The 56,808-nt window shown below is 34.5% G+C and carries 61 protein-coding genes and 2 pseudogenes (2 of these 63 only partly in view); 39 read left to right on the forward strand and 24 right to left on the reverse strand.

Features of this window, described 5'->3' with window-relative positions:
• The 3 genes from LEP1GSC059_RS01020 to fumC all read left to right on the forward strand — a co-directional run.
• On the forward strand, window positions 1-1,017 hold the 3' portion of the coding sequence (locus LEP1GSC059_RS01020) for a malic enzyme-like NAD(P)-binding protein (protein ID WP_002179109.1). It extends 246 nt beyond the left edge of the window; only the last 1,017 of its 1,263 coding nucleotides appear in the window; its start codon lies beyond the left edge, outside the window; its stop codon occupies window positions 1,015-1,017.
• An 878-nt stretch (window positions 1,018-1,895) separates the two neighbouring features.
• On the forward strand, window positions 1,896-3,974 hold the full coding sequence (locus LEP1GSC059_RS01025; protein WP_017215142.1) for a hypothetical protein: 2,079 nt from the start codon (window positions 1,896-1,898) through the stop codon (window positions 3,972-3,974).
• A 91-nt stretch (window positions 3,975-4,065) separates the two neighbouring features.
• Entirely contained in the window at window positions 4,066-5,460 is a 1,395-nt protein-coding gene (gene fumC, locus LEP1GSC059_RS01030) for a class II fumarate hydratase (RefSeq protein ID WP_017215143.1), read from the forward strand.
• 246 nt (window positions 5,461-5,706) lie between these two features.
• Here fumC and LEP1GSC059_RS23505 read toward each other — a convergent pair whose 3' ends face one another.
• The 9 genes and pseudogenes from LEP1GSC059_RS23505 to LEP1GSC059_RS01060 all read right to left on the reverse strand — a co-directional run bounded on the left by LEP1GSC059_RS23505 (window position 5,707) and on the right by LEP1GSC059_RS01060 (window position 8,641).
• Window positions 5,707-5,871, reverse strand: a complete 165-nt coding sequence (locus tag LEP1GSC059_RS23505; protein ID WP_002179199.1) for a hypothetical protein — start codon at window positions 5,869-5,871, stop codon at window positions 5,707-5,709.
• On the reverse strand, window positions 5,868-6,308 hold the full coding sequence (locus tag LEP1GSC059_RS01035) for a DUF1353 domain-containing protein (RefSeq protein ID WP_017215144.1): 441 nt from the start codon (window positions 6,306-6,308) through the stop codon (window positions 5,868-5,870). Before LEP1GSC059_RS01035 ends, LEP1GSC059_RS23505 begins: the two co-directional genes overlap by 4 nt.
• 42 nt (window positions 6,309-6,350) lie before the next feature.
• On the reverse strand, window positions 6,351-6,527 hold the full coding sequence (locus LEP1GSC059_RS23510; protein ID WP_017215145.1) for a hypothetical protein: 177 nt from the start codon (window positions 6,525-6,527) through the stop codon (window positions 6,351-6,353).
• Between the two features lie 59 nt (window positions 6,528-6,586).
• Window positions 6,587-7,184 (reverse strand): annotated as a pseudogene (locus tag LEP1GSC059_RS01040) (host-nuclease inhibitor Gam family protein).
• A gap of 8 nt (window positions 7,185-7,192) precedes the next feature.
• Window positions 7,193-7,342, reverse strand: coding sequence for a hypothetical protein (locus LEP1GSC059_RS23355; RefSeq protein WP_002179361.1), 150 nt, complete (start codon window positions 7,340-7,342; stop codon window positions 7,193-7,195).
• Window positions 7,343-7,378: 36 nt separating this feature from the next.
• Entirely contained in the window at window positions 7,379-7,846 is a 468-nt protein-coding gene (locus LEP1GSC059_RS01045; RefSeq protein ID WP_002179475.1) for a hypothetical protein, read from the reverse strand.
• Window positions 7,847-7,852: 6 nt separating this feature from the next.
• Complete coding sequence (locus LEP1GSC059_RS01050) at window positions 7,853-8,032, reverse strand: hypothetical protein (RefSeq protein ID WP_002179492.1); 180 nt, start codon at window positions 8,030-8,032, stop codon at window positions 7,853-7,855.
• Between the two features lie 31 nt (window positions 8,033-8,063).
• On the reverse strand, window positions 8,064-8,369 hold the full coding sequence (locus LEP1GSC059_RS01055; RefSeq protein ID WP_002179314.1) for an LIC13344 family protein: 306 nt from the start codon (window positions 8,367-8,369) through the stop codon (window positions 8,064-8,066).
• The gene (locus LEP1GSC059_RS01060; protein ID WP_017215148.1) at window positions 8,369-8,641 is read right to left on the reverse strand and encodes a hypothetical protein; all 273 of its coding nucleotides are present in this window, start codon (window positions 8,639-8,641) and stop codon (window positions 8,369-8,371) included. The genes LEP1GSC059_RS01055 and LEP1GSC059_RS01060 overlap by 1 nt, the downstream gene beginning before the upstream one ends.
• Window positions 8,642-8,772: 131 nt before the next feature.
• Between LEP1GSC059_RS01060 and LEP1GSC059_RS01065 the strand changes: the two genes are divergently transcribed.
• Entirely contained in the window at window positions 8,773-9,171 is a 399-nt protein-coding gene (locus LEP1GSC059_RS01065; RefSeq protein ID WP_002179121.1) for a helix-turn-helix domain-containing protein, read from the forward strand.
• On the opposite strand, the gene LEP1GSC059_RS23515 is transcribed toward LEP1GSC059_RS01065, so the two are convergent.
• On the reverse strand, window positions 9,172-9,339 hold the full coding sequence (locus LEP1GSC059_RS23515) for a hypothetical protein (protein ID WP_002179305.1): 168 nt from the start codon (window positions 9,337-9,339) through the stop codon (window positions 9,172-9,174).
• Window positions 9,340-9,999: 660 nt separating this feature from the next.
• On the opposite strand from LEP1GSC059_RS23515, the gene LEP1GSC059_RS01070 reads away from it, so the two are divergent.
• The 21 genes from LEP1GSC059_RS01070 (at window position 10,000) to LEP1GSC059_RS01165 (ending at window position 28,402) form a co-directional block, all read left to right on the forward strand.
• Entirely contained in the window at window positions 10,000-10,302 is a 303-nt protein-coding gene (locus LEP1GSC059_RS01070) for a helix-turn-helix domain-containing protein (RefSeq protein ID WP_002179537.1), read from the forward strand.
• Window positions 10,303-10,487: 185 nt separating this feature from the next.
• The gene (locus LEP1GSC059_RS01075) at window positions 10,488-10,721 is read left to right on the forward strand and encodes a hypothetical protein (RefSeq protein ID WP_017215150.1); all 234 of its coding nucleotides are present in this window, start codon (window positions 10,488-10,490) and stop codon (window positions 10,719-10,721) included.
• Window positions 10,718-11,044 (forward strand): hypothetical protein, encoded by a 327-nt coding sequence (locus tag LEP1GSC059_RS01080; RefSeq protein WP_002179546.1) that lies wholly within the window; start codon window positions 10,718-10,720, stop codon window positions 11,042-11,044. Before LEP1GSC059_RS01075 ends, LEP1GSC059_RS01080 begins: the two co-directional genes overlap by 4 nt.
• 53 nt (window positions 11,045-11,097) lie before the next feature.
• A complete protein-coding gene (locus tag LEP1GSC059_RS01085) occupies window positions 11,098-11,667 on the forward strand; it encodes a hypothetical protein (RefSeq protein WP_020980090.1) in 570 nt (189 codons plus the stop codon).
• 1,254 nt (window positions 11,668-12,921) lie between these two features.
• Window positions 12,922-13,536 (forward strand): LIC10173 family protein, encoded by a 615-nt coding sequence (locus LEP1GSC059_RS01090; protein WP_002179262.1) that lies wholly within the window; start codon window positions 12,922-12,924, stop codon window positions 13,534-13,536.
• Window positions 13,533-13,754: a hypothetical protein gene (locus LEP1GSC059_RS01095; RefSeq protein WP_002179397.1), complete on the forward strand. Its 222-nt coding sequence runs from the start codon at window positions 13,533-13,535 to the stop codon at window positions 13,752-13,754. The genes LEP1GSC059_RS01090 and LEP1GSC059_RS01095 overlap by 4 nt, the downstream gene beginning before the upstream one ends.
• Before the next feature lie 90 nt (window positions 13,755-13,844).
• Window positions 13,845-15,332 carry a DUF2586 family protein gene (locus LEP1GSC059_RS01100; RefSeq protein WP_017215152.1) on the forward strand — a complete coding sequence of 496 codons (1,488 nt, stop codon included), beginning with the start codon at window positions 13,845-13,847 and terminating at the stop codon, window positions 15,330-15,332.
• Window positions 15,333-15,341: 9 nt separating this feature from the next.
• Window positions 15,342-15,776 carry a hypothetical protein gene (locus LEP1GSC059_RS01105; protein ID WP_002179477.1) on the forward strand — a complete coding sequence of 145 codons (435 nt, stop codon included), beginning with the start codon at window positions 15,342-15,344 and terminating at the stop codon, window positions 15,774-15,776.
• Window positions 15,777-15,823: 47 nt separating this feature from the next.
• Window positions 15,824-16,234, forward strand: coding sequence for an LIC_10177 family protein (locus tag LEP1GSC059_RS01110; RefSeq protein ID WP_002179512.1), 411 nt, complete (start codon window positions 15,824-15,826; stop codon window positions 16,232-16,234).
• A 50-nt stretch (window positions 16,235-16,284) separates the two neighbouring features.
• Window positions 16,285-16,443 carry a hypothetical protein gene (locus LEP1GSC059_RS22655; RefSeq protein WP_155243373.1) on the forward strand — a complete coding sequence of 53 codons (159 nt, stop codon included), beginning with the start codon at window positions 16,285-16,287 and terminating at the stop codon, window positions 16,441-16,443.
• Between the two features lie 19 nt (window positions 16,444-16,462).
• Complete coding sequence (locus tag LEP1GSC059_RS01115) at window positions 16,463-18,349, forward strand: hypothetical protein (protein ID WP_020980073.1); 1,887 nt, start codon at window positions 16,463-16,465, stop codon at window positions 18,347-18,349.
• Window positions 18,346-18,891 carry a DUF6046 domain-containing protein gene (locus LEP1GSC059_RS01120; RefSeq protein WP_017215154.1) on the forward strand — a complete coding sequence of 182 codons (546 nt, stop codon included), beginning with the start codon at window positions 18,346-18,348 and terminating at the stop codon, window positions 18,889-18,891. The genes LEP1GSC059_RS01115 and LEP1GSC059_RS01120 overlap by 4 nt, the downstream gene beginning before the upstream one ends.
• On the forward strand, window positions 18,888-19,259 hold the full coding sequence (locus LEP1GSC059_RS01125; RefSeq protein WP_002179122.1) for a LysM peptidoglycan-binding domain-containing protein: 372 nt from the start codon (window positions 18,888-18,890) through the stop codon (window positions 19,257-19,259). The genes LEP1GSC059_RS01120 and LEP1GSC059_RS01125 overlap by 4 nt, the downstream gene beginning before the upstream one ends.
• On the forward strand, window positions 19,259-20,293 hold the full coding sequence (locus LEP1GSC059_RS01130; protein WP_002179310.1) for a hypothetical protein: 1,035 nt from the start codon (window positions 19,259-19,261) through the stop codon (window positions 20,291-20,293). The genes LEP1GSC059_RS01125 and LEP1GSC059_RS01130 overlap by 1 nt, the downstream gene beginning before the upstream one ends.
• A 6-nt stretch (window positions 20,294-20,299) precedes the next feature.
• The gene (locus LEP1GSC059_RS01135) at window positions 20,300-20,872 is read left to right on the forward strand and encodes a hypothetical protein (RefSeq protein WP_002179432.1); all 573 of its coding nucleotides are present in this window, start codon (window positions 20,300-20,302) and stop codon (window positions 20,870-20,872) included.
• Complete coding sequence (locus LEP1GSC059_RS01140) at window positions 20,872-21,234, forward strand: LIC10183 family protein (protein WP_002179406.1); 363 nt, start codon at window positions 20,872-20,874, stop codon at window positions 21,232-21,234. Before LEP1GSC059_RS01135 ends, LEP1GSC059_RS01140 begins: the two co-directional genes overlap by 1 nt.
• Before the next feature lie 363 nt (window positions 21,235-21,597).
• Window positions 21,598-22,728 (forward strand): baseplate J/gp47 family protein, encoded by a 1,131-nt coding sequence (locus LEP1GSC059_RS01145; RefSeq protein WP_002179284.1) that lies wholly within the window; start codon window positions 21,598-21,600, stop codon window positions 22,726-22,728.
• Entirely contained in the window at window positions 22,721-23,386 is a 666-nt protein-coding gene (locus tag LEP1GSC059_RS01150; protein WP_002179236.1) for a hypothetical protein, read from the forward strand. The genes LEP1GSC059_RS01145 and LEP1GSC059_RS01150 overlap by 8 nt, the downstream gene beginning before the upstream one ends.
• A 66-nt stretch (window positions 23,387-23,452) precedes the next feature.
• Window positions 23,453-24,175, forward strand: a complete 723-nt coding sequence (locus LEP1GSC059_RS01155) for a hypothetical protein (RefSeq protein WP_017215155.1) — start codon at window positions 23,453-23,455, stop codon at window positions 24,173-24,175.
• Window positions 24,168-25,724 carry a hypothetical protein gene (locus LEP1GSC059_RS01160; protein WP_017215156.1) on the forward strand — a complete coding sequence of 519 codons (1,557 nt, stop codon included), beginning with the start codon at window positions 24,168-24,170 and terminating at the stop codon, window positions 25,722-25,724. The genes LEP1GSC059_RS01155 and LEP1GSC059_RS01160 overlap by 8 nt, the downstream gene beginning before the upstream one ends.
• Before the next feature lie 998 nt (window positions 25,725-26,722).
• A complete protein-coding gene (locus tag LEP1GSC059_RS01165; protein ID WP_020980083.1) occupies window positions 26,723-28,402 on the forward strand; it encodes an LIC_10190 family membrane protein in 1,680 nt (559 codons plus the stop codon).
• A 948-nt stretch (window positions 28,403-29,350) separates the two neighbouring features.
• On the opposite strand, the gene loa22 is transcribed toward LEP1GSC059_RS01165, so the two are convergent.
• A complete protein-coding gene (gene loa22, locus LEP1GSC059_RS01170; protein ID WP_002179210.1) occupies window positions 29,351-29,938 on the reverse strand; it encodes an OmpA family outer membrane lipoprotein Loa22 in 588 nt (195 codons plus the stop codon).
• A gap of 135 nt (window positions 29,939-30,073) precedes the next feature.
• Here loa22 and LEP1GSC059_RS01175 point away from each other — a divergent pair, with 135 nt between their 5' ends.
• Window positions 30,074-31,012, forward strand: a complete 939-nt coding sequence (locus tag LEP1GSC059_RS01175) for an RluA family pseudouridine synthase (RefSeq protein WP_017215157.1) — start codon at window positions 30,074-30,076, stop codon at window positions 31,010-31,012.
• Here LEP1GSC059_RS01175 and LEP1GSC059_RS01180 read toward each other — a convergent pair.
• The 4 genes from LEP1GSC059_RS01180 to LEP1GSC059_RS01195 all read right to left on the reverse strand — a co-directional run bounded on the left by LEP1GSC059_RS01180 (window position 30,981) and on the right by LEP1GSC059_RS01195 (window position 34,552).
• Window positions 30,981-31,823, reverse strand: coding sequence for a carbon-nitrogen family hydrolase (locus LEP1GSC059_RS01180; RefSeq protein WP_002179198.1), 843 nt, complete (start codon window positions 31,821-31,823; stop codon window positions 30,981-30,983). The genes LEP1GSC059_RS01175 and LEP1GSC059_RS01180 overlap by 32 nt on opposite strands.
• 95 nt (window positions 31,824-31,918) lie before the next feature.
• Window positions 31,919-32,671, reverse strand: a complete 753-nt coding sequence (locus LEP1GSC059_RS01185) for an SDR family oxidoreductase (RefSeq protein WP_020980070.1) — start codon at window positions 32,669-32,671, stop codon at window positions 31,919-31,921.
• Window positions 32,668-33,705, reverse strand: coding sequence for an SPL family radical SAM protein (locus LEP1GSC059_RS01190; RefSeq protein ID WP_017215159.1), 1,038 nt, complete (start codon window positions 33,703-33,705; stop codon window positions 32,668-32,670). The genes LEP1GSC059_RS01185 and LEP1GSC059_RS01190 overlap by 4 nt, the downstream gene beginning before the upstream one ends.
• Window positions 33,677-34,552 carry a 5'-methylthioadenosine/S-adenosylhomocysteine nucleosidase family protein gene (locus tag LEP1GSC059_RS01195; protein WP_017215160.1) on the reverse strand — a complete coding sequence of 292 codons (876 nt, stop codon included), beginning with the start codon at window positions 34,550-34,552 and terminating at the stop codon, window positions 33,677-33,679. Before LEP1GSC059_RS01195 ends, LEP1GSC059_RS01190 begins: the two co-directional genes overlap by 29 nt.
• Before the next feature lie 76 nt (window positions 34,553-34,628).
• On the opposite strand from LEP1GSC059_RS01195, the gene LEP1GSC059_RS01200 reads away from it, so the two are divergent.
• Window positions 34,629-34,943 (forward strand): YkvA family protein, encoded by a 315-nt coding sequence (locus tag LEP1GSC059_RS01200; protein WP_002147161.1) that lies wholly within the window; start codon window positions 34,629-34,631, stop codon window positions 34,941-34,943.
• Window positions 34,940-35,755: an inositol monophosphatase family protein gene (locus LEP1GSC059_RS01205; RefSeq protein ID WP_004426735.1), complete on the forward strand. Its 816-nt coding sequence runs from the start codon at window positions 34,940-34,942 to the stop codon at window positions 35,753-35,755. The genes LEP1GSC059_RS01200 and LEP1GSC059_RS01205 overlap by 4 nt, the downstream gene beginning before the upstream one ends.
• Before the next feature lie 1,118 nt (window positions 35,756-36,873).
• Here the strand turns inward: LEP1GSC059_RS01205 and LEP1GSC059_RS01215 are convergent.
• The 4 genes from LEP1GSC059_RS01215 to LEP1GSC059_RS01230 are packed head-to-tail and all read right to left on the reverse strand — an operon-like array spanning window position 36,874 to window position 41,291.
• Window positions 36,874-38,202 carry a glycosyltransferase family 4 protein gene (locus tag LEP1GSC059_RS01215; protein ID WP_020980119.1) on the reverse strand — a complete coding sequence of 443 codons (1,329 nt, stop codon included), beginning with the start codon at window positions 38,200-38,202 and terminating at the stop codon, window positions 36,874-36,876.
• A complete protein-coding gene (locus LEP1GSC059_RS01220) occupies window positions 38,186-39,235 on the reverse strand; it encodes a glycosyltransferase family 4 protein (protein ID WP_017215162.1) in 1,050 nt (349 codons plus the stop codon). The genes LEP1GSC059_RS01215 and LEP1GSC059_RS01220 overlap by 17 nt, the downstream gene beginning before the upstream one ends.
• Window positions 39,232-40,290 (reverse strand): glycosyltransferase family 4 protein, encoded by a 1,059-nt coding sequence (locus tag LEP1GSC059_RS01225; RefSeq protein WP_020980151.1) that lies wholly within the window; start codon window positions 40,288-40,290, stop codon window positions 39,232-39,234. The genes LEP1GSC059_RS01220 and LEP1GSC059_RS01225 overlap by 4 nt, the downstream gene beginning before the upstream one ends.
• On the reverse strand, window positions 40,287-41,291 hold the full coding sequence (locus LEP1GSC059_RS01230) for an LIC_10202 family protein (RefSeq protein WP_020980081.1): 1,005 nt from the start codon (window positions 41,289-41,291) through the stop codon (window positions 40,287-40,289). Before LEP1GSC059_RS01230 ends, LEP1GSC059_RS01225 begins: the two co-directional genes overlap by 4 nt.
• A gap of 85 nt (window positions 41,292-41,376) precedes the next feature.
• On the opposite strand from LEP1GSC059_RS01230, the gene LEP1GSC059_RS01235 reads away from it, so the two are divergent.
• On the forward strand, window positions 41,377-42,336 hold the full coding sequence (locus LEP1GSC059_RS01235; RefSeq protein ID WP_017215166.1) for a GDP-mannose 4,6-dehydratase: 960 nt from the start codon (window positions 41,377-41,379) through the stop codon (window positions 42,334-42,336).
• A gap of 828 nt (window positions 42,337-43,164) precedes the next feature.
• Here the strand turns inward: LEP1GSC059_RS01235 and cyoE are convergent.
• A complete protein-coding gene (gene cyoE / locus LEP1GSC059_RS01240) occupies window positions 43,165-44,034 on the reverse strand; it encodes a heme o synthase (protein WP_002179202.1) in 870 nt (289 codons plus the stop codon).
• 15 nt (window positions 44,035-44,049) lie between these two features.
• Window positions 44,050-44,997 (reverse strand): COX15/CtaA family protein, encoded by a 948-nt coding sequence (locus LEP1GSC059_RS01245; protein WP_017215167.1) that lies wholly within the window; start codon window positions 44,995-44,997, stop codon window positions 44,050-44,052.
• Between the two features lie 239 nt (window positions 44,998-45,236).
• Between LEP1GSC059_RS01245 and LEP1GSC059_RS23520 the strand changes: the two genes are divergently transcribed.
• From LEP1GSC059_RS23520 to LEP1GSC059_RS01275, 6 genes are all read left to right on the forward strand, one after another.
• On the forward strand, window positions 45,237-45,389 hold the full coding sequence (locus LEP1GSC059_RS23520; protein ID WP_001978622.1) for a hypothetical protein: 153 nt from the start codon (window positions 45,237-45,239) through the stop codon (window positions 45,387-45,389).
• 25 nt (window positions 45,390-45,414) lie between these two features.
• Entirely contained in the window at window positions 45,415-46,254 is an 840-nt protein-coding gene (locus tag LEP1GSC059_RS01255; protein WP_017215169.1) for an SCO family protein, read from the forward strand.
• Between the two features lie 10 nt (window positions 46,255-46,264).
• On the forward strand, window positions 46,265-47,266 hold the full coding sequence (gene coxB / locus LEP1GSC059_RS01260; RefSeq protein ID WP_004419877.1) for a cytochrome c oxidase subunit II: 1,002 nt from the start codon (window positions 46,265-46,267) through the stop codon (window positions 47,264-47,266).
• Window positions 47,267-47,275: 9 nt separating this feature from the next.
• Window positions 47,276-48,880, forward strand: coding sequence for a cytochrome c oxidase subunit I (ctaD, locus tag LEP1GSC059_RS01265; protein WP_002179352.1), 1,605 nt, complete (start codon window positions 47,276-47,278; stop codon window positions 48,878-48,880).
• On the forward strand, window positions 48,867-49,511 hold the full coding sequence (locus tag LEP1GSC059_RS01270) for a cytochrome c oxidase subunit 3 family protein (protein WP_017215170.1): 645 nt from the start codon (window positions 48,867-48,869) through the stop codon (window positions 49,509-49,511). Before ctaD ends, LEP1GSC059_RS01270 begins: the two co-directional genes overlap by 14 nt.
• A 1,175-nt stretch (window positions 49,512-50,686) precedes the next feature.
• Window positions 50,687-50,986 carry a hypothetical protein gene (locus tag LEP1GSC059_RS01275; protein ID WP_017215171.1) on the forward strand — a complete coding sequence of 100 codons (300 nt, stop codon included), beginning with the start codon at window positions 50,687-50,689 and terminating at the stop codon, window positions 50,984-50,986.
• 313 nt (window positions 50,987-51,299) lie between these two features.
• Here the strand turns inward: LEP1GSC059_RS01275 and LEP1GSC059_RS24565 are convergent.
• Window positions 51,300-51,484, reverse strand: a pseudogene (locus tag LEP1GSC059_RS24565) (hypothetical protein).
• Here LEP1GSC059_RS24565 and LEP1GSC059_RS01280 point away from each other — a divergent pair.
• The 4 genes from LEP1GSC059_RS01280 (at window position 51,479) to pckA (ending at window position 55,505) form a co-directional block, all read left to right on the forward strand.
• Window positions 51,479-52,147 carry a hypothetical protein gene (locus LEP1GSC059_RS01280; protein ID WP_017215172.1) on the forward strand — a complete coding sequence of 223 codons (669 nt, stop codon included), beginning with the start codon at window positions 51,479-51,481 and terminating at the stop codon, window positions 52,145-52,147. The pseudogene LEP1GSC059_RS24565 and the gene LEP1GSC059_RS01280 overlap by 6 nt on opposite strands.
• An 85-nt stretch (window positions 52,148-52,232) precedes the next feature.
• The gene (locus tag LEP1GSC059_RS01285) at window positions 52,233-52,778 is read left to right on the forward strand and encodes a CarD family transcriptional regulator (protein WP_000729197.1); all 546 of its coding nucleotides are present in this window, start codon (window positions 52,233-52,235) and stop codon (window positions 52,776-52,778) included.
• A 39-nt stretch (window positions 52,779-52,817) separates the two neighbouring features.
• The gene (locus tag LEP1GSC059_RS01290; RefSeq protein ID WP_017215173.1) at window positions 52,818-53,852 is read left to right on the forward strand and encodes a PIN/TRAM domain-containing protein; all 1,035 of its coding nucleotides are present in this window, start codon (window positions 52,818-52,820) and stop codon (window positions 53,850-53,852) included.
• Window positions 53,853-53,912: 60 nt separating this feature from the next.
• Entirely contained in the window at window positions 53,913-55,505 is a 1,593-nt protein-coding gene (gene pckA / locus LEP1GSC059_RS01295) for a phosphoenolpyruvate carboxykinase (ATP) (protein WP_020980106.1), read from the forward strand.
• 773 nt (window positions 55,506-56,278) lie between these two features.
• Here pckA and LEP1GSC059_RS01300 read toward each other — a convergent pair.
• Window positions 56,279-56,506: a hypothetical protein gene (locus LEP1GSC059_RS01300; protein WP_081099779.1), complete on the reverse strand. Its 228-nt coding sequence runs from the start codon at window positions 56,504-56,506 to the stop codon at window positions 56,279-56,281.
• Window positions 56,507-56,510: 4 nt separating this feature from the next.
• Window positions 56,511-56,808 carry the end of a toxin-antitoxin system YwqK family antitoxin gene (locus LEP1GSC059_RS01305; protein WP_017215174.1) on the reverse strand. It continues 446 nt past the right edge of the window, so only the last 298 of its 744 coding nucleotides appear in the window; the start codon falls outside the window, past its right edge; the stop codon is at window positions 56,511-56,513.

A 56,808-nucleotide genomic window follows, 5' to 3' on the forward strand; every position in this document is an offset into this window, starting at 1 on the left:
GGCAAACCGGTCATGGAAGGGAAAGCAGTTCTTTTTAAAAAGTTTGCGGGGATAGACGTATTTGATATAGAGATCAATACAAAAGATCCAGATGAATTTATTCGTGCGGTGAAACTTCTTGAACCAACTTTTGGCGGTATCAATTTAGAAGATATTAAAGCTCCTGAAAGTTTTTATATCGAAGAACAACTTATCGAAAAAATGAACATTCCTGTTTTTCACGACGATCAACATGGAACTGCGATTATCACAGTTGCAGGTTTATTGAATTCATTTGAACTTACGGGTAAAAATCCGGGCGACGTTAAAGTAGTGATTTGTGGAGCGGGCGCTGCAGGAATTGCAATCGCAGAACTTATTCAACATATAGGAATTAAAAAAGAACAAATCTTTTTAGTAGATACTAAGGGTGTGATTCATCATAATAGAAACGATCTAAACGATTCTAAAAAAAAGTATATTCAAAAAACGGATTCTACTACTCTTAGAGACGTGATGAAAGGTTCTGATATTTTTATCGGTGTTTCCGTTGAGAATATGGTGGACGAAGATATGGTTCGCTCTATGTCTAAAAATCCAGTGATCTTTGCACTTGCAAATCCCGATCCCGAAATTCCATATCATACTGCAAAAGCGGTTCGTTCCGACCTAATTATGGGAACTGGAAGAAGTGATAATCCGAATCAGGTTAATAACGTATTAGGATTTCCTTTTATTTTTAGAGGTGCTCTCGATGTTAGGGCGCGCCATATCACTTTGGAGATGAAACTTGCAGCAGCTCGTTCTTTGGCGGAGTTGGCTCGTTTAGAAGTTCCTGAGGTGGTCAGCAAGGCTTATGGCGGGGAGAAGTTTACGTTTGGCCCTGAATATCTCATTCCAAAACCTTTTGATAAACGAGTTTTATTTCATGTGGCTCCGGCGGTTGCAGAGGCTGCGGTTGCAAGTGGTTCTGCTCGTATTCCTTATTTGGGAAGAGATAAATATTTAGGTTTCCTTGAAGGGATTATTAGAAATTAACGTTGTGCAATTTGCTTTCAGGGTGAATAACAAATACACTTTTTATTTAACGTGAAAGGAATCGACGCGGGGAAACTCAGCAGAACGCTCTCTATGGATCGCGTTCTAAATTGAAATTTACGACGATAAATCGTATAACGTTTCTGTATACAATTTATTGACCAGAGCTGAGAGCCCGGTTCGGTTGATGGCAAGCCGGATCCGCCCCCATTTTTTTACGCCGAATTCATGTTAACGGAAGTGTGATTGTTCTACAAATCTCTTAACACTTTTGTAATTGAAAGTGTAATTGAAAGCTGGAACTAATCCATTCTATTCAAATAGAATTGTTGAAAAATGAATTCTCTATCTGTTTCTGTTTTATAGAAACGGTTGATTGAAGTAGTTTTGTTAATCTGAACTATGAAATTTTTCAACTAATCTAATATTTATTTCCAATGATTGATGATTCGAATTATGTTATCATCACAATCAAATTTCAAGTATTGAGCTGTTCTTAAAAAGAGTTTTTAAATCATAAAAAATACGTCCTAAGAAATGGAGTTTACCTAGATTTTTTGTATTCATTGGATTAAAACGTTCGATAAATTTCCTTTCTGGAAAAGATTCTCAGTTATTCATAAAAAGGTCCCGATATTTATAAAGAGTCCCAAAACCTTAGAATGCGAAAACTTCCACAAACTATCGACACAAAATTTGTGAAAGAAACGGATCTATAAAAACTTCCGCGTTTTTAAGAATGTAAAAAACAATTGTGTTTAGGGTTTCTTATGGAATGGAATTCAGTTCTTCAAAAATGAAAAATCTTACTTTCAAACAAAGAGTAATAGACTTTTCTAATTTTCTACAGTCCCTTAATGATATGGGCGCGGTGAGTTATGTCCAAATCTGAAAATCAAATCCCGACTCCCGAAACCTTCGTTTTAAGTTCGGAGGACACTCAGGATATGATCGGGGATCAAGAACTGAAAGTTCTGATGCTTCAATATAATCCTGGTGCGTTTAAAGATATAGATTTGATTGAAAAGGGAGTGGAAAATTATTTCTTATTCAATCAATCTCCGTTTGCACTTACTAAAATCGAACAACTACAACATCTAAAACTAAACGATCTTAAATTTTTAGAGGAAAGAAGAGGAATTCAATCTTATCAGTTTCTTCTGTTTCAAAAAGAAATTAGAGAACTTCAAATAGCAAATGTAATCATTCGTCCCGCTTCTTTAAAAGCAGATCAAATTGTAAAAGTTAAACGAGGTTGTGTTCTTCAAAGTGTGGCGGCTATTCTTGAAATGTTATATGCAAGAGATCAGTTTATACTGAATATTTCTAAAAATTCGGAAGTAGAAGGTTGGGTCCATCAGAATTATATCAACGTAGATGATAAAGGAATTCAGATTAACTTATCAGATTCTAAATTTTTGGAAAAGTCCATGCAAAATTTGGAATCTCTTTCTTTAGAATCTCTTTTAGATCGATTAAAAGTTCGAGGTGATTTATTTAGTAATATCTTTCAAATTTTGAATCAAAAACCAGGAGAAATTTTAAATCAACTTTCTCTTATAAAGGTAGAACCCGAAGTTTTACCAGTTCTTGAAAAAAGAGGTTCTAGATCTCCTCTTTTACAATTACATCCTCGTTTTCATTTGTTTCAGCCTTCTTTTGAAGAACTTTTAAGTTTTAGACATACTTCTAAAGAAAAAAATGAACAAAACAAAAGCACGGAATTAGAAATTATATTTGATTTATTTAATGTAATTGCGCGTAAGATTCTTCTTCAAATTCTTCCCGGAGAAGAATCTTCTTGGATAGAACTGACGGGACATTCTCAAGCTGAAAGATATTTACAGGAATTAAAAAAACATCCAGCTTTTACTTCCGGAAAAAGTTGGGCTGGCGGTGGAGATTTTATCAGATCTTACGAAGTATTACTTCAAACCGTACGAACTTTAGAAAATCTTAAAAAAGAATCTTTGATTAATTTAATCACGGGAGAGAATTTAGTTCGTTTTAAAGAATCTAAAGAACCGATCCATTTCGATCTTTCTAATTTTGAAGTAGATGATGCGAGTATCAAAAGTGTTGGTATGAGTAGAACCGAATTGTTTCGTGAAGTTTTAGAAAGGATTCGATCTAGAGAAGACTTTCTAAAAAAAGAAAGGAAAGGCTCTGGAGGCGAAGCGATTGGATTGACGATTTTGGCGAAGAGTATGATTCTTCGGGCATTTATAGAAGCTCGCCAGCGAAGGACTTCTATTCATAACTTGATTCGACAAAACGGGTTTCCACGCGGAATTTATGAATTTTTAAAAGAGGTTTCTGACGTAAAAGACGGTCAAGTTGCAGTGGACGAACAAATTCGTTTAAGTAAGGCGATTGCAGAATGGGAAGAAGACACCGAAAAAGAAAGAATCCGTTCTGAAAGAGCTTCTAAGTCGATTTTAGAAAGGATCATCGAATTCATTCTTAGTTTATTTGGAATCAGAGTTGCTCCTAAAGAACGAGATACTTTAAATAAGGGTCCAGTTAAAAAGGATCTTAGAAGTATAGAATCGGATTATTCTTCTCAAGAACCTTCTAAACCAAAAAAGAAAAAGTCTCTAGGAGTCATTGTCGGTCCGAAAGAGAAAGAGTTGATGATTCCGTCTAGAGTCCAAAAGGCGATCGATTATGTAGATCGTAAAAATAACGGATTAATTTGGCTGGATGAAGTTGTAGTTGCGATCTCTTCTCCGGAATTCGGAAAAGACAAAGTGGCCGACCTTATATACTATGACCAGAAGCGGAGATATATGGAAATCAGGGCCATGAACCAGGTTAGACACGTTTTTATACGAAAAGAGCTGGAGTCAGATTCTGCCTGGATCCAGACCACTCTGGATTATCTAGATAATGTTTCCGCCAAAAAACCAGAATTTTCCGCGCTTGCGGATACTCTGAGAAAATTTCAAAACGAATAAGTTTTTAATATATTATATTTTTATTAAATTCTAATGTTTTGTTTGAAAAATTTTTTATATTTCAATTAACATTTAAGTTTTCGGAGGATTCATGAAAACTAGAATCGAAACGGATTCAATGGGAGAAATTGCAGTAGACGATTCCAAATATTGGGGTGCACAAACCGAACGTTCCTTACATCACTTTCATATCGGAAACGATCGATTTCCAAGAGAAATGATTCGCGCTTTGGGAATTTTAAAGAAATCTGCTGCGATCGTTAACGCGGAGCTTGGTCTTTTAAGCGAAGATAAAAAGAAATTAATTATTCAAGCCGCTGACGAAGTGATTTCCGGAAAATTGGACGAACATTTTCCTCTTTCGGTTTGGCAGACCGGCTCCGGAACTCAGACCAATATGAATTCTAACGAAGTAATTTCAAATCGTGCGATCGAAATTGCGGGTGGTGTAAAGGGTTCTAAAAAACCAATTCATCCGAACGATGACGTAAACAAGGCTCAATCTTCAAACGATACGTTTCCTACGGCTATGCACATTGCTGCGGCGGAACAATTAAATCAAAAATTAATTCCAGCTTTGATTCAACTGAAAGAAACTCTTAAGAAAAAAACAGATGAATTTCAGAATATTATAAAAATCGGAAGAACTCATCTTCAAGATGCTACTCCTTTAACTTTGGGCCAGGAGTTTTCCGGTTACGTTCAACAACTGGATTATAATATTACAAGAGTGAAGACGGTTTTACCTTCGATCTATAGGCTTGCATTAGGAGGAACCGCAGTTGGGACCGGACTGAATACACATCCTCAGTTTGCAGTAAAAGCGGCGGCTCAAATTGCTAAGGAAACTGGACTTCCTTTTGTAAGTGCGGAAAACAAATTCGAAGCGCTTGCTGCTCATGATTCTCTTGTAGAAACGAGTGGCGTGTTAAAAACGATTGCAGCTTCTTTGATGAAAATTGCTAACGATATACGTTGGCTTTCTTCTGGGCCGCGTTGTGGAATCGGCGAAATTAGCATTCCGGAAAACGAGCCTGGTTCTTCCATCATGCCGGGGAAAGTGAATCCTACTCAGTCGGAACAAATGACGATGGTTGCGACTCAAGTGATTGCAAATGACGTTGCAGTAAACATAGGTGGTGCTTCCGGAAATTTTGAGTTAAACGTTTTTAAACCTTTGATCATTCACAATGTTTTGAATTCGATTCGATTACTTTCCGACTCTTGTGTTTCTTTTGAAGAACATTGTGCACGTGGAATTGTTCCAAATAAGGAAAAATTAAACGAACACTTAAATAATTCTTTGATGCTCGTGACTGCTTTGAATCCTCATATAGGTTATGATAACGCTGCTAAAATTGCTAAGAACGCGCATAAAAAGGGGACTACTTTGAAAGAATCCGGAATTGAATTGGGACTTTTGACAAGTGAACAATTTGATCAATGGGTTCTTCCCGAAAAGATGATTCACCCTTCAGTGGATTGATATTAGGTGTTAGGCGAAGGGTAACCTTCGCTGTCCAATTATTGGTTGTTTCGTTTAAACTTTAAAAAAGCCTTATACCTTTAAAAAATAATAGTTCCTACATTTTATTAAAAAGTTTTCTAAAATTTTCTGTGGTAACTATTACAAATTGCATTGATTACGAATATCATAAAAAAGTAACAATGAATTTTTGCAAAAACGCATAAATCCTATCTATGATGAATTTATGCGTTTTATATTCTAATTTTATAAATTACTTTTACGATTTCCTTTTTGAAAAAAATTTCTTCTTTTTGGTAAAAACAAAGAATACCAAAAAAGTGCCGCTACAATTCCCATTAAAATCCAAATCAAAAAAGTCCAAAACAAAGTATAACCCAAAATTAAAACGATTATATCGAAAGTTTTCAAGGCGCAATTTCCAATTCTTTGGATTCGTCTTTTGATCTTGACGCAGAGTCTCCAAACCAACGAACGAATTGATAAACGTAAGAGGCCCTAAAAGAACTCATTCCGTCTTCTAGACAAATTTTTTTTAGAAGCTGGTCTGCATTTTCTCGGTATTTTATCCGATCTAATTTTTCTTCCCGCATCAATTGATAGAGTGCGTCGTGTACAAGAGAAGCTCGTATAAAAGTTTTTGTGTCGATTGTTGGACCACTTGGTCCATCCCAGGCGTATCCCGCTTCAATTTTTAACAAACCTTCGCGATCTAAATCCACAAACACTTTTACTTCGGATTTTTCGATCCTAAGTAAAAGATTTGTTTTAATTTCGGTTTGGAAGTTGTAAGGTTTTACAAGTTGATATTTATAGTTCTTTAAATTTTTATAAACGATATGATCCATTTTTTCCTTCTTTAAGAATTTTTAATAAGCTAAATAATTTCGTTATAACTCTTTAACTTTTTCAATTGTAGATTGTTTGACTCCCAATCTTTTCTTTGCGTATAACGTCATTGTTGTGACATTTACAATTCCGAATTCTTCTTGAACCGCTTCCGAAAAATCATTAAATTCTAAATCTTCAAATTGGATCTTTAGTTGCGCTTTTAATGTTGATAACATAATATTCCCTTCTTTTGCTTACTTTCAAGGAACCAAAGACATTTAAAATATAACTATGGTTAAGCGACGTTCTCTGCAGCTTCGATTTCCAATTCGGTTTCGTTTGGAGAGATGTACAAACGTTCTTTCTCTTCGTTTAATTGAATTCCGAACTTTTGTATTGCTTTTGTTGGTTCGGCTAGTATCTGTTCTTTATTCAATTCTAATTTTATTCTTAGATAGACTCCATTTAACCTAGAGACTAGATTGTTGAATTTTTCTAAAAGATTATTATCTGTCAGAATTTTTTCATAAAATTTTACCGTTCCTCTGGTTTTTACCGAAGGTGGAACTTTACGGAGTTTTAAAGTTCCGGTCGTTAGTTTACAGGTTTTATATTCCGGATTTGGAAATAATTCCTCTAAATTTTGATCTACGTAAAATTTGACTCCAGAAACTAAATGTTGGATTTTTAAATCTAAGGGAGTTATTTCGTTTTGAAGATCTAATAGTAGTTTGGCGATCCGGTCGTCTGTTTTATTTTTGATTCTATCTTTTTCCCTTTTGATTTCTCCGATTTGCTGAATTGCCCTAGCTACCTTCGGGGCGTTCTTTATATCGATTATTTGGTAATTCGATAGGAATCATTTTGTTAGGCGAATTTTTTGATTTTGACATTGTTCCTCCTAATTGGACGGTTTGGTTTTTTGTGGTGTCATATCCACAGCGATTGCGTTAGTTGAAGAAGATAAAACTGCAACCGAAGGAATTTTTTTTATCAAAGGTTTCCTTTTGTTTTTCTGAATTTTCGATTTTACCGGCTTTTGTGTTGTCATTTTAAATTTTCCTATTTGAATTTACAAATCTGGTTTTTAGATAGCAATTTCGCTTATGTTTTGATTTTCTCTATTATCAATTTGTAGAATATTAGCAGTTTCTTTTTTAGAATTTAGAATATTTCTATACCAATCTGAAAATTTCCGAATTGAGTCGGAATCCAATTTCTCCATCCTTTTTTCTGCTTCTTTGTCTTCTCGATAAATGGAACGTATCGTTTCTATCGGAAGTCCCCAAGATTCTTCAATTGCTTTCACATAACGTTTTGTACTCCTTATTCCCTTTATTACATCTGCAAGATGTTCTCGATATAGTGGACCACATTGAACATTCTCTTCGGTTTTTATCGAGTATTTGAAAGCTATATCTCTAAGATTGAGTTTCGATTCTATGACAATCTGTTCTAATCTCTGAGAAAGTTTTCTTCCTCTTCTCCAGAATTCTCCTTTATGAATGACTTCGCCGTTTACGATATATCTTTTGGTTTTTTCTAAATTTATCATTTGATTTTATGCCGCTCCTTTTGGTTCTTCGTGTAACGCGGATTTTTCGTTATTTGCGTGAAATGAACGGATTTTATCCGAAAGGGAAATTAAAGGTTTAAAGTTTTGAATCAGGCATTCTTCACAAAGATCCGTTTGACGCATAGATTCATTTTGATTACACTGAATACATAGATTAGCTGTCATAATAAAATTCTCCTTGATGTTTTTAATTTGTTTACTCGTCGAATTCTTCTTCCAAAATATATTCAAGAATTCTAATGAATTCCTGAGTTTTACTTTGATTCCTTCCACAGATTTGCAAGATGTCGTTTTTTACTAGAAAAAGAGAAGTAACTGTTTTATCGTGCATTTCGCTGTGATCATCCCATCTCCAATCGAAAGTCGTAAATTGTTCCCTTACATACTCAGCAATTTGAATGATTATTTTTTCCTCTATATCAGAAAGAACAATTGGATCCAAATTGTCCCTGTTTAAGATTGGATTTTTTTCTGAGATGACAGTTGAACTTTCTTGTTTCATTAGGCGGCTCTCCTGTTCTTTCGTTTGTTGTGAAGCCGTGTAGAACGACCCATACGATACGGAACATTCCATTTTTTGAATGCTTCTCTGATTTCTGTATATGAGTGTTGTCCGTTTAAACTTTTCGAAAGATAATCATAGTTTACTTCCGCTTCTCTTGCAAACTTTGCCAGGGTTTTCATTTTTAATGTAATACAAATGAAATTCTTGCATTCGTCTCCATTGATGATGATCATTGAACCTCCTTTTTGTGATTGCGATTTTGTTTTCATTTGCAAAGATTGGGTTGTGTTGAATGTTTCAATCTCGCTTCAAAATCGATTTTTAATTCTGGCGAGTTCATTCTCGCTGAATATAGTAATACGTTAAAAATGTATAAATGTCAAGAATTAATACGATAAAAATGTATAAATCGGATAAAAAATTTCCGGACCGTCTCAAAAAACTCATCGAAACTCTTGGGCTTTCACAGGCTGAATTTGCTCGTTCAATTGATCTAAAACCCGCATTTATCAGCGATCTTATCAATCAAAGAGCAAAAAGTTTTTCTCAAGAATCCTTACTTAAACTTCGAGTCGTTCATAATGTAAGTCCACTTTGGCTGATTGCGGGAGAAGGTCAGATGTTGGTTGCTGGGTTGGAAGTAAGGACGGATCTTGAAACAGATCGTTATCGATCATTTCTTAGAAAGATCAGAATGCGTCCGCAGATAGAAGTTCTGTTGGAAAGTCTTATGGAAGTTCCTGATTCTGAATTAGAAGCTTTGCGCGTAGTCATAGAAAAATTTAAAAAGAAAAAATGATCATCTTTTTTCTAATGACTCAAACACAAGATTTACGATTTCTTGCGCGTATGTGTGCCTAAGAGTCTGAATCGGTTGCGGTGAAACTTGAAAGTCGTATTCGAATTTTTTCAAGGTTCCTTCTACTTTCCAGTAAAGAAATTCTCGTAAATCTTCCTTGGTTTCCAATTTAGTACTCCAACAAAATAACTATATATATGTTTAGTATATTTTTACCCCTGACAAAATCCAACCTAAATCCGTAAATGTGACTCTTTTTTGTCTTATATATCATTGTGATTTTTAAATTAATTTTAGATTCAAAACCACAATGATCTTAAATGACAATAATTTCGATATGTCTCATTGATTGAATTTGCACGTTCTTTTTCGTGATACAATTTAAATCTTTAATGGATCAACCTATTTATTTGTAACTTGCTGAAACTTAAAATTTTTGCGAGTTAATAATTGGATTCTTAGAATGTAGAAGAGTAGATATTAATTTTTATATTCAATAAATTTAAAGCACAGATTGGGATTTTAAATATATATGGAAATTAGAATATTTCATTTAAGAATAATAAATTATCAATGCTAAATTTTGCTACCAGAGTTATGTAATAAGTACCACAAGTTTTATAGCAAAAAAGAGTTTGAGCGAAAAATATTTTGTTTTTATATATGGATATTGATAATATATATAATAAAATTAATTTGAATATTCAAAATATTTAGTTACTAATTCAATAAATAGAATATTCAAAAGATATTTTATTTGGTCCATATCAATTTTAAGAAATTAGAAAATACTTGACAGAAAACTTATATTTGATCCAACAAGATGCTATGTCTATAATTAACGGTAACACAAAAAAAGGATCATTACTCAAAAGCTCACAATCTCTTGACTCAGAAAAAGAAAAACCGATTTTAGAAACCACTGAATTTTTGTCCATAAAAGATAAAACCCAAATTTTAAAAACAAAAGAAGCCGCTCAATATTTAAATCTTTCAGTAAGAACTTTTAACCAGTATGTAATTGATCACGAGATTCCTTTTATACAGTGGAGCCCTCGAGTTCGAAGATTTATGGTTGGAGATTTAGATAAGGTTGTTCTTGCTCGTAGGACAAAAAAACAGATCTATTGATTTTCTTTTTTGAAAAGTGAATAACGTGTCATGTCGACTCATTCAAAAATTAGTGGCAGATTGATCCGATACGATTCTTTTCTGTTCTTTGCCTAAAAAAAAAATTGTGCTATTCTTTGTTTACAATCGGAAGCGATTGAGTAGCCATTTGGCCCGCTTCGTGCGGGCCGTTTTTGTGAGGAAGAATGGAATCTTCAAGAATTAGTCAAATGAAACTCGGTATCAAAGACTTTTTAGTTATCTTGGGCTTTGTAATTTCCGGAGCAATTCAATACAATACGATGTATAAAGAACATGAGATTCGGATCGTTAAAATAGAAACCGAGATGGCTTCTATTTCTGATGATCTTGCGGAAATAAAAGCAGACGTCAAGGACCTCATCAAACTCACTTCTGCTAAAGGAAGGAGAATAGAATGAAATTTTTATCAAAAGATGATCGAACAGGAAAATCTTCCGATACAACTCTTCGCACTTGGATTGTTTTCTTTTTAGTGGTTTTTTATCTAATTGTTTTGTCTATCTTATCCGTTTTTTCTCCAGACTCGTTAAGACCTCTTCAGATGGATATTATTCAATGGTTGATTGTGTTCTATGGTACGGTCGGAAGTCTTTATCTGGGTAAAAGAATTAATGAAAATTTAAATTCTAAAAAAAGAATTCTGGGTGAATTTTTAGATCAATTTCAGGAACCAGAAAGATCAGATGTAACTCTTCAAAATGTGGAAAGTAGACAACTATAAATCTTTTAAATCCGAAAAAATGACGATCTTAAATAACCAGTTTATTGATTAAAATGATTTCTTACATATCTCATCCAATTGCTCCTTGGAATCCTCAGAGAAAGGACCAAATTACTCCGCGTCTTTTTTTGAAAGATTATCAACAGTGTATGGGTAACATATTTCAAGATTTTATAATTTATATAGGTCTAATTTATAAAATACCGGACTTTATTCATCTTACTACCTATAATTATTATGCTCTTTTTGAAGACTGGGCGATTAAAAATAAAAAAAACGTATATAATTCTTATGATCATTCTGAACATTTTAATATTCTAATGAACTCAAATAAAATTCCTTTTAAAATTGTTAAAAAAAAGGGGAATAAAGAAGAGCTTTGTAGTTATTTTGAAAGCGGAAATTTTCCTTGCGGCTTAGGAACATATCTTACTAAAAAAGGACATATTATCCGGGGTATCGGCATTGTGATCAATGACGATGGTAAAAAGTTTTTAAAGGTTTCAGATCCCTATGGAGTTGGACCGTCTTATTTAGATCCTTATGGTTATATGATTCAATATGAATTGGATGTTTTGTTCGATTTGGGTGTTCCTACTGTTCTTTATTTAGAAAATTTTTGACTAGATTGCGTTTTTGGCTTACTTAGAATACTCAAAATTTATCACTTACTACTCGGACACATAAATAGAATACTTGGGTTGATTGTTTCAAAAATTTGAATGTTTTGGTCTTGCTCTAAAATGCCGTAAATCGCGAATTTGCAGCATTTTTTAAGTACTGCTATTTTTTTGCAAATTCGGTCGTTAATAACTTGGTACTATCTTCATACGTCCGAGTAGTAACAGTGTTTTGCTATGAAAATTTACGGTAATCATTTTTATATAATCAGCAGCAAGACGATGTATATATGCAAATTTAGAATATTCACTTTTTTGAATTATATTTGTGGATTTAGCGGAACTTATATAAAATAGATTTTTCATTTTGTGAGAGCCACTAAACGACGATTTTATACAATAATTTGATTAGATGATGATTCCTTTTGGATTTTATAAAGGTTTCTTGAAACCTTTCTTTTTACTTGAAAAATATTATAGGATATTTATTTTTTGAGATAAAAATTTGTCTCAAAATTCAAGTAATCTATTGGATAAAAATCAACAAATGTAGGAACTTTTACATTTAGAATTTGTTCAAAAATCTTGGAATCAATCAATTTTGAATGTTCTATAAAGTGTAGTAGTTCCCACAGACACTGTCGCATCTGGATGTTTGCGAATTTTTTAGTAGTTTGTTATCGCTAAATTTTCCTAATTTTTAGGTTTTAGAACAAATTTTTAAATATGCTTCTCAAAACTTTAAATGTAGGAACTTTTACTTCGAATAGAATTTTAATAATTATCAATTTCCTCTGAAAGAGACAAAATCTGTGGGAACTATTACAAATTTTGATTTTACGATGGAATTTTTAAAATCTATTACTTGGGCATATAAAAATTAACGGTTAATTTCGTGAAAATGTAAAAGTTTTTATTAATTGAATATACCTATTGATTTATTTTCATATAAAAGATATTTATAATAGACTTCTTGAAAAATTCCATAGTAGCGATTAGCAAAGTTATTTCAATCGACTGTTTCCATAAAATGCAAGCAGATAGAAAATTTATTTTTCAATAACTTTAATATTATCGAATAACCTAAAACTCTATCCATCAGAAAGTTTTATTGAATTAGTAACAACTTTTCAATTGCAGATTAAAAATCGCGTTCCTAATTTTAAGTTGAGCAGTTTAGAAACATTAGAGGCGGTTCCGTTCTTGTTTATTATCTAAAAAATCGTATTCTATCTGGTGTTTGGGTAACACTACTTTATGAGAACTAGTCATTTAGATTATTTAAAATCCTTAATTTTATCGATCAAAACTTTACCAGAGCCACCTTTTGCGGATCCGATTTCTTTGTTTTCTGAAAATAGGATTTTTCAATCTGTTCCGAACGTAAACGATTATCCGAATTTATTCCCTTTCTGTATAATCTTTCAATCTCCACTTATTTCGGTCGTGGACGGAAGACGGTTTCAACGATTGGATTCCGAATTTGTAAACGGTATTAAAAATATTCGTTTTTTAAAAAGACATTATATTCAAGAATTTAAATATTCTATTGATTTTTGGATGCAAAATCCTTTAAAAGATATTCCTTCTTCGGGTCATTTCGGTTCTGGGTTTTTGGGAATTTTTGATCAGATTCTAATTTTTCTTTCTAATCAACGGAAATTTATTACTCCTTACGGAGTCACCGTCGAAGTAAGGCCGGGTGTCTTTTCTATTATCTCTAATCCTTCTGAAAATTTAGGATTTTATAAATTAACTATGGAAATCTTTTTTAACGACGGACTTTTTGAAACGGAATCGGTTCCTACTCTGGCTCAGGGAACCTTTCAGATCGAAGAGCCAACGGAAATAAGAACATCGGAGGAACAATGAGAGCAGTTGAGTTTATTAAAAAATACGAAATTACGTCGGCTTTAGCCGCCGGTTTTTTGGATCATTTGCGTAGAACACCCGAAGAAGACGTAAAAGAAGAAATTCTTAAAAACGCCTATCAAGAGTTTTCGGGTATAAATTTGGACAAAATAGAAAATTCTACCTGGGAACAAAAAACCGTTCACATGGAAGAAGAAATTTTGCCAAAGGAAATGTAAGCGAGCCGAATCAGAATCTTGAAAGTAATTATATAAAGAGCGGCTCGCCCGCCATTCTACTCAGTTGCTCTTTTTATTAGGAGCGTATCAATGTCAACAGGTAATGTGACTACCTACCATCAGGATGGTGGGATCAATTTCAATGACGTAAAACCAGATCGTGTAGGTTCTAAAGTGGGTACCGCTGAGACCGGCGATGCCAACAGAGTTTACGTCATCAATAACACACCTCAAGCCAAAGACGTTTTCGGAAGAGGAGAACTTGTGGATGCCTTGGAACAATTTTTCGAGGAATTTGACGAATCGAAAGGTCAAAAACCGGTACCGGTTCTTTGTGTTCGTCCATTCAACGACTTAGTTGGTCGTGTAAGCACTCCTACCAAAGTCGGTGGAGGAGAAGCGGCTCTTCCTACAACTTCCGGAACTCCAACAGGCAGTAGGGTTGTAGTACTTAAAATCACAAAAGCGGGAGCTTGTAGTAATGCAGAATATCGTAAGTCCGTGGACGGAGGTGTGAACTTTTCCACTCCTTTGATTATTCCTTCAAGTGGTTCTGCAATTTCTTTGGATGTGGGGGTTAGCGCTACTTTTACGAATGCTTCCACTCCTACAAACACTTTTCAGTTAGGTGATACATTCACTTTTATAATTACCGGTCCAACGGCGTCTAACGCTTCAAGGCTTGCAGCAATTGAAGTTTTAAAAAGAGAATACGGCTCATATTGGATTCATGTTTTGGGTCCTGCTTCTAGAGCCTTTGCGATGTCGTGTAATGTTATTTTAGAAGAAATGGAAATTGAACATCACCTTCCTTCTTTAATAATTTTGGAAGCAAGAAGTAAGAACAAATCAGAAACGATTCCACAATACTTTCAATATATCCAAGATGAATTTGAACCTTTCGCTTCTCCTAAAGGCAGAGTGATGATTGCAGTTGGTGAAGCGCGGTATATCAAGGGTGGTGTTAACGCTTCTGGTGGTTATTCTGCTGTTAAATCCGCAGGTGATTCTATCGGGACTTGGAGAAACTTTGCAACTATGGCTACCGCGAAAATTGCAGCAGTTCCGGTTAACGTTTCTATCGGTTATGTTAGGGATATGCGTTCTCTTACGTTTTCAGAAATCCGTTATTGGGATGAAGGATACAGAAACTATATAGATCTTCTTCATGATATGGGTCTGATGGTTCTAAAACAATACGACGACTACGACGGGATTTTTATTGCAAGAGATAAAATCAAAGCAGGAAGCGATTCAGATTTCAAGGAACTTCCTGAAAGAAGACGTGCCGATAAGATGCATCGTATTCTTTATCGTGAGTCTCTCCAATTCTTGAACATGGATACAGAAGTAGATTCTGGGTCTGGTGGTTTAGATTATTTGAAAGCATACATCGATTCCAAAATTTCAGCCGAAATGGAAGCTCCTGGTAGAAAAGAAATTTCCGGTCATGAAATTGTTTTAGATCCAAATAAAACGTTCAACACCGATCGGATCTTAAAAGCGAAGTGCAAGATGTATGTTAGTAATAGAACCAAAGCGATCGAATGGGAAACCTCTTTCGCCACACCCAAATAGGAGTCAACAATGGCATTAGAAGTAGTAAAGGAAAACTATAGCTTCACCAATCTTGAACTGAAACTTTTCGGATATGATATGGTGAACTTTTCCGGATTCAAATTTGATCATGGGGTCGAAATTGAATTAACATACGGAAAATCAGGAGAGATCGTAGGATACACGACTAAGAGTTATAAACGTAGCATCAGCGCAGAAATTTATTTTGAAGAACTAGATCGTTTGACTCTTCTTGCTGCTCCTTATGGAGGTCTGATTGAAAAACTTCCACCAGCTCCGTTGACTGCGGTTTTGAAAGCAGAAGGAAGGCCTGACTTTAAATACCTTGCACCCGCCGTAAAAATTACGAAGTATGTCGCGGATTTCAAAAGTGGAAATTCGGGAGCGGTAGCGGTTCCTTTGGAAATCGCTTTGCTTTCGATTCCTGTCATTTCATTTGCGTGACGACTACTTTGGTAATTATTTAGAAATTAAGGAAATAAGGGTATATAATGAATCCATTAATTAGTTCAATTCCTGCTCTTAAGGAAGCTTTTGAAAAACTTCCCCAACCTTATCAGAACATAGATGACGATTTTATTTCACGTAACAAGGACGCGATCGACGTGATTAAATCTCATTTTGCTGATAAAGGAGGTCTTCACGTTTTAGATGCGGGCGAAGGTAGGAAAATTATTTGCAGAGTACCAAATAAAACTCAAGTAGATGAAACCTTAGAGAAAGCTAGAAAAGAAAAACAAACCGATGTCGCACAACGTCTCACTGGTCAGTGTTGCCTATATCCTAGTTTTGAGGTCGTAAACGGGTGGGCTCAGGATTCTCCCGGTATCTTTATCCCGATCAGCAATAAATTGATCGAGTTGACTGCAACAACCCAAGAGGTGACGGCAAAAAAGTTATAGGGGAGAAGCTTAGGCTTCTGAAGACCGGAAATAGTGCGTTAGACGTACTTATGATGTATTATTTCCCTGGAAGAAAGATAGAATACCCCGAAGACGGAGACGAACGCGAAAATTATGAAACTCAGTTGGCTGCAGAATTAGAATTTGTGCAACAAATAGAGATCAACACATTAACGCGAGCGATCGTTAAAGCGTTTAACGGGGATTAAACATTACGGGAGGCGAGGTATGGCTGATACAAATACAAACGAATTGAAAATTGTTTTTACAATAGCGGATCTCGCCTCCAGTAAAATCAACGAGATCAATGGCAAGTGGGATAGTATGAAGCAGTTGATCGGTGAAGATAAGAAATATTCAGAACAATTTAAAAAATCCGTTCAAGAAGTGGATTCTTCTTTTATGAGTATGGAAAGAGGTTTTGCCATTTTAGATCAAAGGGCATCAATCGCTAAAACTTACAAGGATTTATACGACGATAGAACAGAATCCTTGAAATTGGAAAAAAATTTACAATCACTCGGTTTATCTGCTTTTCAACTTTCCGAAAAAACCGGTATTTCGGTGGAAACAATTCTTTCCGGTGTGAATAAAATAAAATCTTCATTCAAAAATTTGAATTCTTCCAATTTAAATGTGTTAGTCGGAATTGTTGCAAATACCGTTTTGGCAACGGGTGAAAAATTTTCGGATTTAACAGAACAATTAATTTTTACTGGTAAGCAAATCAAGAATTTTAACGTTGACATTGGTAAATTATATTTTATTAATATAATGGATTTTAAATTATCATCGGAAAAAATGGATTTTTTTCCATTTCAGCTTAATCGAGTTTCTGAATCTTGGAATAATTTTAAAAAAATTTTAGGAAAGGGCATAGAAGATTTCGCTCTTGTAAAATTCGGTATCATAGAGTCTGTTCTTAAAAATATATTTGAATTATTAGCCAACGGTATCGGTAAAATAAACGTCTTTCTTGGTGAAAATCCCAAACTTGCTGGAACCTTTTTTATGTTAGGTGTAATAGGAGCGGGCGCTTTGATGGTTTTAAAGTCGGTTACTCTTGGTTTGTTCACCGCTTTGAAAGTTGCGGTAATGTTTAATCCGATCGTATTGGCGGTAGCAGGTATTGTTGCAGACCTGGCTTTGATCATTACTTATTGGGATGATATAAAAATAACTGCAATTAAAACTTGGAATTGGATCGTAAATACTTGGGGTAATCTTTCTGGTTTTGGTAAGATAGTAAATTCAATTTTCAGCATATTTTCGAACCGGATTCAAGAGATTTTAGTTTTTGCTATGGTCGATCCGATCTTCGGTTTATACAGTTTGATTTGGCAAGCGCTTGGTAATGTGGTTGGAGACATTCGTAATCGTATGAAAGATTCCGGTAAAAGTCTTTTTACTGCTTTTTCGGAAGGAATTCAATCTTCTATTGCGGATTTAAAATCTACGATTCATGATATAATGCAGTCTATCGATTGGTATCTACCTCATTCTAATGCTTTAGAAAGACTTCTTTCCAGAATTACCGATTCAGGTTTTGCATTTATTGATACTTTTATCTTAGGAATGAAACAAAAAAATAATACGTTAGTAGGGGAAATGTTCAACGGATTCAAATCTGGATTGAATTTTATACAAGAAAGTGGAGCTAAAAGCACAACTATATTTTCGGAAGAAATCCCTTCTAATAAGTTAGTAGTTTATAATAAATTAATGTATTTATTAGAAAAAACAAGAAGGTTGTTTCTAATTTCGGACGCTAAGAAAGGACCATTTTCTACTTTGACCAAATCGGGCAAGGCTACAATCGCAGTATTTTCTTCGGGACTGGAATTAGAAATTCCTAAAACCAATCCAATTCTTCAAAGATTTCATCAGGTTTTGACGAACGATTCCAAAGGAATTATTAAACGGACATTGGAAAGTAAAGAAAATTCTGAAGTTATATCAGAAAAATCGAATGTTACTTCAAACACAAATATAGGATCTGTCATTGGTCAACTTGTAATCGGAAATAAAACTATGGATAAGAAAAAAATCGGCGAGATGATTGCGGATGCAATTTTTCAAGAATTGGACCGATTTGAGGAGATGGAATTAATATGATCGGAGGAATTACACCACCCGCGCTTCCCGCAGGGTATCTTCCTTTGGAAGTAATAACGGGAGATATAGATCGATTGAAAGTGAGTTGGTCCGGTAATAGATACGAGTTTCCTTCTGGTACTAAGATCAAAGCGCATCGAGAAAAGGAAATCGTTATGACTTCTATTCCTGGGGGAAAGAACGGAACTATCAAAGAACTTACCGGATACAAAGATTGGACGATTACGGTAGAATTTACCATTCTTGCTTCGACTTATGGAGCCGGTAGTTTTGCGGCTCCTACAAACCCTTTGGTTAAAACTATGAGACAAAAAATGAGAGAACTACGGGATCTTTGGGAGCAAGAAGAAACACTTTGGTTATCTCATGCCATGTTAAGAGTATTAGGAATTACGAATGTAGTTTGCCAAAAGTTTGAATTTTTAAACGCTCCTATTCAATATAAACAAGAAGTTATTATCACTTTTTTGTCCGATGAGGAATATGATTTGGATCTTGCTTCTATAGAAGCTAAAAACAGTGTAGTGGAGTCTTCTTTATGAGTCAATTTTACGTTCTTAAAAACAACGATACTTTACAAAGACTTTCCGCTCGTTATTATGGAAAATGGGAAATTTGGAGATTGATCTTAGATAAGAATCCTCAGATAGAAGATTGGAAAAATCTTAGAGTTGGAGTTTTAATAGAAATTCCGGAGCCTTTAACGAAAGATTGCCTGCATACGATTGCAGATGGAGAGACATACGAATCCATCAGTTTTCTTTATTACGAAACGGAACATTTTTCGGGTAAAATTCGTGAGAATAATTCTAATATACAACCTTATGAAAATGTAGGATCAACTCTTTTTATAGAGGCTCTCGTTTCTAAAGGTGAACTTCAAAACGCGAAAAGAAGGATGACCTTGTAATGTATGTCTTAAATCAAGAATTAGAAATATCGAATATAAAATTTCCAGCAATAACGGAAGTTATATTAGAATCTTCAAGAGAGATTCCTACTGACATACTTACGGTTAAACTTCCTAAATATAAGAATTTAAAAAAAGATTCGATCGTGAAATTTTCAAAAGTTACTTGGAAAGCGGGATATTCTCAATATGGACTTTTAAGCGAGTTTAACGGTTATATATTGGAGATCAGTCCCAAGGTTCCACTTGAGTTAAAATGTGTGGACCCGTTTTTCTTTTGTCAACGTAAGATGATGACAAAAGATTATCATCAAAAACCGTTAATGGTTTTTTTAAATGACTGTATTCATCCTCAGATTAAATCGGATATTTCGATTATTGTTCGCGATTCAGACATTAAACAAACGGTAGACATTAGATGTGCCAGAAAATCGGCACGTTATGCATTATCTGAGTTGAAGAAAACTCACGGTGTGGACGTTTTTTTCCACGATTGGAAATTGGTGATTCAAAAAGCGTATAAACATACTGATTTAAGTTTTTCTTCTAAAAAAAATAAAACTCAAAATTCAAATAGATCTCAGGAAATATTTCCTATCTTTCGTTTTGGAAAAAATATTATTCAAGACGAACTTACTCCTCTAGAAAGTAAACCGTTCCAAATTATTGTAAGAGGAGAAAATCCCAGAACCGGACAAACATATAGAGGAGCTTATGGAACAGGTGAAACTTGTTATTACGAAATCGACGGATTGGATTCTCAAGGAGCTGAAAAAAGAGCAAAAGAAATTTTTGATGAGAAATGTGGTTCTGGTTTTAAGGGAAAGTTTGTTTCTTTTGGTTTTCCTTCTATCACTCATTCTCAGATTATTGACGTTCAAGATCCGGATGATTCTTCTAGAAGCGCTAAGACGTTTGTAGATAAAGTGATTAAAAAATTCAATAAAGAAGGTTATAGGCAAGAGATTTTTCCAGGTTTTTATTATGAACCTCCTAAGACGGGATCTTCAAAATCAAATAAAAAAATAAAGTAGGATTCAATGGCTGATAAAACCATTATACAAGCAATCGTCCAGGCATGGAAAATAGGTTTTCCTATTTTCTTTCCTAAATTAGGAATTGTAGATTCTGTCGATTCCGAAAAGAAACTTCTAACAGTAAAGGTTGCAGAAGATTTCATTTATAACGTTACTTGGACCGAACCGGTAGTTCCAATGCAGGGTTCTAAATGTCTTTTGATAGCAAGAGATAATATCGAAAAAAGATATACCGCATTCAGTTTTGAAAAAATTGATTCAATTAAAACGAAAGTTGCAGATAAAATAGAAATTGAAATCAATGAAAATAAAGCTTTTATAAATTATAATAATATAATTAAATTAACTATCAACGAAGAAGGTTTTCTTTTGGATCTGGACGGTAAGCCGCTTAAGATTCAGGGAAATATAGAACAGGACGGAGATTTTAAAACTACCGGAAAGATGGAGGCAGAAAAGGAAGTTACCGCTTTTGCTCAGTCTTCTAATTCCGTAGGTCTATCTACACATTTAACTGATTACGTAGATACTCCGGTTGGTCCTTCCGTTTCGAACAAACCTAAGGCAGGCACCTGATGATCGATTTTGCAAATGATTCTATACAATTCGGAGATTTGACATTAGATCTTTCTGATGATGATTTGTTAAGCGACAGTAACTCAGTTCGAATAGTTTTGTCTGAAATTCGAGAGATGTTTGAAATGACAGTAGCCGATGATGTGGACTATCCGGAAATTTACAGCAGACAAAGGATTGCTCAGAATTCTACGGAATACGATGAGTTATCGGAACGGATCCAAGATGCGGAGAGGATTCTTAAATTTCATCCAGTTATAGATTCTCAATCGATAAATGTGGTCCTTGACGAGGAAAGACGGCTTGTAGTTGATTTCCGATTAAAAACGGGAGAATCTGTAAATGGAATTTTAATGAAATAAATATAAATATTATAATATTCTATATATAGAGAATTTTTACTAAAGCTCCTTTTGTTGATAGTTGTATGACGGTGTATTAACGATTTTAGGGGTGGAATTTATGACATCTTATTGTTCATTGCATATTCCAAAAACTGAAAAACTGCCCGGCAAGTTTTTAAAAAAATGTAAGAGTTTCCACAAATTATGTCTATTTCTATGTTACATGGACTTTAGAACTAGTTAAAAAATGTAGGAATTACTACTCTTTAGGCCGAAGATTTAAAAAATGTTTTAATGGAATTTATAGGTTAACGTTTCAAAATGAAAATTATATAATAATTTTATAAAATTAAAATTATGAATTTATGATGGAGGTAATCAATGAATTTAAATATAACTAAAGAACAAGTTCTTAATGAACATCTTCAAAGTGTAAAAGCTTCTGGAGTATTCAAAAATCATACGTTTAGTCCTACTTCAAAAACTTTTTCAATTTTGCGAGCCGTTTCAAATGCTGTATTTTTATTTATCGATGATAATCTTATTTCTATCCAGAAAGCGATTCATCCTCATACAGCGGAAGACGATGCTTTGCACGAACATTTAATTCGCAGAGGAATGCAATGGAAACCCGCTCTTCCCGCTATCATTAAGGTTAGAATTGGTTCTTCTCTTCCATCTATGATAGATCGTGAGATTCCACAAGCTTTAATTGTTACTACTTCCGGGAATGAAGACCAAAGAATAAAATTCTTTCTTCAAGAATCCTTAATACTTCCCGCAGGTACGGCAGCGGACGTTCACGGAAAATATACTGTAGAAGCACTTGTTCAATGTACAGTTGACGGTCCGATAGGAAATGTTGTTCCGAGTTCTATCAATCTAATAGAAAATCCTCCGAGTGGAATCGATTACATTTCTAACATAGAAGTCAATCCGATTCAACAAGGTCAGTATAGAGAGACAAGAACTTCGGTTAGAGCCCGTTTAAGAAATGCAGAAGGTGTTTCTTCTAAATGGACTCCGATTTGGTATGTGGGAGAAACCGAAACGTTTTCTTTTGTAAAAAGAGCCGTTTTTAAAAGTGCTAAGAATTTAAAAACAGATGGGGAAGTAAAAATTCTAGTTCAAGGAACGGTGGCTCCTTTGACAGATTCTCAACTTACACAGATTGTAGACCATTTCAATTCGGAAGAAAATGATCCAGGTGGAGTTGCTCATGTGCTCGTAGAAAATATTTCTGAAATTATAATCAATAAGACTGTTACTGTAAAATTTTCTTCTTCGGATACGATTCCAAGTCAAATCGTTTTGGATCAAATAAAGGACGAATACTTTCTTTCGCTAGAAGAAGGACAGGACTTTGTAGACGCACAGTTAAAAGCTTTATATCAAGCTCTTCCCAATTGTATCGATGTAGAATTCAATCCATTAGGAAATGTTGATGTTCCTGCGGGTTCTTTGGCAAATGCAGGTTCAGGATTTCAAGTAATTGGTGTGGTCTATGTTTGATAAATTTACTTTTGATTTCGATTCGACCGTTTGGAAAAATCAGAGAAGTTTAATACGTAAATTGGGAGTAGATAGTTTTTGGTATAAGATTTTAAGATCTATTCTCTCGATTTTGAATGAAAGAGCAGGAAGGCTTAGTTGGCTTTATAGACAGATGTGGCTCGAAACAAGCGACGGTTTTGGTTTGATTTTGTGGGGAGCCAGATACAAGATCGAAAAACTTCCGGGAGAAACGGACGATTCGTATCGAAGTAGACTTTTGCTCGCCAAACTTTTTAAAATGTCGATTGCTTCTGTGTCTTCTAAAAAACAGATCATTCAATTTTCAACGGGACTTAATCCGGAAGAGATCAGTTATTTTAAAGTGTATAACTCTGAAGAAGCTAAAAATTGTTTTGTGATGGGGGGGGCTTTGGATCAAAGAATGATGTCTAGAAAATACATTTTATTTAGATGTAGGTTTTTCTTTCCAAAACTTGCCGATTCTTTAAATCGATCCACTCTTGTTCAATCTATTGAAAACGTGAATATAGGCGGAAACGTATGTGAACTTTGGGAAGATAAAGGAGAATTTGATCCGTTCGTGATGGGAGGAGCTATCACGGGCCAATTTCATTCTCGTAGAGCCGAAAAGATTCGAGAGTATTCAATTTATTAGATATAAAAATTAATTAATATTTTAATATTATTTAAACTACTTAATCGCTCCTTTGAAGGAGCAATCATGGAAAAAGTATATGTTTATTCTTCCGAATCTTTGGAGGAATATCTATGTTCCAATCTGTCGTCTATAGAATTGGAAGTGGAGCTTTTTAATCGAGATAAGTCTGAAGAGAAAAAGAAAAAAATCCACCAAGGAATTTCATTTCCTCCGGAAGGTTTTAAATTTGAATGCGGGGAATTGAAGGAACTTTCTCTTTCCGAAAAAGCAGATCGAGGTTTGATTTCTGTTCCAGAAAATATGAAAATAGAAGAGGAAAGGTTAGTTCCAAAAACAGAGCTCGAACTTTTACTATGTGGTCTTTTGACGATTTCTTCTTATAAAGAAAAGAAGATTCAAAAAATCTATGCTAAGTTTGACGAAGCGATGAATCAAATTCTTTCCAAATATCCTAAAGCAGAACCTCTCTCTTGGTCGATTCTGGCTCCACAAGCCAAAAAATGGATTTATGCAAATACTGAAGAAAAAGAGAATCTTAAGTCTGAACTTATCTGTTTAGTAAGCGAATCTAAGAGTCAAGATAATGAAGATATTACAGAACTTGCAAGTTCTATTTTAACTAAGTCGAATGTATATGAATCTTATAGCGGTTTATGCAAAAAATTAAAAAGAGAATTAATTTTACAAATCGAAAATAACACAAAAACAAACGTGAATGTACTTTATAACGAGTTGGAAGCGATTGTAATAGATTTTCCATTTTTCGAAGGAGTCAATCATGGATAAATTATCAGGGATCGAATTTCCGAACGTAGGCAAAAGGGTTTTTCCAGAAGATTGGAAAAAAGAACAAGAATCAAAAAGTCAAGAGGTCATTGATCGAGATCTGGATCTTTTGGGATTTGGAATCCAAAATGGAGGGACGATTGTGGTTGGTTCGGGACCAAATTGTGTGGATTTGATCGATACTTTAATTGCTTATGATGTAGAAGGAAAAAGGATTCAAGTAACACCAGTTGCTGGAATTCCGGTTCCGAATAACGTTACTTGTACTCTCATAGTTCGTCATAAGTTTTTAGAAACGCAATATAATAGTCCTTCTAATCTTCCAAGTGATGGTCCGAATTTATGGAGAGATAATTCTTTTGAGATTCTAACAAGACAAGGTTCACTCGTTGTCGGTGACGTTCCTTTGAGATTAATTTCGTCTAACGCTTCTGGGGCTGTAATCCTAGGTACAGATCTAAGAGTTTGGAGAGGAATTTCCACAAACAATATCAAAGACGGACAAGTTATGGAAGAAAAACAGGCGACTTCCGTAAAAACAGGTATATTATCAGATTTGCATGCAGATATAATTACAGCAATCAACCCGGATGCAAATAATCCTTTGAAATTTGTCAAGGCGATCAATCAAGTTTATCTTTTTTTCAAAAACTTTATAGATGTGATATTTAGACAAGAGCGTAAATTTTTAGGAGAAATGTTTTGGATGGACGATTTAAGAAGTCCTTCAATTGATTTTCCAGCGTTCTGTTTGGCTTCTCCGGATCAATTGATTAATTCGACCGGGAATGGCGGAATGCCAGATTTAGTTTCGTATTGGCTGAATCAACCACTTCGTTACGATCCACTGGGAAGTAATGTAACGGATTTTGATGTGACCAGTTATACAATTTCGAGTAATATTCTGACTTTGACATTTGCAGCCACCACGCCGTGTTTAAAAATCATTGATGCTTTGGGAGAGGATAATTTAATCCATGGTTCATTTACGAACTGGATTACAGGAACTTTATTACAAGCAATTGGTGGGATTCCGACTAACTCTACTTTGGCGATTACTTCTATTTCTTCTACAAATAGAACGATCAGTTTTACATGTACAGCAGCGAATTCAAGTGGGTCTCTTTCAGGTGTAAAAGTTCGTTTTTATAAACATAGGTTACCGGACGCGGTTCCTGGAACTACAATTACCAATCAGGTCCGTCATTTTACGGTTCAAGGAAGAGGATTTGTTTCTGTAATGGATACAGATGGAGAATGGATTGGAGGACTTAGAAGAAGAGATCGATTTCAGGGACATAGACATGGTGCTTCCACTTCTATTTCCTTTGATATTCCGCAAGGTGCAACGGGAGGATTGGGTTCTTTGGTTGCGGCAGGTTATTATGGAGATGGAGTACCACGTGGATTATTATTAAACGGTTATCCTTCGACAACTGTTACTGGTCCGAGTACAGATTCAGCAAGCGGTGGCCATCGAATTGGCAAAACAACGGATGCACGAGGTATATCAGGATTTCCTTATATATTTATAAAACGGATTTTATAAAAAAAAATTATTCATCAAGTTGGCGTACAAACGTTTTGTGCGCTAACAAAGATAAGTCGTATTGAAATTTATAATAGATTAAACAGTGTCGATTGTAGGATAGAGCAGTATATAAATAAGTATAAGTAGTTATTAATTAAGGAGTAATTTTTACTTTATGAATTTAGTTATATCTAATGAAAAAAATTTCATAAAAAATAAAATTGCACCTAAAAACATTACCATCTAATCTTTTCTCGATCAAAAAAGCTAAAATAGTGTTTTGCACAAATTCAAAATTATATCTTAAGGAATTGTCCCTAAAGGTAATTGTATTTACGTAAAGTTCTATTTTTTATCTTTGGAAAGTCTCTATTCATGAATCTTAATAGAGCTGTTAAAAAATCCATAGCGACGATTAACAAAACTGTTTAAATCTATCGTTTCCATAAAACGCAAGCAGAGAGAGTTTATCTTTCAACAATTCTAATGAATTGACGTCGAGAATTAATGTAATATAGAAATTTGATTTTTAGATTCTCTAAATAGAACAAAATTTTTAAAGAAAAATTGTAGTTCTACATAAGAAAAAAAGAACTTTCATAAAATTCAAAAAAAATGATCATTCAATTAAATTTCTACATGAAAATAATACTAGAGTTGTTGAAAAATTACATGTGACGATTAATAAAACTGCTTCAATGGACCGTTTCCATGAAACAGAAACTAAGTGGCGATTCATTTTTCAACAACTCTACTATACTAAATTTGTTTCAAAACTTAGAATATGGATCTCTTTTAAAAAAGACAGCTATAGGTTAAATGGAATTTTTTGAGAACTTCTAGATTTTTGCAAAGTTGCCCGTTAATTTTTGGTTTTATTTTAGTACGTCTGAGTAGTAAAAACCAAATTCTGAGAAAAAACTTCAAATTATTGAAGAAATCAAATCCAAACCAGTAAAAGCGTGTTGAATTTGGTTGCGAATCTTATTATCTAAAAAAAAATCAAAAGATATTCTATGCTTGCCATTTTTATTTCCAGTATTTTGTCTTTGTACATTTTTATTTCTTTTGGAATTGTATCTGAAAAAATTTTAAAAGTGAAATTTCAATTTACGGACAAAGTTTTGGTAGGTCTATCCGTAACAAATACGTTAGTATCATTCGTATCTTTATTTTTGCCAATAACCATATCGATATTATTTATTTTTTTATTATTTTGTTCAGTATTTTTGTACTTTGAAAAAGAAAATCTAAAATTGTTAACGTTTGGTTTGGTTCATAAAAGCATCGTCTTAATTATAACGTTTCCGTTTTTATTATCGGCGTTGATTTTTTCTTTAAACCCTCCGTTTGCTTACGATTCAGGACTTTATCATATTCAATCTATCAAATGGATTCAAGAATATTCTGTAGTCCCCGGTCTGGCCAATTTACACGGCAGATTTGGTTTTAACCCGAATATATTTACGATTTTTGCACTTACCTCTTTAAAAGAGATTTTTGAACAGGAAATATTTTCGGTTAATTTTGTAATTTATTCTACATTAGTTATACATTATATAAATAGAATATATAAAATTTTAAAACAAGAAGGATTGACTAATTTTTTCTTATTAAATTCGATCGTATTATTTTTAATTTTAGAACAATTTATGAGTTTATCATCTCCTACTCCGGATCTTATTTCTATTGTATTTCCGTTGTATATCCTGACAAACTTGCCAAAAAATGAAAGTGTTGTCCATTCGGAGCTAAGCTTAGAAAATTACTTTTCTTCTATTATTTTATCAGTATATACAATAACCGTTAAGCTGGCGACCGTTCCGCTTTGTATATTGATTTTACTTTTGATGATTCGATATAAGTTTGAAATAAAAAAGTTATCGATTGTAATTTTGGTTATGTTTTTGATTCTTTTACCCTGGCTGATACGAAATGTTATTTTATCCGGTTATTTAATTTATCCTTTTCCAACTATTGATTTTTTTAATTTTGATTGGAAAGCTCCTTTGGGAAACGTCATTTCCGAAAAATTATCAATTACAGGATGGGCAAGAAACCCGGGAGAGGGATATAAGGAAGCGGCTCAGATGAAATTTTGGGAGTGGTTTCCGATTTGGTGGAACGGAATCTCAAGATTGAATCGACTTTTTATTTTTATATCTTTTTTATCTCCAATTTCTATTTTTATATGCGGTTTATTTAAAAAAGTAAAATTAGATTTTCAAACTTCTGTAATACTTTTCACCTCTTGGATCGGAGCAATTTTTTGGATTTTACTCGCTCCTGATATAAGATTTGGTAAAGCGTTTTTAGGTATTTCTGCAATTTCACCTCTCTTTTATTGCAATTTTAAGATTAATTTTTTTCCGATTAAAATATCGAAAACTTCAAAACAAATAATTCTTGTTTTCATTTTTATTGTAATATCTAGTTTTTTAATAAACCGTAAAACTTATGATATGTGCAAAAGTTTTATTCGAGAAAACTCAGCACTTTTTGTTCGTCCTAAAAAAATAGAAATTCCGCAAAATCTAGAATTTAAAAAGATTCAAATGAATCATTTAGAAATTTTTATTCCTGTCGAAGGGGATCGATGTTACGACTATAAAATACCTTGTATGCCTTATAGAAATCATACTCTGATTTTGAGAGGTAACACTTTACAATCTGGGTTTAAATATATTCAAAATTAATAATGTATTTAAGTAGAAGAATATGATAAAACTTCTATAAAATAAATTTTTTATTAAATGACGATCGCAATACAGCAATTTTATGAAGAAAATTGATATTGAGAACACTATTTTCGAATTTATAGAAACTCCAAATAGAACTTCTATAAAATTTAAATTTCAGTGTAAAACTACTACTGCAAATATTATTAGAATCTATCTCAAAAATACTTTATCTTTGCTTGAAATATAAATTCCGATTAATTTAAGATATTTTTGAAGATGGCTTTTAATAAGAAATATATAATAGAAAATTACATATCTTTATTCGAGTTGTTGAAAAATTTCATAGTAGTGATTCACAAAATTGCTTTGTTCGACTGTTTCCATAAAAGAGAAAACTGATGGAGAATTAATGTTTCAACAACTCTATTTATAAAAGTCAGTTTGAGTGCGTTATACAATTCTCAACAAAAAAATGTAGTAGTGTTCTACAAATTATGCCGCATTGAATGACTTACGTCTTTTTAGCATTTTTTAGTTATTATAGTTTCTGCATGAGTTTCCACATTTGTATGAAACTAAAGCGTTTTTACTTCTATTAACTTTCGGTGGATTTTTGATTGGGTAGGGTTCTGAATTAAAAATTCGTTTTTAGAGTTTCCTAAATAACGTGAATTCTGTGTAAGAAAATGGTTATCCAAAAACGTAAATTTCTACAATTTTAGAATTTGTTCGTAAAATCGCGATTTGCAGTAGTTCTCACAAGTTAGTTCACATTACAAATTTTAAAAAATTTATTTTTGTATGAGTTTACAACATAGTAACAATGATTTACAAAGTTCAGATTTCAACTTTTTAAAAAATGAATCATGCTATTCTTTCCGTCGAACTCACGTTAAATAAAAAGGCCGATGATTTTTCATCGGCCTTTTTGATAAGATCGAATTGTACTTTCGATTGATAATTTTATTGTTGTGGCGCAGAAGTCGCAAAACGAAAAGTAACTCTTCTATTTTTAGAGTCTTTCGCATCAAGACCGGAAACTGGCTCGGAAGAACCGGCGCCTTTGGTAACGATACGATTTGCTGGAATCCCTTGTTTGATCAAAGCTTGTTTGACTGCGTTTGCACGAAGTTCGGAGTAAAAAATATTTCCTTTTTTAGCACCTTCCGCTTGTTCGGGACCAATCGCATCGGTGTGTCCTGTAATTTCAAGAGCGTAACTATCTGGAAGTTTTCCAAGACCTTCTTTGATTACAGGAGCGTTTGTTTTAGACCACTCGCTGAAATCACCAGCGGTAACGTCCGCTTTTTTGTAGCTGAATCCGGGACGAGTTAATCCGTCTGGATACCGGAAGTCTTTTAGTTTTTCGTTTAAAGAATCTGCGATCGCTTCCGGAGAATTGACGTCAACGTTTCTATTTGCAGCTGCGGATTGCTCTTGTGCTGAAGGCTCAGGAGCTGCTGATTCCTCTTTTTTTTCGGCAGAGGAGCAAAGAGTGAATGAAAATGCAATTGCACCGAGCAGAATCAGATTCAAAATCTTTTTGACCATGTTTCTTTCCTTCCTTAGATATAAGGGGTTTGGTATCAGAGTGTCATAATAAGGTTAAGGAAGGAAAATGAAAACTGTTTTTTTAGAGTGCTAAAAACAAGCTAAGTAAAAATCTGGAATCCTTTTTCATCTTCAATGAACTTAGAGCTCAAAGCAGACGTATCAGAAGAACTTTCCGGAAATCGATTGGATCGATTTTTAAAATATTCTTTAGGGGATGAAATATCCAGAGCAACGATTCAGAAATGGATCGAGTCAGGGTATGTTCGAGGCCAAGACGGAAAAATTTTAGATAAAAGTTCTTGGAAGGTAAAAACAGGAGAGCAATATTTACTTACGATTCCGCCAAAACCTCCTCTCAATTTAGAACCGATTCCGATGGAGTTGCCGGTTATTTTAGAAAGAGAGAATTTTCTAATCATTCATAAACCATCTGGGATTGCAAGTCATAGCGGACCGGGAGATCGATCTCCTAGTTTGGTAAACGGATTACTCTATCATTTTAAAGAATTGTCAAAGATAGGAGGAGAAGCAAGACCTGGAATTGTACATCGATTGGATAAACCAACCGAAGGATTGATTTTGATCGCCAAAAATGATCGGGCCCATGGAAAACTTTCCGAATTATTTAGAAAAAGAGAAATTGAAAAAAAATATTACGCCTGGGTACAAGGACATCCTCCGGAAGAATCGGGGACCATTGATTTACCGATTGCAAGACATCCTGTTGAAAGATTAAAGATGACCGTTTCTCCAAAAGGAAGAAGGTCTATAACTCATTATAAAGTACTAAAATACATCAATTCTAGATCCGGAAGAAAGTTCAGTTTTGTAGAAGTGGGTTTGGAAACGGGAAGAACTCATCAAATTCGAGTTCATTTTCAAAATCAGAGATGTCCAGTTGTAGGGGATTTATTGTATTCAAGAGCCGGTTCTCAATTTGAATCTTATGGGTTACAGCTTTTATCTTATTTTCTTAAATTTAAGGACCCGTTTACGAACGAGAAGATAGAAGCGGTTTTACCTTTAAGCGAAAGATTTCTTAGATTTGAAAAGAATGCTCCGTTACTCTGACCCCAATTAGGTTCGGATCTTTACGATCTAAAAGTACTGGAAAATTTTTTCTATAATCCAAAATAGAATTTTTATGGGCTTTGTAAAATAGAATCGTTTCATTTCCTTCTCCTACATCCACAAAATCTCCGTTAGGTGCTACTGCGAGAGAATGGCCGTTATGAGGAACACTTTGATTGTAGCCAGCTATACCAATTCGGTTTACTCCTAAAACATAAGCTTGATTTTCGATCGCTCTTGTTTTTAGAATTAACTCCCAATGATGAACTCTGGGAAGCGGCCAGTTGGCGTGAACTGTAAAAATATCTGTTTCTCCGGCGACTTTTCTGAAAATTTCCGGAAAACGAATATCATAACAAATAAAGGGAGTAATTCTAAAACCGTTCAGGTCGTAGCTGAGAATTTCTGAACCGGCGCTGTAATGACGGTCTTCTCCCCCAAATGTAAACGGATAAATTTTAGAATATCTTAATATAATAATTCCCTTAGGGTTTACTACGCTTACCGTGTTGAAAGGTTTTCCATTTGGGTTTTTTCGAATCCAACCGGCGCATATCGTGGCTTGTGTAAATTTTGCGATTTCTTGTAGAAAGGTTTCCGTGGGACCTTCGTCTGGTTCGGCGATTCTTTCCGATCTCATCGTAAATCCGGTGGCAAAGGTTTCCGGGAGTAAAATCAAATCTGGTTTTTCGTTTGGATTTTTTTCCAAAGTAGAATGGATCAAATTTCGAACGTGTTCATAGTTCGCTTTTTGATTTTCCCAAGAAAGGTCGCATTGTATAAGAGCGACGTTCAATTCATTTGGATTCAATTTGATTCTCCTTGAATGACTTTAGAATTTTATTTTTAAAACCTGTCTCAAAACTAATTATATATAATTTAAATGATTTTTTAGATAATTTATAATCAATCTTTTGAATTGTTTTCATTTTTTCGAACAAAAGGTTTTTTAGAAATTCGATGAAGTTTCGGACGAATTGTAATTTCAGTAAAACCTACATTCTCTGGATTGGAAAGAGAGAATTGAAACGCGTTTAAAATTTCGGAAACGTTCAGATAAGAAGCCGGATCGGAGTTCATTTCAAAATCTAATCCGTCATAAAATTCAGTGTCGGTGATGTCTGGATTGATGTTTACTAATTTGACTTCGGATTTTCTAATTTCTTCAAATAAATTTAAACCGAAATGCCTAAGACCAGCTTTAGACCCAGCGTATGCGGCACCCCGGACAGATTCTTTTAAAGCAGCGATCGAATGGATTTGAAAGATCCATCCTTTATTTTTTTTTAAATCTCTTAGAAATAATTTAGTGATTAGAATTGGAGATACAAAATTTACAAGAAGCATTTTTTCTAATGTGTCAAATGAAATCTCTTCGTGAGGTGAAAAATTACCCAGTCCCGCGTTGTTCACCAATATTTTGAGAGTAGGTTCTTCTTTAAGAATATTAGATAATTTGAATTCTATTTCTTTTGTGTTTGAAAGATCCAGGTAAATATGCCGATATAAAGAAGAATCTTTTAAAAAAGACGAATTCGGTTCCGTTCTGGAAATTCCGATCACTTTATAACCTTCAGAAACCAAAAATTCTGAAATAGCCTTTCCAATTCCTTTAGAAGAACCGGTTACGATCGCCAAATTTCCGTTAGGTGCTTTCATTTGGATTCTGTTTTGCTCGAGGAGAGTCTGTGGATTTTTTCTTTCGAAACAAAAAATTGTAATTCTTTTTCAACGACTGCAAACATTTCTTTTTCCAACTCCTCCGGATAAGATTTCATTCCGGAATCTGTATTCATCGAAAGATAAAACAAATAAGAATCTGGTCTTCTTTTTTTGGAATTTTTAAAATAATCTATATTCATTCTAAAAACTCCTAAACTGATTTCTCTTAGTTTTTCTCCTGGAATTTCTTCAAAAATTTTACGAATGAACTCTGGATAAACCGATTTCCAATTCGGAACGTTTAGAATCGGATCGATACAAAGGCGAACCTGCCAACCAGAGTTCAACGCTTCTTTAATATTTTTTAATCTAGATGAAAGCCTGGGAGTTAAAGGTTCGTGTTCTTTTATTACTGAATCCGGAGAAAGCGTCCAAGCTAAAATAACATTTGGAACTGGTTTCAAATCTGCAATAGACTTAAAATTTGCACTTTTTGTTCTAATTTCGATTATCAAGTCAGGATAGGAGCTTGCAAATAAAATCCATTCTTTACAATATCCTAATGTGTTTTCTATAGCTAAAAGGTCGGTATCATAAGAGATACAAAGATACAACGGTTTTGAAAATGTAAGTTGTTCTTTAGTTTGTAAAATAAAATCTTCGTTATTTACAAAAACGACTATATTTGCGGAAGGATACATTCCTTGAAGATAACAATAGGAACAATTGTAAAGACAGTTTAATACAAGCGCGTTGTAATAAAAAAAATGATAACCGAAATCTGGAGCCACACCCGAACCGGAATATAAAAATTGTTCTTTACGTTTTGCTAATATAAGTTTGGGACTTTTTTTTTGAGCCTGGAAATTTTGGGCCGAAGGGTTGAATACTTCTTTGTAAGAATCGATAGAAATTGTATAAGACTTTGGAAATTTAGAAAGAATTTCCAAAGTTTTTGGATGATCTTTGGCGGATTCCTCCACATAAATATGGGAAAATCTTTTAGGACTGATAAAATTGCCTGAGTGCATATAGTCCTTTTTTACCTAATTCTCTAGTTTCTACTTTAGTTAGGTCTGGTTTTAAAAGTCCATTCGAATTTTTTAAAATATTAAGTCCTAACTCGGGGGAATTTCCGGTCCTAATTTTGTAACCGATCATCCAGTCTTTGAGTTGAATCCTTTCCGTTTCGGATAGACGTAAGATCTCGCAGATTTGTAAAAGTGTGGAAGTTTCTTCGGTTAAAAGTTGTATGTCGTTTCCTTGAAAAACTGGAATAGACAAAATTGAAAAAATATCAGGAAGAGAGTTTTGTATTCTAAATGAGATCACATTCGAAAAATCTTCATTTTTAGAATATTCTATTTTTTTAAAATGATCCGAAACAATTTTTACAACACGGATTTTGTCCGAAGAGAAGAACTTTTTTGAAGCCGTAAAAAAACCAAAAGCTTCCATGTCGACTAATGTGTTCGGTAGTTTAGAAATTTCGTTCTCGAAAACCGGTTTATCAAAAGTACATAGAGTCGATTCTAAGATCGGAGATTGGAAAAGAATATCAGGATAAACATTTTTAGACGAACCTTGATCTGTAATTTTATGAATCAAAAAAGATTTTCCAATTTCGGAAAACTCTTTTGGAGCGCCGCAGATACCGAAGTTCAAAATCCACGAAGAGTCTGAGAGCTGATTTTTAAATTCGTTTAATAAAAAAACGACTGACATCGCGGAATAAATTTTTCCAATTCCGGAAATAACTAAAGTATGGTTTTCATTTTGATATACCGGAAAAACGGTTTTATCCCGTAGAATATTTAAACCTAAGTTTTCGATCAAAGGTTTTGCTTCGGCAAAAAGTGCGACGGAAATAAAAATCATCTTTCTTTCTTGATACTCTAACGTCCAATTGAGGACAAGAGAGAAATCATAGATTGAAAAAGAAAAGGAGCCTTTTATGAATCTAATTGAAAAGGTAAAAGAGGAATTTTGGCCTAAATTGAAATCTGTAGCATCTAAGATACCATTCATAGAAGATCTAATTGCACTTTATTATTCTATGATGGATCCTGAAACTCCGTTTAGAACCAAACTCATCATTGCAGGAGCGCTTGCTTATTTTATTTCTCCGTTGGACGCTATTCCGGATTTTATACCTGGAGCGGGATTTCTAGATGACGCCGGAGTGATCGCTGCCGTACTGGCAAGTGTTCAATCCGCAATCCGTGAAGAACATAGAAAAAAAGCTAAAGAATTTTTGGAGAAAAAATGAGTTTAGATAACGAAATCAAAATAAGATATGAGCACTTTTTGAACTTTGTTCCAAAGGTGATGGAATTTTTAGAGACTACTCAGGAAGAAAATGATCTGGGAGTTGAATATAAAGGAGAGATCGATCTAGTAACCAAAGCGGATAAAGGTTCTGAGGAAAGAATTATCAATGAGATCGAAAGGACGTTTCCTTCAGATAGTATATTAGGAGAAGAAGGAACCAATAAAAAAGGAAGTTCCGTATTTAAATGGATTATAGATCCGCTTGATGGAACAATCAATTATTCACATAGACTTCCATTGTATTGCACATGTATCGGTTTAGAGAATCAAGAGAATCAGGAAGTTGTAATGGGAATTGTACCACTTCCAGCGATGAAAGAAATCTATCACGCTCGAAAAGGACAAGGAGCGTTTAAAAATCAAAAACGAATTTCGGTTTCAAAAACGAAAGAATTAAAACAATCCTTACTTTGCACCGGCTTTCCATACGATCGAGAAAAAAGGATCGATCGACTTATGTTCTATTATAGAAATTTTTTGTTAAAAGCGAGAGGAGTTCGAAGAACCGGAGCTGCGGGACTGGATCTATGTTGGGTAGCAGAAGGACGTTTCGATGCGTTTTGGGAAGAGGATCTAAAACCTTGGGACATGGCTGCAGCGTCTATCATCCTTGCCGAAGCGGGTGGAGAAATGTCGACTTACGACGGAAATACGTTTACTCCTTATATACCAAACGTGATCGCAAGTAACAAACTACTTCATCAAAAAATGATAGAAAGAATGGGAGATTATCTGCACGACGTGACTTAGGCCAATGTTTGGCGGCTTTCGGATAAATAGATTTTTATATTTCATATTTTTATTATATTCTGAAAATTTGTTTTGTATTTGTTTCTCCTAAATCGGGTTTGCGGCTGAAGTCAATAAATTGAAATAAAAGCGTTTTATAAAAAACTTTTTTGGGCCAATTTATTATAGAACGCAATCTGTCGAGCGACCTAAAACGCGATCCGTAGAGAGCTATAACCTTACTCACAAGTTGAATAGGATTTTAGAATCAAAATTGAACTCAGCAAAACGCTTTCCTGAACTCAGCGTCTCGCTCCCCATGGGTCGTTCGACAGGTCGCGTTAACTCAGCAAAACGCTTTTTACGAAAGCGTTTTAGGCTCAAAAACACACATTTTTCAAGTGTTCCGACAAGAATGAATCTTTTTACTTGCAAAAAGTATGTTTTTCTGATAGAGAAAAGTCTTCCGAACTTCTCCACCTGAATTGCGACCCATGGGAAGCAATTCATTGAGTTACCCCCACCCAAAACGTAGGAAAACTAAAGCAGAACGCTCTCGACGGATCGCGTTGGAAACTCAACACAACGCTCTCTATGAATCGCGTTGTGGGGTGGGAACTCAGTTCTACAGAAGATTTGTCGTAATTCTCACAGATTTAATATTGAGATCCAAATACTTGTGGGTAAGGTTATGGTAGAGAGCGTTCTGTTGAGTTCTTTCACCTTCACGCGAATTGTAAAATGGATATTAGTTGGTTGATTTTAGAAAAGTAGAGTTATTGAAAAATTGATTCTCCATCTGTTTTTGTTTCATAAAAATGGTCGATTAAAACTGTTTTGTTAAACTGCACTGTGGAATTTTTCTACAACTATAGTATATAAATCTTCATACACAAGTAAGTCTAAGCTGGAATTGTTTTCCTTTTTAAAAAAGACTTCACATTCTAACTTTTGAAGCGAGCAGTAAATAATAACTCTAAAACGGCGATTATATGTAGAAAATTGATTGGAGAATTATTTGTAATGAATTTTATATATGAGTTTTTAAATTTTAATTATTTAGAATATTATAAAATATTCAGCAATACTTTCATTTCCAAAAAGGACAATTTAGCAAGAGCTTTAAAGTTATAAGTGTATTATGAGCTAGAATACTTTTTCTGAACCGTTTTTTCGATTAATCGAATCAATTTTTCTTTTACGATCTTTGGATTAAAATTTTGTTCTACGTACTTTTTACCGTTTTTACCCATTTCGATCGATTCGAGAGGATGATCCAAAATAAAGTTTAAGGTAGCAAAAAAACTTTTACGGTCAGAATAAAAAAGACCTCCGTTGCTTCTGATACAATGACCTTTGAGAACGTCTGATCTTGAGTTGACAAGAACGGGTTTTTCTTTTAACCAAGCTTCCATTAGAACAATAGAAAAACTTTCCAAAGGAGAAGAATTGATCAAACAGGAACAATTATCTATAAGATTCAGTTTGGTATTCTCTTCTACAAATCCTAAAAACTCTACATTTTGATTTTCTAATATTTTTTTAGGAATTTTAGAAACGATTTTTCCGGCGATTTTGAGAGTGTGTGGAAAATACGACTTTTTTTTCCATTCTAAGAACCATTCCACCATTTCTAAGAAACCTTTTCCTTGATCCACACGACCTACATAGAGTAAAAAAGGAATGTTATTATTCGAAGACTTTGTTTGATTTGAAAGATTGAGAGTTTCTGAAACATTAAAATTTACGTTGGAATTAGAATCTTTTTTAAAACCGGACCATTGATCAAAATTCAGATTCATTCCAGTAATTGAATATATATTCGGTTTAAATCCTAAAATATTTTGAAAAACCTTTAATTCTTCCGGAGTATTGAAAGAATAGGAACTACGGTCCGTTAGGACTTTCTTATATATTGGAAGATAAGCCGGAGCTTCGTCGTGGAACGTAGGAATAACGATTGATTTCTCTTCTACCAAAGGTAATCCGAAAACCAAAGGATAATAAAGATAACTTACAAAGAAAAAAATATCATATTCACTTTTTTTAAATTCGATAAATTGAATTAATTCTGGAACGTAAGGGCCTTGTTCCAAAAGCCAATAGTTTACGTTTTCTTTATTTTGTAGGGAAGGTTTTTCTAAAATTTTTTTCGAAAGGCGATTGAATCGATCTATATTTCTTTGTTTTTCGACAGTAAACTGAAGAATTTTATAATTTCCACCTAAAGATGAAGATCTTTCTTCAAAGCGGATCTGTTTGGAGCCGTTTTGGAATAGATCCTTTGATTGAATTGGAATTGAGTTTTTCCAAGAGATATAATCCAGACTTCGAGTGGTTAAAACGGTAATTTCAAAATCGGATGCTAATAATTCTACAAATTGAAAGATAAGTTTTTCTGAACCTCCAGAAACTTTGTCCGAAAAAATCGGAGAAACTACCGCAATCTTTTTAAGAGATGATTTCAAGCGCCTTCCTAAGAACAGATTTATAATCCGTTTTTTTAAATTCGTTCAGACGTAGATCTTGGCCCGTCAAAATTTTATTTTGAAAAGAAACATCAGTCAAAATTTTATTGAGTAAAATGACCAAGTTCGGAAAGTTTTTTTTCTTAAAAAGAATTCCAGCGCCGTTTAAAGTTTCGGAAACTGCACCGCCTGAAAAAGCGAGGATCGGAATTCTATAAATCATAGCTTCGATCAAAGGAACACAGAAACCTTCGTGTTCGCTCATGGAAACAAAAGCGTCCGCTTCTTGGTAAAGAGTATTTAATTCTAAGTCTGAAAGAAAACCTGTGATCAAAACGTTTTTTCTGAGATCATAAAAGTCTAACATCCTTTCTAATTCTTCTCGATAAAGATATAATTCTTTGGAATTAAAACCTGCGAGATAAAACTGGAACTGATCAGAAATCATAGACTTATACGTAAATGCGAGACGGATCAAATCGTCCTGTTTTTTATTGGGAGTGATTCTACCTACAAAGATAATTTTTTTAATTTTAGATTTCGACTTTTCGATTTTAGGAAAACGTTCGGACAATTGATAAGTGATCGGTAGAATTTCTACATTTTGAAATCCTAATTCTTCTAATTCTTTTTGGTTAAATTTAGAAACCGCAAAGACAAGATCAAATTTCTCATTCATTTTGTTTAATTCTTCTCTTCCTTTTTTGAGAAGATAACTCATTTTTAAATCGTAGGATTCGAAAAAATGATGAGGAGTTACATTATGATAAATTAAAACTCTGGGAGATCGAAAGGATCTTAAAAAATCGAACACGTTAGAATGAATTGAATGATGATAAAATAAAATATCTTTTGAAGATTTGTTATAGGTTTTATATTTTTTTACAAAAGTAAGTTTAGAAGCTCCAATGTTTTCTGAAAATATATCTCCTTTATATTCAAAATCTTTTAAGTGGTTACGAATTTCCAGCATTTGATTGCTGATTGCATCGCCCGGATTAAAACCTGCAGAAAATTGATGAATCTGTTTCATGTCAAAATTTTCTCTCTGAAAAAACTTTCGAACGGAAAAGAATTGTATTCGTAAGCGATTTCTTGTTCCTTTTTAGAAATTTGTTCTCGTAACGATTTTTTTTCCAAAAGGCTATCGATCAGATATGCGAGTAGATTTATAGAAGAAGGCGATTTATCTTTGAAAATAATTCCTCCGGTTTTCATCGTTTCGGGAGTTGCTCCTCCGTAATAGGAAATTACCGGAATTCCGGCTCCGAATGCGTCCAAAACCGGAATGTTAAATCCTTCGTGTTCGCTCATACAGACGTATAAATCCATGGAGTTTAAAAAGGAATTTATTTCTGTGTCACTTGCGCTTAAACGGATTTGAACGTTTTCTATTAGCTGCTTGAGTAAAATATTCTTTTTAAGAAAATTATAATATTCTTTAAAAACTGGGGAAACGTTTCCACAAATCAAGAGCTGGACATTTTGTCTAAGTTTTAAAATTAATTCCAAAAGCGTCAAAAGATCTTCCATTTTTTTGTTTGGAGAAATTCTTCCGATAAAACCGATCGTAAATTGCTTTTTATCTTCTACTACAGTTTCTCGGATCGGATATTTTTTGACAATTGGAAGGACGAAAGCGTTTGTGATTTGCAGAGACCGTAAGAAATTTACGTTAAATTCGGAAGAAGGCAGAAATAGATTCGTTTCGTTTTTGAGGGAATAGAGCTCTAACAAAGAACGTTTTTCTTCAAGTTGAATTGTGTTGTAAATTTCAGGACTTAAGAAATTCTTAAAATAGATTGCCGGAGTAAAACTCTGATAACGAACTATTTTTTTTCCGGGTAAATTTCGGAACCAATTTAGTGGATAACCACAACCCCCGTAGTTTAATATATGAATATCGTTCGAAGAAAAACGTAATGTAGTAGGGTGAACTTCGATAGGGAATAATTCTTTAGAAAAATTTTTTAGACATACGATTGAGTTAGGAACGCCTATTTTTTCGAGAACGTTTCGAATTCCTTTAATATCGTTTCCTATTCCATCTCCGTCTTTAAACTCGGTGACGTGTTGATAGACTTTCATTTTCGAAATGAAAGAACGGTAAAACCGTCTTCCGATTTTTTTTCTATGATGTTTCTAAAACCGAGTTGTTTGAGATAATCTCGGATCAAAGGTTCTTGGACTTTTGTAAGTCTTAAAGGTAAAAAAGGAGAAGGATAGTTGGAATTTTCATTAGAAAACCGAAAACGGATTTCGGTTCCAGGTAAAACTTTTAAACTTAAATTTTTGAGTGCTTTTTCAATCAGCCAATGCGGATGAATCGATAAATTTTCTGATATTATAATTTTAGAATATTCTAAACAACTTTTTGGAACTTCGCCAGGTTCTTCAAGTTGTATGCTCGTTGTAATTGAATTTTTTATAAACTCAGCACAGGATTTGTTCCAACTGATTGAATCAAATTTAGCGCCTAACTTCAAAAGTTGTTTGAGTATTTTTCCCCAACCGGGAGATAAAACTAAAACTTTTTCGGAAGGGTTAACGGATTCTAATAGAAAGTTTTCGCTTTCTTGTATGGAATCTTCCGAATAAATATTTTCGTTAGCCCAAAGAAATTCTGGTCGTACTTCTTTGCCGATTGCCTGATTCCATTCTAAAAATTCAGAATAAAAGGATTCCATTTTTCTTTTTAGGTTTTGATTTTCGGAACGTATCAAAATCAATTCGTGTAACACACTGTAGAATGCGCGGGTTCTATTTTCGGAAAGTTTTTTATCTAAAAAAGAATAGAATTCTGCAAATCGAATCAAAAGCCATTTAAGAGGTCCTTTGACAAATCTAAGTTTAGGATTGGTAAACTTGGGAGGAGAAATTCCTTTTTCGAAAAGATGGGCGATTTCTGAAGGATCAAAATCTCTATAACCTTCTGGACTGGGAGGAGAGAACTTCCAATGAGTGAGTTTTTCTATATCTTCTTTTGTGGAAGGATTTTTTTTGAGTTTGGATTCTATTTCTTCCATGATTTCTCGAACGTTGATCCGAGAATCTCTGATTTCAAATAGTTCTTGAAATTTATCTTCCATACTCAAAAGGGGGAAATAATTTTATTCGATTGTTTTTTATTCATTTTCTAAAACAACAGTATTTTTACGGAAAATCAAGAATTCTATGAAATGCCTAATAACGGGAGCGGGAGGTTTTGTTGGTGGTTATCTACTAAAAGAATTAAAACAATTTTATACCGATTTTTTAGGGATAGGCATTCAATCCGGTCCTAGCATAACAGAAGATTTTGAACTTCCGAAATCATACCAATCTGTTGTTTGTGATATACGAAATTTAAATCAGGTTCGTTCTATCATTCATGAATTTTTGCCGGACACTGTATTTCATCTTGCGGCACAACCTTTTGTTCCAAAAGCAGTAGAAGATCCAGGGGAAACTTTGGAAATTAACGTACATGGAACTTTGAATCTATTAGAATCTTTACGTTCTTTAAAAAAGAAAGTTCGTTTCGTTTATATTTCTTCTTCCGATGTTTATGGAAACGTTCCGGAATCTTATCTTCCAGTTACAGAGTCAATAGTTCCCGCTCCTCTCAATCCGTATTCTTCTTCTAAATACTGCGCTGAAATTTATTGTCTACAGTATCATCGGTGGATTCAAGATCTTGAAATTGTAATTGCAAGGCCTTTCAATCATACTGGTCCAAAGCAAGGTTTGAATTTTGTAATTCCTAATTTTTGTTCTCAAGTCTTAGAAGCGCTTAAAAGACCCGAATCGGAAAGAAAAATTTTAGTAGGAGACCTTTCGTCTTCGAGAGATTTTTTAGATGTAAGAGACGTCGTAAGTGCGTACCGAATTCTTGCAGAAAAAGGAAAGTCAGGCGAAATTTATAATATTTGTTCCGGAAAGGAAGTGATCATCAGAGACGTGTTAGGTGGAATCATTTTTGCTTCGGGTCAGAAAATTCCGGTAGAAATAGATTCTGCTCGCTTTCGTCCTGCAGAAATGAAACGTCTTTTTGGAGATAGTCGAAAACTGAAACAACTGGGATGGGAACCTCGTTTTGAATTATCAGATACAATTCAAGACGTTTATGATTGGCATCGAAATACAGCCGAATGAATTTGTTAAGATGCTATTTAAACAGTGTATTACTTTTATGGTCGCTATTCAGAGAATCGTTGCCTGAGTTTTTTTATTCGCCAAAACTTTTTTAAGCTGAATTCAGGTTAACTAATGTAAGGAATTCATTTTTCTGAAAAAGTTGGGATCTAAACTTTATGGATGAATTCTTAAAATGTGGAACTCATACAAAAAGTAAATAGAATTGTTGAAAAATTAATTCTCCATTTGTTTCTGTTTTATGGAAATGGTCAATTGAAACTGTTTTGTTAAACTGTACTATGGAATTTTTCAATAACTCTAATGTTTAAAAATTTGCAATGTGGCTTAATTTGCAGGAACTACCACAAATCGCGATTTTACGAACTAATTCTAAAATTGTAGAAATTTACATTTTTGGAAAGACTTTTCTAATTTTCTTACGCTGAATTCACGTTAGTTGATGTAAGTTTGAGTAAGAAAATCAGGCGGATTCGGCTTGCTACAGACAGAAGAATCAGGTTCTCAGGTCAATAAAGTATATACAAGAAACATTATATTACCAATCGTCATTAGTTTCACTTTAGAACTTGTCCCAAAATCTAAAAGAATTTTATGCGGTCATTTTTTAAAAATTTTCAATAAAATGCAGTCGTTCCTATAAATTAGGTCGCGTGGCAATTTGCAAACTTTCGAACTTGTTAAATTTTGCAGTAGTTCCCACATTTTGAGGTTTTGGTACAAATTCTTATTATAGAACGCGATTTGTCGAGCACCTAGAAACTAAATTCTAAGTTTGAAAGAGATTTTGTCTGCTGAGTATCTCTTTCGCGTTATACCGAATTTACATTAAATAAGGTGATCGATTACGATTGTAATGTTGATTATAAAAAGGTGAAAGATAGAAAAGAAGAAAAATTTCCTAGCGGATTGAGGTTCCGGACTTTGAATCAATTGATAAGAAAGAATTCCCATCCAAATACAAACAACTAAGGCAGTAATGAGATATAAAAATCCCATGGAAGATTCTAAAAAATAAAAACTCACGCAGGCAATAGAATAAAAAATTGTGTAAAAGAATATAGACTTTGTAGTCTGATGGATCCCTTTGACAACTGGCAACATAGGAAAATCCGCGTCAGAATATTCTTCTTTTAGAAAGATGGCTAAGGCCCAAAAATGTGCCGGAGTCCATAAGAAAATCATCATAAACAAAACCCATGCTTGTACTGGTAGAGAGTTTCCAATAGCGGCATAACCGATTAAAGGTCCTACACATCCAGCCACTCCACCAATTACTATGTTTTGAGTCGTTCTGGGTTTTAAAAAAATCGTATATAGAAAAACGTAAGAGATTAAGGCTGCAAATGCACACAAGGCGGTCAAAAGATTTACATAGACTGCCAGAACATAAAAAGAGGACCCCATCATGGCTATACCAACTAACGTTGCCTGTATGACGCTAATTCTTCCCGAAGGAATCGGACGGTTCAAAGTACGTTTCATTTTCGCGTCTCGATCCTTTTCGATTACCTGATTGAATATAAATGAAGCGGAAGACATTAAAAATGTTCCAAACAAAGTAACTATGATCAAAAATCCAGAAGGGGATTGTTCGCTTGCGAGATATAACCCTGGAATAATTGTTGCTAAAACTAGAGAAGTAACTCTGGGTTTAAGCATTTGATTCCAGTCTGAAAAGAAAGTGGAACTAGCCATTATAACTTACCGAAATTATTTTTCGGTCCTCCGTTCGTTAGTTAACACAACGACCCTATAAATTAGAGACAAATAAGTAGAGGTAAGTAAAAGAACAGCAAAACCTGTGTGAAGTGCGGTTATAAGTTTTGGTAGGCCGAAAAAAATATTCAAAATTCCTAAAATAATTTGAGCTACTACAAGATACATTGAAATTTGAAGTAATCTTTTCGAGGTCGTTGGAAAATTTTTCCAAATCGCAAAACCGAGAGCGATTACAAGCAATAAAACAACCATATAAGCGCCAAATCTATGGAATACCTGAATTTTAACGATTTCTAATGGATTGTCTGGAATCCACTGGCCCCAACAAGTTGGAAAATCGGGACAAGCAAGTCCTGCGTAATGGGAACTAACACGGCCGCCTAAAATAATTTGAATTACGATTCCGATCAAAAGAACAAAATAAAGAATATTATCTTTTCTGAATAAATGAATTACATTGATAAAGTATTCGCTTTGATACAAAGCCTTTTCTCTTGAGTCGATAGAAACGGTAAGTATAACTAAAAAGAAAACAATTGCATTCAATAAGTGAAGATTTACAGAAGTAGGATCGAGTTTTAAAGTGACGGTAAGCCTTCCTAAATTGATTTGAGAGATCAGTAGAGAAATCGCAATCCCTAAATAGATGCCGAATTCTTTTCTAAGAATTTTATCTGTAAATGTCCAGATTGTAAGACCCAATAGAATCAGGCCTAAAAAAGCGGAATAATAACGGTGAGAAACTTCCATAAAAATCTGAAAATCAAAGGTCGGAAAAATTTTTCCAAAACAAAACGGCCAATCAGGGCAAGCAAGACCTGAACCAGTTGCTCTCACCAAAGGACCGTAGAGTAAATTCAAAAAGATGAGTACGCTCAAAAATAAAGAGACTTTATAAAACAAACGAAATTTTGAGGAAATATCTGAGTTAGAGTTCATTCTTTTTTGAAATCCTCAAAAGAGGTTCTGAAATACCATACTCGAAAATCGATTTTTAAGAGCAATGAAAGTGTGTGCAAATGTATACCCGAAATCTCTAAAATTGTAGTTTTTATTAGAGCTACTGAAAGTATTAAAATATTACTTTCAAAAAAATAGATTCGTCTAATTTTGTCCTTGAATCTTTTGATTTTATTCTTTAAGAGAATGGAAATCAATTACAGAGAGGAGTCTCTTCCATGACACAACAAAGTGGATATAATCGACCTGGGTTTTGGACTTTTATTATTGTTTTATTAGGGAACTTAGCATTCTTCGCTTATCTTTCTTTTTTACATCCGGGAGTTAAAGAACATTCTCTTAATCTTCCTGCAAATATTCAGGCAAAATAATCTGGGAAATTCCCGGAGTTTAAATTTGGCTTTTAAAAAATCCCTGGTTTTAGGGATTACCTTTTGTTTATTTACTGCTTCTATTTATTCATACGATCCCTCGGCCCGGTTTGATAAAAATGAAAAACCGAAAGAATTGGAAGGAGTAGGAGTTCAAGAGAAGTTAGGTAATCAACTTGATCTTTCCCTTTCTTTTCGAGACGAAACCGGAAAATCAATTCTCTTAAGCTCTTTTTTTAAAAGAGATAAACCGGTACTTTTATCTCTTGTTTATTATAAATGTCCTACGTTGTGCAATTTTCACCTTAACGGTGTTACAGATGTACTCAAAAAATTAAGTTGGGAAGTAGGAAACGAATTTGAATACGTTGCAATATCTTTTGATCCCAAAGAAACTTTTGATCTTGCACATGCAAAAAAGAATGCTTATCTAAAAGAATACGCTCGAGGTGACGGACAAGGTTGGCATTTCTTAACAGGAGATCAAAAAGAGATCACAGCACTTGCTGAATCAGTTGGTTTTTCCTATAAATGGAATTCTGAAAATGAACAATGGATCCATTCTTCCGTTGCGTATATCATCACACCTTCGGGAAAAATTTCCCGTTATCTTCATGGGATTACTTTTGATGAAAGGACTTTGAAACTTTCTTTATTAGAAGCTTCCGATGGTAAAATAGGGGATTTCACAGATCAATTTGCCCTTTTTTGCTTTCAATTTGACCCGGGCAAAAATACATATACTTTGTACGCTTATAATATTATGAAATTGGGTGGGTTCTTCACTCTTCTCATTATGGCGGCGTTCTTGATCCCATTCTGGATCAGGCATAACAGAAATTCCGAACTCATTAGGAAGGAGTAACTTCAATAAAATGACCTGGTTGAACCTCATTACGGCAACGAGTTTTATGCCGGTTCAGGCTTCCGAAGTAGCAAAGAATGTAGATCATCTCTATCTCTTTCTGCTCGTATCCAGTCTGATCTCTTTTGTCATTCTCATTGGGGGAATGACTTGGTTTATTTTTAAATACCGGAGAAAAACGGACTCGGATAAAACTGCTTATATCACACACAATACATTAGCAGAATTTCTTTGGTCCTTTATCCCCCTGGTGATTATGATCGTGATTTTTTGGTGGGGTTGGAGAATTTTCGCTGATCTTAGAAGCGTTCACGAAAAAGGCGATATTGAAATTCACGTTACCGCAAGGCAGTGGCAATGGACATTCAAATATCCGAATGGTGTGACTGTTGTTTCGCCTAACGCGACCGAAAAGTTGGACACTCTCTTTCAACCCAATGGAATTTATGTTCCCGTTGGAAAAACGATTCGTTTGGTAATGACCTCTCAGGATGTTCTGCATTCCTTTTATGTTCCCGCCTTCCGGAACAAGATGGATGCGATCCCGGGACGTTATACCACTTTGACGTTCACTCCGACCGAAAAGGGCGACTTTGTGGTTTATTGTACTGAATTCTGCGGAACTTCTCACTCGAACATGCTTTCCGCGATTCGTGTAGTGGATTCCGAAACTTATGATAAATGGTATGCTGCCGCTGGAAATGTGGATCTTTCTAAAGTTCCTCCTGCGGAACTCGGTAAAAAACTCTACGCTGAAAAAGCTTGTGCGGGTTGTCACTCGATCGACGGTTCTCGTTTGGTTGGTCCTTCTTACAAAGGTCTTTTCGGAAGCGCGAGAGAATTCGAGTCCGGACCCGGTGTAACCGCGGATGAAAATTATATTCGCAAATCAATCTTACAACCAACGGCTCAGGTTGTAAAAGGTTATCCGCCTGCTATGCCTTCTTATCAGGGACAGCTTTCCGACGATGAAATCAACGCTCTGATCGAATATATTAAAACCCTTAAATAGGAGAGGAATATGTCTACAGCAACTGCAAGTCATACTGACAACTACCTCAACCACGAAAAGGGAATCTGGTCCTGGCTCACTACGATCGATCATAAACGGATCGGGATCATGTATTTCTTTGCGATTATGTCATTCTTTCTTCTGGGTGGAATTTTCGCTCTTCTGGTTCGTATCGAACTTTTTACTCCGGGACAAACTCTCGGTTTCGTAACTCCGGACATTTACAATCGAATGATGACTTATCACGGAGCCATCATGGTATTTATGGTAATCGTTCCGGGAATTCCTGCGATTTTTGGAAACTTCATTCTTCCCATCCAATTGGGAGCGAAAGACGTCGCATTTCCAAGATTAAACTTAGCGAGCTGGTATATTTTTATGACCGGTGCGGCGATTGCGGCGTTTTCTCTTTTTACACAGAAAGTAGATACAGGTTGGACGTTCTACACTCCTTATTCCATCTCAAACTCCGTTTCTAACGGGGTGATTATGCTGGTAATGGGTGCGTTCGTGATGGGATTTTCTTCCATTCTTACCGGACTCAACTTTATCGTAACCACTCATAAACTGAGAGCGCCTGGAATGACTATGAATCGAATTCCTCTGATGGTTTGGGCATTATATGCAACTTCTATCATACAGGTTTTGGCAACTCCGGTTCTTGCTATCACCTTGCTTTTGTTAGTTGCAGAAAGGACTCTCGGAGTTGGAATTTTTGATCCGACATTAGGAGGAGATCCGGTTTTGTTTCAGCATTTCTTTTGGTTTTATTCTCATCCTGCTGTTTACATTATGATTCTTCCGGCGATGGGTGTAATTTCAGAACTTGTCTCAACTTTTTCAAGAAAGGTAATTTTTGGTTATACTGCGATCGCATATTCTTCCCTTGCAATTGCAGCGGTTTCCTTTTTGGTTTGGGGACATCATATGTTTGTTTCGGGCCAGTCCGAGTTTGCTGGGGTTTTATTCTCCTTTATCACAATGCTTGTGGGAGTTCCCACAGCCATCAAATTATTCAACTGGATTTCTACTATGTATAAGGGTTCGGTTCGTTTAGATGCGCCGATGCTTTTCGCGATTGGATTTATGTTTTTATTTACGATTGGTGGATTGACTGGTGTGTTTCTTGCTTCTACGGGAATGGACGTTCACTTTCATGATACATACTTCGTTGTGGCTCACTTCCATTATGTAATGGTAGGGGGAACTTTGATGGCAGTGATGGGAGCTTTGATTTATTGGTTTCCAAAAGTAACCGGAAAGATGACTTCCGACTTATTAGGAAGAATTTCCTGGGTATTTATCTTTACCGGATTTAACGTAACTTTCTTTCCTCAATTTATTTTAGGATCAATGGGAATGCCTAGAAGATATTATGATTATCTTCCCGAATTTACTGGTTTAAACCAAATTTCTACAATAGGATCTTGGTTGATTGGAACCGGATTTTTGGTCGGTTTAATTGCAGTGATTCATGGCCTAATTGCAGGAAAGACGGCAGGGGATAATCCCTGGGGAGGAAAAACTCTCGAGTGGACGATTCCTTCTCCACCTACACACGAAAATTTTGAAAAAACTCCAGTAATTACAGGGGGACCTTATGAGTACCGCTAAGCACTTTCATCATGCTCATCACTTTGAGAGTGCAGAGCATCAGTACGATGCTTCTAAACAAGGAATTTGGTTGTTCCTTGTTACAGAAATTTTAATGTTCGGCGCCCTATTTGTGGGTTATACAATTTATCATTCTTTGTATCCGGAGATTTTTCATGCGGGAAGTCATCACTTGTCCGTTCCTATGGGATCTTTCAATACCGTCGTACTTTTATTTAGTTCGTTTACGATGGCTTTGGGGATTCATTACGTTCAAGTAGACAAGAAAAAAGAAGCAATCATTGCACTGGCTGTAACTGTACTTTGTGCGCTTACTTTTATGGTTGTAAAGTATTTTGAATATACTTCAAAAATACACCATGGACTTCTACCTGGAAAGTTTTTTACAAATACGGAAATGGCTGACATTAAAAATGCGGCTATGTTTTTCGGTTTTTACTTTGTTATGACCGGGATTCACGGAACTCACGTTTTAATTGGAGCAGGATTGATCATTTGGGTGATGATCAAAGTGATTAAAGGAGAAGTGAATTCTTCTTATTATACTCCGGTAGAAGGTGTGGGTCTTTTCTGGCACGTAGTCGACTTGATTTGGATTTATCTTTTTCCACTTCTTTATTTAGTGGGTTAAAGTTTTTACATTTCATATTTTTCGAAAAAAGATTTTTTAAATAAAAACCCCCGGTGTTAAAGTTAATGCAGGGGTTTTTTTATTGTATCGGGTAGTTTTTTCAAAATGAAGAAACACATTTATTCGTTATCAAATTTTTATTGGTAAGTTGATTTCTAAACTATAGTTATAGAACTTCTCCTACTGCTCAGAAGTTATAGGGTTTGTCAACCAGACGGAGTTTGACGTAAGAAAATTTGGGCGAATTCGGTTGCAGGCGCCCCGGGACACGGGCTCTTAGCTTTGGTCAATAAATTGTATGAAAGAAACGGTATATAATAAAATTTTCTTTAGTTTCAATAGAACCGCAATTTGTCGAGTGCTCATAGAAAGCCGCTGAGTTTGAAAGAATGTTCTACTGAGTTCCTTGCATCGATTCCTTTCGCGTTATCGAATTCACGTTTGTTTAAAATTTAGAACTTTCCGCAAAAAACTAACAAATTCTGGGCCGACTTGATTTTTGAGAACTTCTGCCATTTTAGTAAAATTGCTTATTCATTTTGGATACTATTTTTATACGCTCGAGTAGAGTATGCTATTGAATGAGACAAAATTTGTAGGAACTCTCACAAATCTATATTTTACGGTAAAATTCTGAAACGTGGAGACTATTGCAAAACACGATTTTTACGAACAAATTTTAAAATTGTTTTAGAAAATTTTTTCTCATTTTCTTGTGCCGGACTCATGCTAAAATTTACGGACCTTTATGTAAAAATAAATTTGAGTATAAAGAGACTATCCCAAATTTATCGGTTTCTTTAAAAATTTGTTTTTTATGATTTTATGGAGCTTTTAGGGTAAGTTCAAAATAATTTATACATATAGTAGCTTTTTATAAAATTGTATTATTTATTCTTTGGAGAAAGTCAAAAATGGATCTTTGTTCCTCTTACTTATTTCAAAAAAATATCATAAGATTTAAATTTTCTGATTTCATTCTGGCATTCTTTACTCTCTTTGTGATTACAATTAAGTGAGTGGAACTTTTATAAAATAAATTATTAATTTGATGAACGGTTTCTAAAGAAAAGATTTTGAGTAAAAAAAAGATTTTGAGTAAAAAGTTTAAGATCTTTGTCTTTAGATTTTATAAAGTTCCTTAAAAATAAGGTTCACTCATAGGAGTAATACACATGAAAAAAATTTTGATTTTAGGAATCATCCTTTCGTTAGCGATGATTGGTTGTAAACCTTGTTCCGATTTGGAAGCTAAGATCTGTACAGACTTAGGTGCGAAGTGTGAAAAATGGAAAAGTATGGGAAAACCAGGTTTGCCGCCTGAAGATCAAGATCAATATCGTTCCGGCAAAAGAAAATTGATTGGGGTTTTGTTGGAAAGTGTAGGTCTCATGGAACGAAACGCGCAAGCCTGTCAAGGACTGTCTTCCAATTATGAAGCGATCATCTCTTCTTTAAAAAAATCTGTAGAATAGCTTTTTCCGTTTAAAACTCGACGTTGTTTTTCAAAAAAAATTGAATTATCTTCGTCGAGTTCAATAACCAAAAACTTAGCGCGATTCAAGTAAAATGACTTTCCTTAGAATTCAATAAATAATATAAGTTTGCTTAGGAGTCGAGTTCATGATTCACTTTTTCTGAAAAAAGTTGGGATCTGAAATTGATTGATCAATTTCTAAAATGTGGGAACTCATACTTTTAGAAAATTCTTTCTCATTTTTTACGCCGAACTCACATTAAAAACGATTTTATGATTTCTGTAGAAACATTTGCTATGAAATCATACTGTTAATGAATGTCTAAAATTCTGTATAAAACGTTAGATTTGCCCCAAATCCATAATAAATTCGCTAGTAATCGATCAAAATTAAAAGCCCTGAAAATTTTCAAAATAGTTAAATCTTTAATTTTTTGGAAAGAATTTTAGTATTTAGGCCGATTTTAGAAATAGAATTTAGGATTCCTAAATGCAGAATATTGATTATTCGAGAAGACTCAAACAATCCACTGTCCGAACTCCGGTTCGAGAAAATACAGATTTTAGTCGGACGATTCAGACTGTTCAACATCATAAAAAATCGGGATCACCGATTCAAATTTTTTCGTCCACCCGTTCCGCTTTTGTTTTATTATTAGGTTCTATATCCTTGTTTACTGCGGGAATTGTAGTAGGTCTTAAATTGGATCAAAAGGAAGAATCTTTTGCCCAAAATGAACTACAGACACTTCGAAACGTTCCTTCTCATGAAAAAAAGAATGAGATTCGATCTTTGTTTTTTTCTAACCAAAAAAACGAAGATTCCTTAAAAAATCAGGAATCACTTTCAAAATTGAATCCCAGAGAAAATTTTTCAGGAGTGAACGGGGATTCTAAGATTCTCTATCCTCCTCAAACCGGTGAAACCAATTATCTTGTAGTAGTTGGCACTTCCGATTCTTTGCAAGCCGTTGAATTGGGAAAAAGAATTTTGATGGTTAGAAATGAATTCAAAGGAAGAATTTTTCGTTCTTCTAAAGGGGAACTGTATTTAGGTTATTTTTATTCCGAAGAAGAAGCCAAAGAAGCATTGGAAAAAATTCAACCTCTCAATGATCCTTTGTTTCATTCTGCCAAGATTCGTACACTGAAACTTTAATAGCCTTTTCGGATAATTTTGTTGACTTTCGCCAAATTTATGCTATTTTCTAGAGTAGAGTTTTAACGGAAGTTATCATACTTACTTGGCTGCCAAAAAGAAAAATTCCGAAATCGAACACAAGGTAGGCGATTACGTAGTCTATCCAATCCATGGAGTTGGAGAGATTCTCGAAATCTCCAAAAAGAATATCCTAGGTAAAAAGAAGGATTGTTACGTTCTCGAAATTCAAGGTAGTAAGATGAAGGTTATGATACCTGTTGACAAAGCAGAACAGGTTCGAATTCGCCCTATCATCGATAAAAAAGAGATCAAGAAAGTCATTGCACTCCTCAAGAAAGACGAAGTAGATACGGAAGAGGACTGGAAGATCCGCTACCAAAATAACCTCAATAAGATCAAATCCGGATCCATTTATGAGGTCGGAGAAGTTTGTAGAAATCTATTTCGCAGAGCAAGTGGAAAAGAACTCTCCATCATGGAGAGAAAGCTTTACGAAAGCGCCTATAATCTTGTGAAAATGGAAGTTGCATTGAGTAAAGGGGTTACGCAAGAAGAAGCTGGAAATCTAGTTTCCGATGTACTGGCGAGCACCCTCTCTCCTAGTGAAAAAAAGGCAGAAGAAGAGTAAGTTCCGCAAAAACTCAAATACAAATTAAGGATTTGAGTTATGATTCATTTCTACAAAGTACTCACGTCTCTGTTCCTTTCTGGGATTACATTTGCAGTAACACATAAACAAGCAGGAGATATTTATTTAGCCGGACCAATTGCCGGGGTTGTCTTGTTAGTTTCTTTTATTCTTCTTTATGGAGAATCTAATCTTTTTCCAAAATTGAAAGCAGACGTACTTTTTTGCGCTGGATTAGGCGCGCTTCTTGGGCTTGCAATCGCTTGGTTTGTGGGTGTAGCCGTTCATTTTGAAGAATTGAACGTAGCCCTTTATTTCTTATTCGCACTTTTTGGAATCGTCTCTGGGGTTACATTTGCTAAAGAACCTGGTCTTGGAATTTTCGGAGGCGGAGGTGGTTCAGGCAATAGCTTCGGGGTTGGTATTGAAAAGGAAGAAGTCAAAGATAAAATTCTAGATACCTCTGTTGTAATTGACGGTAGAATTTTAGATATTGCTGATACTCACTTTTTGGATGGTCCTTTGATTCTACCTAACTTTGTGTTAAGAGAAATTCAGCTCATCAGTGATTCTTCCGATCCGATCAAAAGGGCGAGAGGAAGACGAGGTCTTGAGATGTTGAATAAACTTCAACGTAAAGGCTCTATAGAAGTAAAAATTACTTATAAAGATTATTCTGATACGCGTGAAGTAGACGCAAAACTAATTAAACTAGCCCGTGATACTGGTGGTAAGATTGTTACTAATGATTTTAATTTGAATAAAGTGGCTGAATTACAAGGAGTAAAGGTATTAAACCTAAATACTTTAGCAAATGCTTTAAAACCAGTCGTTTTACCTGGAGAAGAACTTGGAATCCAAGTGATCAAAGAAGGTAAGGACGAGAATCAAGGAATCGGTTATCTAGAAGATGGTACGATGGTCGTGATTGAAAACGGCGGTCATCTGGTAGGGAAGGAAGTCAAAGTGACAGTAACTTCAATTATTCAAACCGCGGCTGGGAAAATGATTTTTACAAAAGCAAATTCGAATGGAGTTTCTGAGAAAGGAAATCGCCAACCTCATTCCTCTTGAATGATTGACTTTCCAATTTAGAGTAAAATACTTGAAATAGAATTCCCAAGGAGCAATCAGATGCAGGCCCAGACTCAGGTAAAAGGTTTGAAAGAACTCGGACTCGAACCTTCTGAAATTTTCCATAATCTTTCCTATGATGAAATTTATGAACATGAGAAAAAAAATGGAGAAACCGTAGTTTCCAGCAATGGAACTATGATGGTAGATACCGGTATTTTTACAGGTAGGTCTCCGAAAGACAAATATTTCGTGGATGAGTCTTCTTCAAATGGAAACATTTGGTGGAGTCATATCAATTTCAAAGTTTCAGAAACAATCTTTGATGAACTTTATAAGAAATGTGTAAACTATCTGAGTCATAAAAAACTATACGTTTTTGACGGTTACGCAGGTGCGAATCCTGAAACCAGAGTAAGTTTGCGAGTTGTTTCCGAAAAAGCCTGGCAACATCACTTTTGTACGAATATGTTTCTTCGTCCTACGAAGGAAGAACTGATTGGTCTTGATCCTGAATTTACAATTATCAATGCTTGCGGAATTAAGAACGAGAATTTCAAACAACACGGAATGAACTCCGAAGTGTTTGTAATTTTCCATCTTGCTAAGAAAATTTGTATCATCGGTGGAACTGAATACGGCGGAGAAATGAAGAAAGGTATCTTCTCCGTTATGAACTACAAACTTCCTTTGCAGGGAATTCTTAGCATGCACTGTTCTGCAAATGTAGGCAAAGATGGTGATACAGCTCTTTTCTTTGGTCTTTCCGGAACCGGTAAAACGACTCTTTCCACGGATCCGAATCGCAAGTTGATCGGTGACGACGAGCACGGTTGGGATGACAACGGAATCTTCAACATCGAAGGCGGTTGTTACGCGAAGGTGATTAACCTGGATCCAAAAACTGAGCCTGATATTTACGAAGCCATTCGTAAAGACGCTCTTCTGGAGAATGTGGTTTATGATCCTCAGACAAAAGTTGTGGATTATTCCTCCGCTGCAAAAACGGAAAACACTCGAGTTTCTTATCCGATTTTCCATATCAATAACATCCAAGTTCCTTCTAAAGGAGGACATCCGAAAACCATTATATTCTTAACTTATGATGCGTTTGGTGTTCTTCCTCCGGTTTCCAAATTAAGCATTGAACAAGCAATGTATCACTTTCTTTCCGGTTATACCGCAAAAGTAGCGGGCACGGAAAGAGGAATCAAAGAGCCAACCGCTACGTTTTCTGCATGTTTTGGAGCGGCGTTTATGACTCTTCACCCGACTAAATACGCGAAGTTGCTCGGCGAAAAGATGAAGAAGCATAACGTTAGAGCTTATCTTATGAACACCGGTCTTGTCGGTGGATCTTACGGAATTGGAAAACGTATGAATCTTCCTTCTACTCGTAAAATCATCGATGAAATTCTGAACGGAAACATCGAGAAATCCGAGTTCGTGACGCATCCGGTTTTTCAAGTAGCTTATCCTAAAACGATTAACGGAGTGGATAGTGCTATTCTTGATCCAAGAGAAGCCTGGGCAGACAAATCGGCTTATGATGAAACTGCTAAGAAGTTAGGGGAAATGTTTATTAAAAATTTCAAACAGTATGCGGAAGGATCAAAGGATTTCGATTTTACTGCGTTCGGCCCGAAAATTTAATTTGATCTTTTGAAAATTACAGGAGATGAAACAATTCTCCTGTAATTTTTTCTGTAGTATTCAAATCTTTTAAAATTCTTAATATCTAATAATATAAAGTTGTAGTTTAATTTAAACTTTTTATAATCTGTTGAATCTATAAAATGAAATGTTTGAGTTTGGTTTCTTTATATATTAGAGTTGTTGAAAAATTAATTCTCCATCGTTTTCGTTTCATGGAAACGATCGATTGAGGCAGCTTTGTTGATCCTGAAATATGGAATTTTTCAACAACTCTAATAGAATTTTCTATAATGCCGTGAGTTCGACGTAAAAAAAAATGGGCGAATCTGGCTTGCCACAGGCAGGCTCCCAGCTTTAGCTAATAAGGGTGTATACAGGAAACGTTATATAATAATTGTCTTTAGAGTTTCAATTGACCCGTAAAATCCAGCAATGTCTTCTTTAAGGATCAATTCAGGGGTGTGATGCATTAGCTTAAGAAGTGAGACTCTGAGTTTTCCTACACTTCAATTGCTTTCGCGTTATACAAAATTAACGTAAGTTCGATGTAAGAAAATGAGAAAGAATTCTCCAAGAGTATGAGTTGTTCCTACATTACTGTGAGTTTTTAGAACTTTAGAATTTGTTTGTAAAATCGTGATCTGCAGTAGTTCACACAAACTAAGTCACATTACAAATTTTTAAAAATTTACTTTTGTATGAGTTTCCACGTTTTAGGAATTGATCCATAAAATTCAGATCCAACTCTAATAAATTTGCCAAAGCGATCTTCAATTTGTTTGCCTGAAGTAGAGATTTAAACAGAAAATTATAAATAAATGAATGATTGCAGTGAAAATATAAAATCTGAGATTTAAATTTTCTCGAAATGTTTGAAAAAGTCCTATGTGGACGACTGAAAACGTAGAAAGTAAAATCCAAAAATTTAATATTGTTAACGAAAAATAAACGCTTAGATAAACTACGATAAGAAAAAAAATTCCAAAGATCATCTTCAAGATTTTATTTTTTAGAAGAAACCAAAGTTTGACAAACTGACGTAAAACCTTTTTTTATTTCGCAATTGATTGTTCCGTTTGGAAGATAAGTAGTTCTGGAAATGAAATTTCCGTTATCGTCAAAAACTTCAATCGCCTCCGTTTTATGAGTCGGATAATAATAAAACCAAGTTTTTACTTTCTTTCCATTTTTGTAATAACCTGTGTATTCTAATTCTCCGTCTAAAAAATATTTTTGCCAAAGGTTATCTCTATAACCTTCCGTATAATTTCCTTTTAGCTCAAGTTGTCCGTTTTCGTAA

The organism is Leptospira noguchii serovar Panama str. CZ214 (assembly GCF_000306255.2).
Lineage (GTDB): Bacteria > Spirochaetota > Leptospiria > Leptospirales > Leptospiraceae > Leptospira > Leptospira noguchii.

Coding starts and splice junctions, on each gene's coding strand:
- LEP1GSC059_RS01280 (WP_017215172.1), top strand. CDS start 51,479: ATGCAGAATATTGATTATTCGAGAAGACTCAAACAATCCACTGTCCGA.
- LEP1GSC059_RS01155 (WP_017215155.1), top strand. CDS start 23,453: ATGGAAAAAGTATATGTTTATTCTTCCGAATCTTTGGAGGAATATCTA.
- LEP1GSC059_RS01185 (WP_020980070.1), bottom strand. CDS start 32,671: ATGAAAGCACCTAACGGAAATTTGGCGATCGTAACCGGTTCTTCTAAA.
- LEP1GSC059_RS01060 (WP_017215148.1), bottom strand. CDS start 8,641: ATGAAAACAAAATCGCAATCACAAAAAGGAGGTTCAATGATCATCATC.
- LEP1GSC059_RS01090 (WP_002179262.1), top strand. CDS start 12,922: ATGAGAACTAGTCATTTAGATTATTTAAAATCCTTAATTTTATCGATC.
- LEP1GSC059_RS01245 (WP_017215167.1), bottom strand. CDS start 44,997: ATGAACTCTAACTCAGATATTTCCTCAAAATTTCGTTTGTTTTATAAA.
- LEP1GSC059_RS01045 (WP_002179475.1), bottom strand. CDS start 7,846: ATGATAAATTTAGAAAAAACCAAAAGATATATCGTAAACGGCGAAGTC.
- loa22 (WP_002179210.1), bottom strand. CDS start 29,938: ATGGTCAAAAAGATTTTGAATCTGATTCTGCTCGGTGCAATTGCATTT.
- LEP1GSC059_RS01025 (WP_017215142.1), top strand. CDS start 1,896: ATGTCCAAATCTGAAAATCAAATCCCGACTCCCGAAACCTTCGTTTTA.
- LEP1GSC059_RS01165 (WP_020980083.1), top strand. CDS start 26,723: ATGCTTGCCATTTTTATTTCCAGTATTTTGTCTTTGTACATTTTTATT.
- LEP1GSC059_RS01120 (WP_017215154.1), top strand. CDS start 18,346: ATGATCGGAGGAATTACACCACCCGCGCTTCCCGCAGGGTATCTTCCT.
- LEP1GSC059_RS01200 (WP_002147161.1), top strand. CDS start 34,629: ATGAATCTAATTGAAAAGGTAAAAGAGGAATTTTGGCCTAAATTGAAA.
- coxB (WP_004419877.1), top strand. CDS start 46,265: ATGACCTGGTTGAACCTCATTACGGCAACGAGTTTTATGCCGGTTCAG.
- ctaD (WP_002179352.1), top strand. CDS start 47,276: ATGTCTACAGCAACTGCAAGTCATACTGACAACTACCTCAACCACGAA.
- LEP1GSC059_RS01105 (WP_002179477.1), top strand. CDS start 15,342: ATGGCATTAGAAGTAGTAAAGGAAAACTATAGCTTCACCAATCTTGAA.
- LEP1GSC059_RS01135 (WP_002179432.1), top strand. CDS start 20,300: ATGGCTGATAAAACCATTATACAAGCAATCGTCCAGGCATGGAAAATA.
- LEP1GSC059_RS01070 (WP_002179537.1), top strand. CDS start 10,000: ATGTCTATAATTAACGGTAACACAAAAAAAGGATCATTACTCAAAAGC.
- LEP1GSC059_RS01115 (WP_020980073.1), top strand. CDS start 16,463: ATGGCTGATACAAATACAAACGAATTGAAAATTGTTTTTACAATAGCG.
- LEP1GSC059_RS01270 (WP_017215170.1), top strand. CDS start 48,867: ATGAGTACCGCTAAGCACTTTCATCATGCTCATCACTTTGAGAGTGCA.
- LEP1GSC059_RS01140 (WP_002179406.1), top strand. CDS start 20,872: ATGATCGATTTTGCAAATGATTCTATACAATTCGGAGATTTGACATTA.
- pckA (WP_020980106.1), top strand. CDS start 53,913: ATGCAGGCCCAGACTCAGGTAAAAGGTTTGAAAGAACTCGGACTCGAA.
- LEP1GSC059_RS01145 (WP_002179284.1), top strand. CDS start 21,598: ATGAATTTAAATATAACTAAAGAACAAGTTCTTAATGAACATCTTCAA.
- LEP1GSC059_RS01050 (WP_002179492.1), bottom strand. CDS start 8,032: ATGACAGCTAATCTATGTATTCAGTGTAATCAAAATGAATCTATGCGT.
- LEP1GSC059_RS22655 (WP_155243373.1), top strand. CDS start 16,285: ATGATGTATTATTTCCCTGGAAGAAAGATAGAATACCCCGAAGACGGA.
- LEP1GSC059_RS01290 (WP_017215173.1), top strand. CDS start 52,818: ATGATTCATTTCTACAAAGTACTCACGTCTCTGTTCCTTTCTGGGATT.
- LEP1GSC059_RS01275 (WP_017215171.1), top strand. CDS start 50,687: ATGAAAAAAATTTTGATTTTAGGAATCATCCTTTCGTTAGCGATGATT.
- LEP1GSC059_RS01195 (WP_017215160.1), bottom strand. CDS start 34,552: ATGATTTTTATTTCCGTCGCACTTTTTGCCGAAGCAAAACCTTTGATC.
- LEP1GSC059_RS01235 (WP_017215166.1), top strand. CDS start 41,377: ATGAAATGCCTAATAACGGGAGCGGGAGGTTTTGTTGGTGGTTATCTA.
- LEP1GSC059_RS01130 (WP_002179310.1), top strand. CDS start 19,259: ATGTATGTCTTAAATCAAGAATTAGAAATATCGAATATAAAATTTCCA.
- LEP1GSC059_RS01085 (WP_020980090.1), top strand. CDS start 11,098: ATGATTTCTTACATATCTCATCCAATTGCTCCTTGGAATCCTCAGAGA.
- LEP1GSC059_RS01055 (WP_002179314.1), bottom strand. CDS start 8,369: ATGAAACAAGAAAGTTCAACTGTCATCTCAGAAAAAAATCCAATCTTA.
- LEP1GSC059_RS01175 (WP_017215157.1), top strand. CDS start 30,074: ATGAACTTAGAGCTCAAAGCAGACGTATCAGAAGAACTTTCCGGAAAT.
- LEP1GSC059_RS01205 (WP_004426735.1), top strand. CDS start 34,940: ATGAGTTTAGATAACGAAATCAAAATAAGATATGAGCACTTTTTGAAC.
- LEP1GSC059_RS23510 (WP_017215145.1), bottom strand. CDS start 6,527: ATGTTATCAACATTAAAAGCGCAACTAAAGATCCAATTTGAAGATTTA.
- LEP1GSC059_RS01100 (WP_017215152.1), top strand. CDS start 13,845: ATGTCAACAGGTAATGTGACTACCTACCATCAGGATGGTGGGATCAAT.
- LEP1GSC059_RS01075 (WP_017215150.1), top strand. CDS start 10,488: ATGGAATCTTCAAGAATTAGTCAAATGAAACTCGGTATCAAAGACTTT.
- LEP1GSC059_RS23520 (WP_001978622.1), top strand. CDS start 45,237: ATGACACAACAAAGTGGATATAATCGACCTGGGTTTTGGACTTTTATT.
- LEP1GSC059_RS01225 (WP_020980151.1), bottom strand. CDS start 40,290: ATGAAAGTCTATCAACACGTCACCGAGTTTAAAGACGGAGATGGAATA.
- LEP1GSC059_RS01080 (WP_002179546.1), top strand. CDS start 10,718: ATGAAATTTTTATCAAAAGATGATCGAACAGGAAAATCTTCCGATACA.
- LEP1GSC059_RS01230 (WP_020980081.1), bottom strand. CDS start 41,291: ATGGAAGATAAATTTCAAGAACTATTTGAAATCAGAGATTCTCGGATC.
- LEP1GSC059_RS01220 (WP_017215162.1), bottom strand. CDS start 39,235: ATGAAACAGATTCATCAATTTTCTGCAGGTTTTAATCCGGGCGATGCA.
- cyoE (WP_002179202.1), bottom strand. CDS start 44,034: ATGGCTAGTTCCACTTTCTTTTCAGACTGGAATCAAATGCTTAAACCC.
- LEP1GSC059_RS01065 (WP_002179121.1), top strand. CDS start 8,773: ATGTATAAATCGGATAAAAAATTTCCGGACCGTCTCAAAAAACTCATC.
- fumC (WP_017215143.1), top strand. CDS start 4,066: ATGAAAACTAGAATCGAAACGGATTCAATGGGAGAAATTGCAGTAGAC.
- LEP1GSC059_RS01125 (WP_002179122.1), top strand. CDS start 18,888: ATGAGTCAATTTTACGTTCTTAAAAACAACGATACTTTACAAAGACTT.
- LEP1GSC059_RS01035 (WP_017215144.1), bottom strand. CDS start 6,308: ATGGATCATATCGTTTATAAAAATTTAAAGAACTATAAATATCAACTT.
- LEP1GSC059_RS01110 (WP_002179512.1), top strand. CDS start 15,824: ATGAATCCATTAATTAGTTCAATTCCTGCTCTTAAGGAAGCTTTTGAA.
- LEP1GSC059_RS01160 (WP_017215156.1), top strand. CDS start 24,168: ATGGATAAATTATCAGGGATCGAATTTCCGAACGTAGGCAAAAGGGTT.
- LEP1GSC059_RS01190 (WP_017215159.1), bottom strand. CDS start 33,705: ATGCACTCAGGCAATTTTATCAGTCCTAAAAGATTTTCCCATATTTAT.
- LEP1GSC059_RS23355 (WP_002179361.1), bottom strand. CDS start 7,342: ATGACAACACAAAAGCCGGTAAAATCGAAAATTCAGAAAAACAAAAGG.
- LEP1GSC059_RS01150 (WP_002179236.1), top strand. CDS start 22,721: ATGTTTGATAAATTTACTTTTGATTTCGATTCGACCGTTTGGAAAAAT.
- LEP1GSC059_RS01095 (WP_002179397.1), top strand. CDS start 13,533: ATGAGAGCAGTTGAGTTTATTAAAAAATACGAAATTACGTCGGCTTTA.